Source organism: Gilliamella sp., from assembly GCF_024104075.1.
Lineage (GTDB): Bacteria > Pseudomonadota > Gammaproteobacteria > Enterobacterales > Orbaceae > Gilliamella > Gilliamella bombi.
In genome coordinates, this window is sequence record NZ_JAGGHR010000014.1 from 1 (window position 1) to 55,983 (window position 55,983).

51 protein-coding genes, 1 tRNA gene, 6 pseudogenes and 1 riboswitch are annotated in these 55,983 nt (G+C 35.0%); of the genes and pseudogenes, 38 read left to right on the forward strand and 20 right to left on the reverse strand.

Translation table 11 applies throughout. The annotated features are described in order from the left end of the window. Positions 1 to 1,900 (forward strand): bifunctional [glutamate--ammonia ligase]-adenylyl-L-tyrosine phosphorylase/[glutamate--ammonia-ligase] adenylyltransferase (gene glnE / locus J6569_RS05640; protein ID WP_296318001.1); only part of this gene is annotated, 1,900 nt, incomplete at its 5' end. Positions 1,901 to 2,028: 128 nt separating this feature from the next. On the opposite strand, the gene ttcA is transcribed toward glnE, so the two are convergent. Next, entirely contained in the window at positions 2,029 to 2,925 is an 897-nt protein-coding gene (ttcA, locus tag J6569_RS05645; protein ID WP_065611238.1) for a tRNA 2-thiocytidine(32) synthetase TtcA, read from the reverse strand. A gap of 14 nt (positions 2,926 to 2,939) precedes the next feature. Further along, positions 2,940 to 3,512 (reverse strand): elongation factor P-like protein YeiP, encoded by a 573-nt coding sequence (gene yeiP, locus J6569_RS05650; RefSeq protein WP_296318002.1) that lies wholly within the window; start codon positions 3,510 to 3,512, stop codon positions 2,940 to 2,942. A gap of 117 nt (positions 3,513 to 3,629) precedes the next feature. On the opposite strand from yeiP, the gene J6569_RS05655 reads away from it, so the two are divergent. Beyond that, entirely contained in the window at positions 3,630 to 3,896 is a 267-nt protein-coding gene (locus J6569_RS05655; RefSeq protein ID WP_296318003.1) for a hypothetical protein, read from the forward strand. 203 nt (positions 3,897 to 4,099) lie between these two features. Further along, the gene (locus tag J6569_RS05660; RefSeq protein WP_296318004.1) at positions 4,100 to 5,542 is read left to right on the forward strand and encodes an amino acid permease; all 1,443 of its coding nucleotides are present in this window, start codon (positions 4,100 to 4,102) and stop codon (positions 5,540 to 5,542) included. 117 nt (positions 5,543 to 5,659) lie between these two features. Here the strand turns inward: J6569_RS05660 and infA are convergent, their stop codons facing one another. From infA to bamD, 6 genes and pseudogenes are all read right to left on the reverse strand, one after another. After that, positions 5,660 to 5,878 carry a translation initiation factor IF-1 gene (gene infA / locus J6569_RS05665; protein WP_025315083.1) on the reverse strand — a complete coding sequence of 73 codons (219 nt, stop codon included), beginning with the start codon at positions 5,876 to 5,878 and terminating at the stop codon, positions 5,660 to 5,662. Between the two features lie 224 nt (positions 5,879 to 6,102). After that, positions 6,103 to 6,756, reverse strand: a complete 654-nt coding sequence (gene nadD / locus J6569_RS05670; RefSeq protein ID WP_296318005.1) for a nicotinate-nucleotide adenylyltransferase — start codon at positions 6,754 to 6,756, stop codon at positions 6,103 to 6,105. Further along, on the reverse strand, positions 6,750 to 7,754 hold the full coding sequence (gene holA, locus J6569_RS05675; RefSeq protein ID WP_296318006.1) for a DNA polymerase III subunit delta: 1,005 nt from the start codon (positions 7,752 to 7,754) through the stop codon (positions 6,750 to 6,752). Before holA ends, nadD begins: the two co-directional genes overlap by 7 nt. Before the next feature lie 7 nt (positions 7,755 to 7,761). Then, positions 7,762 to 8,256 (reverse strand): LPS assembly lipoprotein LptE, encoded by a 495-nt coding sequence (gene lptE, locus J6569_RS05680; RefSeq protein ID WP_065590996.1) that lies wholly within the window; start codon positions 8,254 to 8,256, stop codon positions 7,762 to 7,764. A gap of 35 nt (positions 8,257 to 8,291) precedes the next feature. Further along, positions 8,292 to 10,874, reverse strand: a complete 2,583-nt coding sequence (leuS, locus tag J6569_RS05685; protein ID WP_296318007.1) for a leucine--tRNA ligase — start codon at positions 10,872 to 10,874, stop codon at positions 8,292 to 8,294. Positions 10,875 to 11,213: 339 nt separating this feature from the next. After that, a pseudogene (gene bamD / locus J6569_RS05690) lies at positions 11,214 to 11,936 on the reverse strand (outer membrane protein assembly factor BamD); the annotation flags it as partial. A 92-nt stretch (positions 11,937 to 12,028) separates the two neighbouring features. On the opposite strand from bamD, the gene rluD reads away from it, so the two are divergent. Both rluD and pgeF read left to right on the forward strand, forming a co-directional pair. After that, positions 12,029 to 13,003: a 23S rRNA pseudouridine(1911/1915/1917) synthase RluD gene (rluD, locus tag J6569_RS05695; RefSeq protein WP_296300819.1), complete on the forward strand. Its 975-nt coding sequence runs from the start codon at positions 12,029 to 12,031 to the stop codon at positions 13,001 to 13,003. A gap of 5 nt (positions 13,004 to 13,008) precedes the next feature. Beyond that, positions 13,009 to 13,779: a peptidoglycan editing factor PgeF gene (gene pgeF / locus J6569_RS05700; protein ID WP_296318009.1), complete on the forward strand. Its 771-nt coding sequence runs from the start codon at positions 13,009 to 13,011 to the stop codon at positions 13,777 to 13,779. 143 nt (positions 13,780 to 13,922) lie between these two features. Here the strand turns inward: pgeF and J6569_RS05705 are convergent, their stop codons facing one another. The 3 genes from J6569_RS05705 to queD form a co-directional block, all read right to left on the reverse strand. Continuing rightward, a complete protein-coding gene (locus J6569_RS05705; RefSeq protein WP_296318010.1) occupies positions 13,923 to 14,975 on the reverse strand; it encodes a DUF1176 domain-containing protein in 1,053 nt (350 codons plus the stop codon). Positions 14,976 to 15,098: 123 nt separating this feature from the next. Continuing rightward, positions 15,099 to 15,713 carry a 7-carboxy-7-deazaguanine synthase QueE gene (locus J6569_RS05710; RefSeq protein ID WP_141672793.1) on the reverse strand — a complete coding sequence of 205 codons (615 nt, stop codon included), beginning with the start codon at positions 15,711 to 15,713 and terminating at the stop codon, positions 15,099 to 15,101. Beyond that, entirely contained in the window at positions 15,710 to 16,138 is a 429-nt protein-coding gene (gene queD / locus J6569_RS05715; RefSeq protein ID WP_296318011.1) for a 6-carboxytetrahydropterin synthase QueD, read from the reverse strand. The genes J6569_RS05710 and queD overlap by 4 nt, the downstream gene beginning before the upstream one ends. Positions 16,139 to 16,141: 3 nt before the next feature. Further along, positions 16,142 to 16,187: riboswitch (PreQ1 riboswitch) on the reverse strand. Positions 16,188 to 16,472: 285 nt separating this feature from the next. Between queD and clpB the strand changes: the two genes are divergently transcribed. The 4 genes from clpB to hisM all read left to right on the forward strand — a co-directional run bounded on the left by clpB (position 16,473) and on the right by hisM (position 21,697). Continuing rightward, entirely contained in the window at positions 16,473 to 19,043 is a 2,571-nt protein-coding gene (clpB, locus tag J6569_RS05720; protein ID WP_296302200.1) for an ATP-dependent chaperone ClpB, read from the forward strand. A 452-nt stretch (positions 19,044 to 19,495) separates the two neighbouring features. Beyond that, positions 19,496 to 20,284, forward strand: coding sequence for a lysine/arginine/ornithine ABC transporter substrate-binding protein (locus tag J6569_RS05725; RefSeq protein ID WP_085165485.1), 789 nt, complete (start codon positions 19,496 to 19,498; stop codon positions 20,282 to 20,284). Positions 20,285 to 20,287: 3 nt separating this feature from the next. Next, positions 20,288 to 20,971 carry an ABC transporter permease subunit gene (locus tag J6569_RS05730; RefSeq protein ID WP_065591006.1) on the forward strand — a complete coding sequence of 228 codons (684 nt, stop codon included), beginning with the start codon at positions 20,288 to 20,290 and terminating at the stop codon, positions 20,969 to 20,971. Between the two features lie 6 nt (positions 20,972 to 20,977). Continuing rightward, positions 20,978 to 21,697 carry a histidine ABC transporter permease HisM gene (gene hisM / locus J6569_RS05735; RefSeq protein ID WP_296318012.1) on the forward strand — a complete coding sequence of 240 codons (720 nt, stop codon included), beginning with the start codon at positions 20,978 to 20,980 and terminating at the stop codon, positions 21,695 to 21,697. 127 nt (positions 21,698 to 21,824) lie between these two features. Here hisM and J6569_RS05740 read toward each other — a convergent pair whose 3' ends face one another. Beyond that, on the reverse strand, positions 21,825 to 22,199 hold the full coding sequence (locus J6569_RS05740; protein ID WP_065591008.1) for a hypothetical protein: 375 nt from the start codon (positions 22,197 to 22,199) through the stop codon (positions 21,825 to 21,827). Between the two features lie 81 nt (positions 22,200 to 22,280). Continuing rightward, a complete protein-coding gene (lexA, locus tag J6569_RS05745) occupies positions 22,281 to 22,907 on the reverse strand; it encodes a transcriptional repressor LexA (protein ID WP_065591009.1) in 627 nt (208 codons plus the stop codon). Between the two features lie 256 nt (positions 22,908 to 23,163). On the opposite strand from lexA, the gene coaE reads away from it, so the two are divergent. From coaE to tsaD, 4 genes are read left to right on the forward strand one after another with little or no spacing between them, the layout of a single operon-like run. Next, on the forward strand, positions 23,164 to 23,769 hold the full coding sequence (gene coaE, locus J6569_RS05750; RefSeq protein WP_085165478.1) for a dephospho-CoA kinase: 606 nt from the start codon (positions 23,164 to 23,166) through the stop codon (positions 23,767 to 23,769). Between the two features lie 5 nt (positions 23,770 to 23,774). Continuing rightward, entirely contained in the window at positions 23,775 to 24,512 is a 738-nt protein-coding gene (zapD, locus tag J6569_RS05755; protein ID WP_034911364.1) for a cell division protein ZapD, read from the forward strand. Positions 24,513 to 24,541: 29 nt separating this feature from the next. Beyond that, positions 24,542 to 24,757, forward strand: coding sequence for a DNA gyrase inhibitor YacG (gene yacG, locus J6569_RS05760; protein WP_174798481.1), 216 nt, complete (start codon positions 24,542 to 24,544; stop codon positions 24,755 to 24,757). Continuing rightward, positions 24,757 to 25,782 (forward strand): tRNA (adenosine(37)-N6)-threonylcarbamoyltransferase complex transferase subunit TsaD, encoded by a 1,026-nt coding sequence (gene tsaD / locus J6569_RS05765; protein WP_065591012.1) that lies wholly within the window; start codon positions 24,757 to 24,759, stop codon positions 25,780 to 25,782. Before yacG ends, tsaD begins: the two co-directional genes overlap by 1 nt. 103 nt (positions 25,783 to 25,885) lie before the next feature. On the opposite strand, the gene J6569_RS05770 is transcribed toward tsaD, so the two are convergent. Continuing rightward, the gene (locus J6569_RS05770) at positions 25,886 to 26,242 is read right to left on the reverse strand and encodes a DUF4282 domain-containing protein (RefSeq protein ID WP_194240423.1); all 357 of its coding nucleotides are present in this window, start codon (positions 26,240 to 26,242) and stop codon (positions 25,886 to 25,888) included. 118 nt (positions 26,243 to 26,360) lie between these two features. Between J6569_RS05770 and ycaO the strand changes: the two genes are divergently transcribed. Continuing rightward, complete coding sequence (gene ycaO / locus J6569_RS05775; RefSeq protein WP_296318013.1) at positions 26,361 to 28,127, forward strand: 30S ribosomal protein S12 methylthiotransferase accessory factor YcaO; 1,767 nt, start codon at positions 26,361 to 26,363, stop codon at positions 28,125 to 28,127. Positions 28,128 to 28,188: 61 nt separating this feature from the next. On the opposite strand, the gene J6569_RS05780 is transcribed toward ycaO, so the two are convergent. Beyond that, positions 28,189 to 29,019 carry a shikimate 5-dehydrogenase gene (locus J6569_RS05780; RefSeq protein WP_065591014.1) on the reverse strand — a complete coding sequence of 277 codons (831 nt, stop codon included), beginning with the start codon at positions 29,017 to 29,019 and terminating at the stop codon, positions 28,189 to 28,191. A gap of 70 nt (positions 29,020 to 29,089) precedes the next feature. Between J6569_RS05780 and J6569_RS05785 the strand changes: the two genes are divergently transcribed. The 3 genes from J6569_RS05785 (at position 29,090) to mltG (ending at position 31,741) form a co-directional block, all read left to right on the forward strand. Next, the gene (locus J6569_RS05785; RefSeq protein WP_034911385.1) at positions 29,090 to 29,419 is read left to right on the forward strand and encodes a nitrous oxide-stimulated promoter family protein; all 330 of its coding nucleotides are present in this window, start codon (positions 29,090 to 29,092) and stop codon (positions 29,417 to 29,419) included. Positions 29,420 to 29,625: 206 nt separating this feature from the next. Beyond that, complete coding sequence (alr, locus tag J6569_RS05790; protein ID WP_065591015.1) at positions 29,626 to 30,726, forward strand: alanine racemase; 1,101 nt, start codon at positions 29,626 to 29,628, stop codon at positions 30,724 to 30,726. Continuing rightward, a complete protein-coding gene (mltG, locus tag J6569_RS05795; protein WP_085165467.1) occupies positions 30,719 to 31,741 on the forward strand; it encodes an endolytic transglycosylase MltG in 1,023 nt (340 codons plus the stop codon). Before alr ends, mltG begins: the two co-directional genes overlap by 8 nt. A gap of 73 nt (positions 31,742 to 31,814) precedes the next feature. On the opposite strand, the pseudogene J6569_RS11255 reads toward mltG, so the two are convergent. Together J6569_RS11255 and ampD are read right to left on the reverse strand one after the other, a co-directional pair. Next, a pseudogene (locus J6569_RS11255) lies at positions 31,815 to 32,123 on the reverse strand (YqcC family protein); the annotation flags it as partial. Positions 32,124 to 32,150: 27 nt separating this feature from the next. After that, positions 32,151 to 32,693, reverse strand: a pseudogene (gene ampD, locus J6569_RS11260) (1,6-anhydro-N-acetylmuramyl-L-alanine amidase AmpD); the annotation flags it as partial. 200 nt (positions 32,694 to 32,893) lie between these two features. Between ampD and ppdD the strand changes: the two are divergent. From ppdD to J6569_RS05825, 5 genes are all read left to right on the forward strand, one after another. Further along, positions 32,894 to 33,325 (forward strand): prepilin peptidase-dependent pilin, encoded by a 432-nt coding sequence (gene ppdD / locus J6569_RS05805; RefSeq protein ID WP_065591018.1) that lies wholly within the window; start codon positions 32,894 to 32,896, stop codon positions 33,323 to 33,325. A 39-nt stretch (positions 33,326 to 33,364) separates the two neighbouring features. Then, complete coding sequence (locus J6569_RS05810) at positions 33,365 to 34,474, forward strand: ATPase, T2SS/T4P/T4SS family (RefSeq protein WP_296318014.1); 1,110 nt, start codon at positions 33,365 to 33,367, stop codon at positions 34,472 to 34,474. Beyond that, positions 34,471 to 35,646: a type II secretion system F family protein gene (locus J6569_RS05815; RefSeq protein WP_174798473.1), complete on the forward strand. Its 1,176-nt coding sequence runs from the start codon at positions 34,471 to 34,473 to the stop codon at positions 35,644 to 35,646. Before J6569_RS05810 ends, J6569_RS05815 begins: the two co-directional genes overlap by 4 nt. Then, positions 35,646 to 36,395, forward strand: coding sequence for an A24 family peptidase (locus J6569_RS05820; RefSeq protein ID WP_296318015.1), 750 nt, complete (start codon positions 35,646 to 35,648; stop codon positions 36,393 to 36,395). Before J6569_RS05815 ends, J6569_RS05820 begins: the two co-directional genes overlap by 1 nt. Positions 36,396 to 36,606: 211 nt before the next feature. Next, a complete protein-coding gene (locus J6569_RS05825) occupies positions 36,607 to 37,764 on the forward strand; it encodes a M20 aminoacylase family protein (RefSeq protein WP_296318016.1) in 1,158 nt (385 codons plus the stop codon). A gap of 68 nt (positions 37,765 to 37,832) precedes the next feature. Here J6569_RS05825 and ygfZ read toward each other — a convergent pair whose 3' ends face one another. Then, a complete protein-coding gene (gene ygfZ / locus J6569_RS05830) occupies positions 37,833 to 38,708 on the reverse strand; it encodes a tRNA-modifying protein YgfZ (RefSeq protein WP_065611291.1) in 876 nt (291 codons plus the stop codon). Between the two features lie 283 nt (positions 38,709 to 38,991). Between ygfZ and ilvI the strand changes: the two genes are divergently transcribed. Together ilvI and ilvN are read left to right on the forward strand one after the other, a co-directional pair. Then, positions 38,992 to 40,710, forward strand: coding sequence for an acetolactate synthase 3 large subunit (ilvI, locus tag J6569_RS05835; RefSeq protein ID WP_085165460.1), 1,719 nt, complete (start codon positions 38,992 to 38,994; stop codon positions 40,708 to 40,710). Continuing rightward, positions 40,710 to 41,204: an acetolactate synthase small subunit gene (ilvN, locus tag J6569_RS05840; protein WP_065591025.1), complete on the forward strand. Its 495-nt coding sequence runs from the start codon at positions 40,710 to 40,712 to the stop codon at positions 41,202 to 41,204. Before ilvI ends, ilvN begins: the two co-directional genes overlap by 1 nt. A gap of 230 nt (positions 41,205 to 41,434) precedes the next feature. Here the strand turns inward: ilvN and J6569_RS05845 are convergent, their stop codons facing one another. Next, a complete protein-coding gene (locus J6569_RS05845) occupies positions 41,435 to 41,812 on the reverse strand; it encodes a DUF5362 family protein (RefSeq protein ID WP_296318017.1) in 378 nt (125 codons plus the stop codon). Between the two features lie 78 nt (positions 41,813 to 41,890). Between J6569_RS05845 and dusA the strand changes: the two genes are divergently transcribed. The 13 genes and pseudogenes from dusA (at position 41,891) to J6569_RS05910 (ending at position 55,071) form a co-directional block, all read left to right on the forward strand. Then, the gene (gene dusA / locus J6569_RS05850; RefSeq protein WP_296318018.1) at positions 41,891 to 42,859 is read left to right on the forward strand and encodes a tRNA dihydrouridine(20/20a) synthase DusA; all 969 of its coding nucleotides are present in this window, start codon (positions 41,891 to 41,893) and stop codon (positions 42,857 to 42,859) included. A gap of 104 nt (positions 42,860 to 42,963) precedes the next feature. After that, a complete protein-coding gene (gene rep / locus J6569_RS05855; protein ID WP_296318019.1) occupies positions 42,964 to 44,979 on the forward strand; it encodes a DNA helicase Rep in 2,016 nt (671 codons plus the stop codon). Between the two features lie 35 nt (positions 44,980 to 45,014). Next, positions 45,015 to 45,770, forward strand: a complete 756-nt coding sequence (locus J6569_RS05860) for a hypothetical protein (RefSeq protein ID WP_296318020.1) — start codon at positions 45,015 to 45,017, stop codon at positions 45,768 to 45,770. Positions 45,771 to 45,882: 112 nt separating this feature from the next. After that, positions 45,883 to 46,353 (forward strand): YhcH/YjgK/YiaL family protein, encoded by a 471-nt coding sequence (locus tag J6569_RS05865; protein WP_174798468.1) that lies wholly within the window; start codon positions 45,883 to 45,885, stop codon positions 46,351 to 46,353. Positions 46,354 to 46,378: 25 nt separating this feature from the next. Then, positions 46,379 to 47,314, forward strand: a pseudogene (locus J6569_RS05870) (sugar kinase). 234 nt (positions 47,315 to 47,548) lie between these two features. Beyond that, a complete protein-coding gene (gene uvrA, locus J6569_RS05875; protein ID WP_366941246.1) occupies positions 47,549 to 50,389 on the forward strand; it encodes an excinuclease ABC subunit UvrA in 2,841 nt (946 codons plus the stop codon). A 182-nt stretch (positions 50,390 to 50,571) separates the two neighbouring features. Further along, positions 50,572 to 51,174 carry a glycerol-3-phosphate 1-O-acyltransferase PlsY gene (plsY, locus tag J6569_RS05880; RefSeq protein ID WP_065590802.1) on the forward strand — a complete coding sequence of 201 codons (603 nt, stop codon included), beginning with the start codon at positions 50,572 to 50,574 and terminating at the stop codon, positions 51,172 to 51,174. 211 nt (positions 51,175 to 51,385) lie between these two features. Continuing rightward, positions 51,386 to 51,991: pseudogene (gene recR / locus J6569_RS05885) on the forward strand (recombination mediator RecR). A 66-nt stretch (positions 51,992 to 52,057) separates the two neighbouring features. After that, positions 52,058 to 52,876, forward strand: a complete 819-nt coding sequence (locus J6569_RS05890) for a pyridoxal phosphatase (protein WP_296318023.1) — start codon at positions 52,058 to 52,060, stop codon at positions 52,874 to 52,876. A gap of 22 nt (positions 52,877 to 52,898) precedes the next feature. Further along, complete coding sequence (truC, locus tag J6569_RS05895) at positions 52,899 to 53,606, forward strand: tRNA pseudouridine(65) synthase TruC (protein ID WP_296318024.1); 708 nt, start codon at positions 52,899 to 52,901, stop codon at positions 53,604 to 53,606. A 146-nt stretch (positions 53,607 to 53,752) separates the two neighbouring features. Then, positions 53,753 to 54,169 (forward strand): DUF4878 domain-containing protein, encoded by a 417-nt coding sequence (locus J6569_RS05900; RefSeq protein ID WP_296318025.1) that lies wholly within the window; start codon positions 53,753 to 53,755, stop codon positions 54,167 to 54,169. An 84-nt stretch (positions 54,170 to 54,253) separates the two neighbouring features. Next, a complete protein-coding gene (locus J6569_RS05905) occupies positions 54,254 to 54,865 on the forward strand; it encodes a YiiX/YebB-like N1pC/P60 family cysteine hydrolase (RefSeq protein ID WP_296318026.1) in 612 nt (203 codons plus the stop codon). 132 nt (positions 54,866 to 54,997) lie between these two features. After that, positions 54,998 to 55,071 (forward strand) — tRNA-Cys (locus J6569_RS05910). Between the two features lie 80 nt (positions 55,072 to 55,151). Here the strand turns inward: J6569_RS05910 and J6569_RS05915 are convergent. Next, positions 55,152 to 55,433 (reverse strand): annotated as a pseudogene (locus J6569_RS05915) (integrase); the annotation flags it as partial. A gap of 78 nt (positions 55,434 to 55,511) precedes the next feature. Here J6569_RS05915 and J6569_RS05920 point away from each other — a divergent pair. After that, a complete protein-coding gene (locus tag J6569_RS05920) occupies positions 55,512 to 55,814 on the forward strand; it encodes an IS3 family transposase (protein ID WP_034915944.1) in 303 nt (100 codons plus the stop codon). Positions 55,815 to 55,983: the final 169 nt, after the last annotated feature.

Here is a 55,983-nt window from a genome sequence, read left to right on the forward strand (position 1 = left end):
AAATAACATTAAGCTTGGTGCTGGTGGGATTCGTGAAATAGAGTTTATTGTACAAGTTTTTCAGCTTATTCGTGGTGGAAGAGTAGTGGGGTTGCAAACTCGTTCGCTATTAAATGCGCTTGATGTGATTGAACAAGAATCGCTACTTGCATCGAATGAAGTATCGTTATTACGAGAAAATTACTTATTTTTACGCCGTTGTGAAAATCTTCTACAAGCTATTGCTGACGAACAGACCCAAACCTTGCCAGATAATGCACTGGATCAAGCTCGTTTAGCGACAAGCATGGGCTTTAATCATTGGCATGATTTTGAACAAGCGTTATTAGTGCGGATGCAACATAACCGCCAAATTTTTAATGAACTTATTGGCGAAAACGAATCAGAATCTACCTCAACGACTAAGCCTTATAACGATCAATTTGACGATCTTTGGGTGCCTGATCTTCAAATAAGCGATGTTAGTGCAATATTACCTACCTATTCAGAAACAGAAGTTACGCAGATCTATCAAATGCTAGTGCAATTTCGTGATGATATAGGTAAACGTACCATTGGCGTACGGGGGCGTGAAATCCTCGATCAGTTAATGCCACGTTTGTTAGAAGCTGTCTGTAGCGAAAAGCAAGCAACAATGGTGCTATCAAGGATTTTGCCGTTACTTGTTAATATTGTTAGTCGTACCACTTATTTAGAACTGTTACTTGAATATCCAACTGCTTTGAAGCAATTGATTCGTTTATGTAGTGCTTCACCAATGATTAGCGATCAGCTGGCTCATTACCCTATATTATTAGATGAGCTTATTGATATCAATTCGCTTTATCAGACTGTTGCTCCAAATGAATATAAAAGCCAGCTTTATCAATATTTATTGCGTATTGAAGTTGATGACGAAGAACAACAACTTGAAGCTTTACGTCAATTTAAACAGATGCAATTGTTGCATATAGCTGCTTGCGATGTTGAGCATGTATTAACTACCATGAAGGTCAGTGATCACCTAACTTATGTGGCTGAATCATTATTAGATTTTGTCATACAAATGGCTTGGAATCAAATGGTTACTCGCTATGGCAAGCCTGAGCATTTGGCTGATAATCATAAAGGCTTGGTGGTAATTGGCTATGGTAAATTAGGCGGTTGGGAACTGGGTTATGGTTCGGATCTCGATTTGGTTTTTTTACATGATTGTCCAGTTAATAGTATAACTAACGGCAATAAGCAGATAGATAGTCGTCAATTCTATTTGCGTTTAGTTCAGCGAATTATTCATCTATTTAATGTTCGTACTAGTTTTGGGATTTTATATGAAGTTGATGTAAGGCTTCGCCCCCAGGGTGATGCAGGATTGCTTGCTTGTAGTTTAGATTCGTTCGAAGATTACCAAATGAATGAAGCTTGGACTTGGGAGCATCAAGCATTAGTCAGAGCAAGAGCTATATATGGAGAAGGTGAATTAATAAAACGTTTTAACCAAATTCGTCATAATGTACTTTGTAAAAAGCGTGATGAAGTTGTATTAAAAAAAGAAGTGCGTGAAATGCGTGAAAAAATGAGAGTACATCTAGGTAGCACTCAAAACAATTTATTTAACTTAAAAATTGATGAAGGAGGAATAGGAGATATTGAGTTTATATCGCAATATCTTGTGCTTAATTATGCTAATAAATATCCTAAAATGACAAAGTGGAGCGATAATGTTCGGATTTTAGAACTTGCGACAAATTATCAAATAATGGATAGCCAAGAAGCAGAGCAGCTAACACAAGCCTATATCGATATGCGCAACAAAATTCATAGATTAGCATTGCAATTACAATCTAGCACGGTTAATAGTTCGCAATTTGTGCAAGAAAAACAAATAGTCAACCAATGCTGGCTAAAATGGTTAACATAATAAATTGGCTTTTTATTTTAATGTTTGGTTTAACTTTATTGTTGATTTAAAATTTCTAGGAAATGTAAAAATCAATGCCACATTAATGGCATTGATGAAAAAAGTTAAAGTATATGTATATTAAGCCACTATTTTGCTTCCTTCCATAAAATCATATCTTGTTTTTCAAGTTCTGAAGCATCAAAGCCGATGGTTGTTGCCATATCTTCGCGGTCAAAAGCAATATCGCCACCATTAACAGCAAGATCACCTTTTTTAATCCCTTTAAAATCAAACAAATTGGTATCACACAGATGGGATAGGGTGATGTTTTGTGTTGCTCGGAACATGGTTTCAATGCGTCCGGGGAACTTTTTATCCCATTCATTGAGCATTTCTTTAATTACTTGCCTTTGTAAGTTGGGTTGTGAGCCACAAAGATTACAAGGAATAATCGGAAATTGTTTAATTTCAGCGTATTTGGCGATATCTTTTTCTTTGCAATAAGCTAGTGGTCGGATAATGATATGTTCACCTGAATCATTCATTAGCTTTGGCGGCATTGCTTTGAGTTTGCCACCATAAAACATATTTAAAAATAGCGTTTCTAAAATATCATCTCGATGATGGCCAAGGGCAATTTTTGTTGCACCAAGTTCGGTTGCTGTGCGATATAAAATGCCACGACGTAGCCGTGAACAAAGCGAGCAAGTTGTTTTACCTTCAGGGATTTTATCCTTGACAATACCGTAGGTGTTTTCTTGCACGATTTTATATTCAATGCCTAACGAATTTAAATATTCAGGCAATACATGTTCAGGAAATCCTGGTTGTTTTTGATCTAAGTTCACTGCTATTAGATCAAAATGTACTGGTGCACTGATTTTTAAGTTGATAAGAATATCAAGCAAAGTATAACTATCTTTACCGCCTGATAAGCAAACCATAATACGATCGCCTTCTTCGATCATATTAAAGTCAGCGATTGCTTCGCCAGTTAAGCGACGCAATCGTTTATGTAGTTTATTTTGATTATATATATTCATTACGATTTTATTGGTTATTCGGCACGGCTCATGTAACGGCGTTCAGCAATATGAATTTTAACTCTTTCATGGTTATCAATATATTCTGGAACCTGAATTACAAGCCCAGTCGATAAAGTAGCTGGTTTAGTTCGCGCACTAGCAGAAGCTCCTTTAATACTTGGCGAGGTTTCAACAATATCAAGTTCAACAGTCTGTGGCAATTCCAAGGCAAGAACTTCACCATCAGCCATTAGCACTTGAATACCATTCATACCGCCTTCAGGGATAAACAATAATTCTTCTTCAATTTGCTCTTTTTTGAAGATATAAGGGGTATAATCCTCATTATCCATAAATACATATTCATCACCATCAATATACGAAAAACTAACAGGTCGACGGGATAGTTCAATTGTTTCGAGGATATCATCACCTTTAAAACGTTCTTCAACTTTTCCACCATTTTTTACATCGGTAAAACGCATTTTATAAAGTGTACTGGCACCCCGTGCACTTGGACTTTGAACATCAATATCTTTAACAAGTAATAATTTACCATTATAGGTGACTGCATCACCACGTTTTATTTCATTTGCTTTAGCCATAATATTTATTCTTCACGATTAAAAAAAAGTTAAAAAATTAGCTCGCTATTTTACCGCTAACTTGCTATTGTCACCATCAAAATTTATTGAATAGGCGTGTAAAATAAAGAAAACACTATGACAGATTCATTCCAATGTCGAAAAAACTGTGATGCTTGTTGTATTGCTCCTTCAATTTCATCAGCCATCCCATGTATGCCTAAGGGTAAACCAGCTGGTATTGCTTGTATTCATTTAGATAACAATTATCAATGTAAATTGTTCTTGCACCCATCGAGACCGAAAGTTTGTGGTCGATTAAAACCTTGTATCGAAATGTGTGGTAATAGCCGTTCGCAAGCACTGAATTATTTAACTCAATTAGAACAGCTAACTAAAGGTTAAGTATTGTATATATTTAACAAAACAGTTCGATTATTAGAATTATTTATCTCGCCATCATTTTTTTTTGATACACTTTTACCTATTTTATTTATCAGTAATGATTAATATAAATTTTTAGCTGCCTATTTGGTTGTTAAATAATGTGGAATATAAAAATTTATGCTCCATAAGATGGGCTCTCCTTAACAAAGAAGAATATTGATATGAAAAACAAATTAAAACGAGATTTAAAGGCGCGTCACTTAGCTATGATCGCCATTGGTGGTTCAATTGGCACAGGGCTATTTGTTGCCTCAGGAGCAACTGTTGCTCAGGCAGGTCCCGGTGGTGCTTTGCTTTCGTATGCTATTATAGGTGTAATGGTGTACTTTTTAATGACTAGCTTAGGGGAACTTGCTGCATATTTACCTGTTTCAGGCACCTTTGCAACTTATGGTTCACGTTATGTAGATGAAGCGTTTGGTTTTGCCATTGGTTGGAACTATTGGTATAACTGGGCAATTACAGTTGCGGTTGACCTAGTTGCCGCTCAGCTAGTTATTTCTTATTGGTTTGATGCCGGTCCTTATAGCTGGTTATGGAGTTTATTGTTTTTAAGTATCATCTTTTGTTTAAACTATATTTCAGTTAAAGGTTTTGGTGAAGCTGAATTTTGGTTTTCATTAATTAAAGTTGTCACCGTTATTGTTTTTATTATTGTTGGTTTATTAATGATTATTGGTATTTTCCATGGTGCCGAAGGTGCAGGTTGGCAAAATTGGATCATCAAAGAAGCGCCTTTTGCGGGTGGATTTTCATCAATGATTGGTGTAGCAATGGTAGTTGGATTTTCATTTCAAGGTACAGAATTAATTGGTATTGCAGCTGGTGAATCAAAAGATCCAGAAAAAAATATTCCTAAAGCTATGCGGCAAGTCTTTTGGCGAATACTGTTATTTTATATCTTTGCGATTTTAGTCATCAGTTTAATTATTCCCTATACTGATCCTAATTTACTACGTAACGATGAGACCGATATAAGTGTTAGTCCATTTACCCTAGTATTTGAACATGCAGGATTATTATCAGCTGCAGCATTAATGAATGCTGTTATACTGACTTCAGTTTTATCTGCGGGTAACTCAGGACTTTATGCTTCAACTCGTATGCTTTATGCTCTTGCTAAAGAAGGTAAAGCACCTAAAATCTTTGCAAAATTATCATCATCAGGTGTACCCCGTGCAGCGTTATTAGCAACGACGTTTGTAGCCATGCTTTGCTTCTTAACGTCGATGTATAAAGATCAGGTTGTTTATTTGTGGTTGCTCAATATGTCAGGTATGACTGGTTTTATTGCTTGGTTAGGAATTGCAATTAGTCATTATCGTTTTAGAAAGGGTTACCTTATGCAAGGTCATGATGTTAATCAATTACCATATAAATCAAGCTGCTTCCCATTTGGCCCTGTTTTTGCTTTCGTATTATGTTTAATTATAACACTTGGTCAAAATTACGAAGCCTTCCTACAAGATTCTATTGATTGGAATAGTGTAATTGCAACCTATATCGGTTTACCATTATTTTTAATGATTTACTTTGGCTATAAAATAGTTAAAAAAACAAAATGGGTTAAATACGATCAAATGAACTTTTCTAAAGATGATTAACTCACTAGTTTAGTTTAAATATCTCACTTTTCCGTCGACTTTTGTCGACGGTTTTTTTATTAAAAAAGAGAGAAATAAACAGTTATATAGCGATAAAAGTTTATTCTGATAACGATATTAGCGACTTCGGAAGATGATGCGTGCTTTAGATAGATCGTAAGGTGTCATTTCAACAGTAACTTTATCACCAGTTAAAATACGAATATAGTTCTTACGCATCTTACCAGAAATATGTGCAGTAACGACATGACCATTTTCAAGTTCCACACGAAACATCGTATTTGGAAGAGTATCAAGTATGGTTCCTTGCATTTCAATGTTATCTTCTTTTGCCATTGGGGCCTCTTAATAATAAGTACAAATTAAATATACTCAACTAACTTTCCTCGTCTAATCACATATAGTGCAAAGGTATCGCGTTGCGCTTTTATGTCATCTATAAAGTATTTTATTCGATGACAAAGTAAAGTTAAGTATAAACACAAAAAGCTGAGTTTAAAATAAATAAACACAGCGGCGAAATAATGCCGAAAAAACTGTCAGATGTAAAGCCCTTTCTACTATTTCTTTGCAGTATAAAGGCCTTGCTGATGAATATAATGCCACACTTCGGGTGGTAACAAATTTTCACAACTGGCTTGGTTGTTAATATTTTGCCTGATCTCAGTAGCTGAAATATCTTCAAGTGGCGTATGTGCAAAAAAGATATAACCATGTGGTGAATTGTGTAGATCTTTAACGTTTGTGGTATTATGCACATCAATCCATTGTTGTAACTCAATGTTATCAGTTTTTTGGGCATAACCTGGTCTACGGCAAATTAGTAAATGGCAATAATCAAGCAGCGTTTTCCATTTACTCCAAGTCGGTAAACTCAATAATGAATCTTGTCCCATAATAAATGCCAATCCTTCACTATTCCCATTTTCTTGTCGCCAGGCTTGAAGCGTTTCGATAGTATAAGAAGGACGTGTTGAAGTTTCAGGTAAGATCTCTCTTACATTCAACGCAAATAATGGTAAACCTTTGATAGCCAATTTTAACATTGCCAAGCGTTGTTCAGTACTCGCTTCGGGTTGTGGTTTATGAGGAGGGATATGATTAGGCAATAAACCAATTTGCTTTAATCCGACTTCATTTGCTAACGAAATAGCAGGGCGAAGGTGTCCATAATGGATCGGATCAAAAGTTCCTCCTAATAATGCAGTTAACATTTATCTAATCCCATAAATTGCATCGATAAATTAAACATTGCGTCCCATATTCGTGCTTGGTTATCATGCTTTAAACTGATTTCGATCTCTGTCAATTTGGCTAATAAATTAAATAGGTCATTAATATCGCAACGGTTTAGATAACTGGTATATATCGTTCTTTTATTTTGCCAAACCTTATATTCATCGAAAACTTGTTTTAATGATTTTTGTTGCAATCCTTTTTTTAAATTGATCATCAATATCAATTCACGTTGAACAATCCGCAATAAAATTAACGGCTCAAATTCATTTATTTTTAGCTGTTGTAAAATATGAATGGCTCGTTTTGTTTTATTGGCAATCATCGCATCAGTCCAATGATATGGTGTAAATATTGCCGAATCATTTATATTATTTTCGACTTCATCATAAGAAATGCTCTGATTAGGATACAACAACTTAAGTTGTGCAATAATTTGTGTTAATGCCAGTAAATTGCCTTCATAATAATAGCAAAGCAGTTCAATTGCCTTTGGTTCAATGGTCATTTGTTGTTGTTGCAAATGATTTTTGATCCATTGTGGCAACTGTAAAGTATCGGGTGTAGTGCAATTGATAACCACCAATTTATCCGATAAAGCTTTATACCAAGTAGCGTTTTCTTGCGATTTCGTAATTTTGTTAAGTGTAATAACCAGCGCAATACCAGGGGTTAAAACCTCACTTAGTGTATTGAGTTTGGTAGTGATAGCTGCGTTTAATGAACCCTCACCAAAATCAAGAAAAATCAGAGTATTTGCAGAAAATAGATTCATAGCCTGACAGCTATCATAAATAGCTGTCCAATCGGTTTGATTATCAATTACAAAAGTAAGTTGCTCATCAAATCCTTTTTGTAAAAAGGATTTGCGTAACTCAGTTTGCACATAATGCTGTAAATAGGGATCACTACCTAAAATTAAATAATAGGGAGCCCCCACATTATTGTTAATTTGATCGGCACTAATTTTAATCATGTCAACGTTAATTTACTGCATGAATCGATTTTAATTTACGGATGACTTGTTTAGCCGCTTGTTTAAACATTTCGTTTTCAATTAAGTCTTGTTCAACCGTCTTAGCCAAAGCTTCAGCTGGATTATCAAAAAACGTTCTAAACACGCGTACGCTTATTGGATAAGTCTGTTGACCAGCAATAATAATTTGTGCTTCAATCGTTAACACTAATTGGTATTCGGCTGCCTTACCATCTTGATAAATCGAGATGGTATTGCGACTTAGATTTTCACTTACCATTTTTAACAATGGTACCTGACCTGAAGCATTATTATTCGTTATTATCACATCATTATCGTGTAATAACTCTTTAATATTGCGAGACAATCTGCCATAAGGGTCATAACTTATGTAAGACATCGTTTTAAAACTTTCTGGCACTTCTGTCTCATGTTGTAAGTGAAATCCACATCCTGTTAAGGATATTGTTAATAACATAATTAATGCTAAATATTTTTTCATATTAATAACCGCCTAAATTTAGTTATCAAACAATATTAACCAACAACAAGATTTAATAATTTACCTGGTACATAAATCACTTTACGGATAGCAACATCACTCAAATATTTTTGGATGTTAGGTTCTTGTTTTGCTTGTGACAAAACAAAATCTTGATCGGCATCGGCAGGTACAACAAATTTACCACGGACTTTGCCATTGATTTGTACAACAATGAGTTTTTCGTCCTCAACCATTGCCGATTGATCAGCAACAGGCCAAATTGTATTATCAATCGATTCGTTGTTACCTAAAGCTTGCCACATAACAAAACAAGCGTGAGGCATCATAGGGTAAAGTAGTCGAACAATCGCATTTAAAGCTTCATTCATTAGAGCGCGATCTTGCCCAGTTTCTTGCGGTGCTTTTTGTAAGCGATTCATAAATTCCATCACAGCGGCAATAGCAGTATTAAATGTTTGGCGGCGGCCAATATCATCACTCACTTTCGCTATGGTTTTATGTAATTCACGACGCAATGATTTTTGTTCATTATCTAGAGCTGTAACGTCTAGTTTTGCTGCTACACCTTTTTGGGTATGTTCATAAACTAAACGCCATACACGTTTAATAAATCGGTTTGCACCTTCAACGCCAGATTCTTGCCATTCTAGTGTCATATCAGCAGGTGATGCAAACATCATAAACAATCGAACGGTATCAGCACCATATTTTTCAACCATTTCTTGCGGATCGATACCATTATTTTTTGATTTTGACATTTTGGTCATACCGGCATGAACTAGCTCATTGCCATGACTATCGACAGCTTTAGCAATACGACCCTTATCATCACGTTCAATAGTGACTCCAGTTGGCGAAACCCAAATACGTTCATTTGTTGGGCTGGTATAATAAAATGCATCAGCTAATACCATACCTTGGCAAAGTAGACGTTTTGCTGGTTCATCTGACGATACTAAACCAAAATCACGCATTAATTTATGGAAAAATCTAAAATAAAGTAAATGCATAATGGCATGTTCAATACCACCAACATACTGGTCAACAGGTAACCAATAGTTTGCTGCCTTTTCGTCTAACATACCTTTGTCGTAGTTTGGACAAGTGTAACGAGCATAATACCAAGAAGATTCCATAAAGGTATCAAACGTATCGGTTTCACGTAGTGCAGGTTGACCGTTAACGGTTGTCTTAGCCCAGTTAGGATCTGCCTTAATTGGACTGGTAATACCATTCATTTCAACATTTTCAGGTAAAATAACTGGTAATTGGTCTTCTGGTGTTGGTATGGTTGTACCATCTTCCAGCGTCACCATTGGGATTGGTGCACCCCAATAACGTTGACGCGAAACACCCCAATCACGCAAACGGTAATTAACTTTACGTTTACCAATACCTAATGCAATTAACTTATCAGCAACAGCATTAAATGCTTGATCAAAATCAAGACCATCAAATTCGCCTGAATTAAATAACTTGCCATGCTCAGTATATGCTTTTTCAGAAAGATCTGGTGCGTTACCGTCTTGAGTTAAAATAACAGGATTAATTGGTAAGTTATATTTTGAAGCAAATTCATAATCACGTTCATCGTGCCCAGGCACAGCCATTACTGCACCTGTACCATATTCAATTAACACAAAATTAGCAATCCAAACAGGGACTTTTTTACCTGTTAAAGGATGAATAGCATAAAAGCCTGTGGCAATACCTTTCTTTTCCATGGTTGCCATATCAGCTTCGGCTGTTTTGGTATTTTTGCATTCAGCAATAAATTCAGCAATTTTAGGATCGTTTTGAGCTGCTAATTGTGCAAGAGGGTGCTCTGCGGCAACAGAGACAAAGCTAACGCCCATTAATGTATCAGGACGAGTTGTATAGACGCGTAACTTATCAGGATAATTTTCAACAGCAAAATCAAACTCAACACCTTCAGAACGACCAATCCAGTTACGTTGCATGGTTTTAACTTGTTCTGGCCAACTTTCAAGCGTATCCAAATCATTAAGTAATTCTTCGGCATATTCGGTAATTTTAATAAACCATTGTGGGATTTCTTTGCGCTCAACAGGGGTACTACAACGCCAACAACAACCTTCAACCACTTGCTCATTAGCAAGTACGGTCTGATCATTAGGGCACCAGTTAACTGCCGATGTTTTTTTATAAACTAAGCCTTTTTCGTATAACTTAGTAAAAAACCATTGTTCCCATTTATAATATTCAGGACGGCAAGTAGTAATTTCACGATCCCAATCATAACCAAATCCTAAAAGTTGTAATTGCTTTTTCATATAAGCAATATTTTCATAGGTCCATTTTGCAGGTGCAGTATTGTTTTTAACTGCAGCACCTTCAGCTGGCAAACCAAATGCATCCCAACCAATTGGCTGTAGTACATTTTTACCATTTAAACGTTGGTAACGAGAAATGGTATCACCAATGGTGTAGTTACGAACATGACCAAGATGCAAACGCCCAGAAGGGTAAGGTAGCATCGATAAGCAGTAATATTTTTCTTTTGATGAATCTTCAGTAACGTGAAAAGTTTTATTTTCTTGCCAATGTTTTTGTACAATGGCTTCTATTTCATCTGGGCGATATTGTTCTTGCATGACGAGTTAATGTCCTATCTATTATTACTAATAAAAATATGTTGCTAATTGTATTGGTTATTGATTCGTTTTACAAACGATATATGAAGTAAGACATTGATTTCTTGTTATGATAAATTCTAAGTTATTGAGCATATTTTATTACTGATATTTAATAAATAACAAACCTTTAATAGGTTAAGGTGAAAGGGATACAAAAAGTTAAATTAATTGCTATTTAAGTGTGATTAAATAGCAATTAAAGGTAGGTATCTTAATTAAAAAAGCCTAACCACCATTAAAGACGCTAGTTAAACGTGATAAGAATGATCGTTGTTCTTCTTTAGGCATGTTTTTAAGATTTGCTTGAATCAGTTGATCAAGTTTTGGGGTTTCATCAACTAAGCCTAATTCATTATAAGCATTACGCATTAAAAGCAATGCCTCTTTAGTTGAATCGGTATCTGGAAACATAATTAACATTTCAGTCACGCGATTAATCACAGCTACATAAGCACCGCGTTTTGTATAGAATTGTGCGACTTTTAACTGATAGCGAGCCAATCTATTTTTCAAAAATACAAGGCGTTTTTGCGCATCGGCTGCATATTGACTGTTTGGAAAACTAGACAGTAGATAAGAAAAGTCCTTAAATGCAGCTGAAGCATAATCGGGATCGCGATCTGAACGATCAACATTAAACCAACCTTGGATCATATTGTCGTCTTGTGCCATATTTGAAATGCCACGCATATAAATAACCCAATCAATATTTGGATGCGTTGGATTCAATTTCAAAAAACGGTCAATTGACGCAATTGCTAACGGTAAGTCAGCTGATTTATAGTAAGCGTAAATCAAATCAAGTTGAACTTGTTGAGAATAAGGACCAAAAGGATAATTTTTGTCCAAGGACTCTAATATAGTAATACTGGATTTAATATTACCATTTTCAAGCTCAGACTTCGCTTTGTTATGTAGTTCAATCTCGGGTACATTTTCAACATCGGGCTTGGAAGAAGTACAGCCAATTAGCATGCCACTTAAAGCGATAGCTAGCAAAGAGTGTAAACGCAATTTCATTCAGTTTTTGATCCAAATATAATTAAACATTAAAGGCGATGATTAGTATATAATACTCTAAAACATAACAGCTTAAAATAGATAAATTACACATGCATGAGTTAAAATTATCAACTAAAATCGAACAAAGTCAACTAGGAATGCGTTTAGATCAAGCATTATCCGAGCTTTTTCCTGATTATTCACGCTCAAGAATAAAAGATTGGATTATTAATAATAAAGTCACTGTCAACGATGTTATCGTTAATAAACCAAAAGAAAAAGTGCTCGGTGGCGAAATAATAACTATTAATGCTGAAATTGAACAAGAAACTTATCATCAACCGGAAGATATAAAGCTTGATATTGTTTACGAGGATGATGACATTTTGGTGATTAATAAACCTCGTGATTTAGTTGTGCATCCTGGAGCAGGTAATCCTGATGGTACGGTATTAAATGCCTTATTGCATTATTATCCTGAGATAGCACGCGTACCCCGCGCAGGTATTGTGCATCGTCTAGATAAAGATACAACAGGGCTAATGGTTGTAGCTAAAACTATTATGGCACAAACACATTTGGTCGAATCACTTCAACTACGCGAAATTACACGCGAATATGAAGCTGTGGTCATGGGGATTATTACCGCAGGAGGAACCGTTGATCAGCCTATCACCCGTCATCCAACCAAACGTACACATATGGCTGTATTCCCAACGGGTAAACCAGCGGTTACCCATTATAGAGTGATGGAAAAATATCGCCTACATACACGTTTGCGATTGCGCTTAGAAACAGGGCGAACTCACCAAATCCGCGTGCACATGGCACATATTGCTCACCCACTAATTGGTGACCCACTCTACGGTGGAAGACCAAGGCCGCCTAAGGGAGCTAGTGAATCTTTTATTCAAACTTTACGCGATTTTAATCGCCAAGCATTACACGCTACCATGTTGCGATTATATCATCCTATAACAGGTGAACAAATGGAATGGCATGCTCCTATTCCTGAAGATATGCAAAATTTAATACAAGCTTTACAAGAAGATACCGAACAGCATAAAGATGAACTAGATTGGTGATAAATATGATTAAATCGATTTACCCATATTGGACAGCCCCAAAAAAAATTCATGCCTTTACTTCAACACGGACTGGTGGCGTTAGTTTAGCGCCATTTGCAAGTTTAAATGTGGGAAATCGAACTGGTGATAATTCAGAACATATTGCTGAAAACCGCCGAAGAATTATTCAAGCCGAACAAATACCAAGCGAACCGTATTGGTTAACGCAAACTCACAGCACAACAGTGCTTGATATATCACAAATTGCTTTACAGCCTCCAACCGGTAACATCGATTCTTATCAAACTTTTGAAGCTGATGGCTCATATACAAATCAACCTAAGCAAGTTAGTGTGGTGTTAACCGCAGATTGCATGCCTGTACTTTTTTGTACAACAAAAGGTGACGAAGTTGCAGCTGCCCATGCTGGTTGGCGAGGATTATGTAATGGTATATTAGAAGAAACAATTAAAAAATTTTCAAGCTCGCCATCAAACATCATTGCTTGGATGGGACCAGCCATTAGTGTCAAAAAATTTGAGGTAGGTATTGAAGTTAAACAACAATTTGAAAAAGTCGATCCAAAAGCACAAGAAGCGTTTAAATTGATCAACCCAATTGAACAAAAATACCTAGCAAATCTATATCTAATTGCCAAACAACGTTTACAAGCAGTAGGAGTAACGCAAATTTTTGGTGGTGATTATTGTACTTATACTGAACAAGATGAATTCTTCTCTTATCGACGTGAAAATAGAACTGGTAGAATGGCATCAATGATCTGGTTTGAATAAAAGAGTTTTTTTAAGCTAAAAACCTTTAATTTTTAGCTGCTTTGTAAAATATTTATAGTATAAAGATCTGCGGTAAATGTTAATATATAAAATTATAATATTTAAACCGCCATAAGATCTGAAGGCTTTCTATTGTTCAATTGTTATTTTATTTCGCTAACAAAAGAAGGTAATTCCCAAGCCCCACCGTCAAAACCTAAGCATTCACCTGTACTTATATTAGAGGAAAGCATAAATTTATGTCCATTCCAAGTCCAGCTAGATTTTTCTAAACAATCTCCCTCACCTCTTAGCTTAGCTATACTGGATATTGTTCCATTTTTGTATGTATTGCCCTCATTATTTATAAATTTTATATTTTTATTACTTAGTTTAGCTGTGTTAGAAATTATCCAATAGGCGTTACCTGAGTTATATGCGCTAAACCAACACCTAGTTTCAAGTAAATCGTGGTTATTATCTAATTTAATTAACCGAAATCTTTTATTATATCCTTGTGTTTCATCATAATAAGGATCTTCTAAATCATAAGCATCACATTTAGCTTCATACATATAGCGTTTTTTGAATTGAGGGAATATTTTAATTACTTCATTGGTATTAAGTTCTTGACTTTGTTCTGGAGCAATTACTTTACCTTTTTTTATAGTTGGTACAGGTATTGGTGCATAAACGTTTGATTCATTTTTATTACCATGTGCTATAACTGCGCCAGTTGTACCAACCCGTCCTTGTTTTTTGTCCATTGTTAACATGACATCATAAAATCCGCCATTGGTATAAGATGATTGACTTCTATTGTTACGGAATATAACTTTTTCATTTTTTGTAAATGCTTGAATAATTTTTGTAGCTTGGAATTGTGACAACTGATAAATATTATTTTGTATTTCTTTTAATTCGCCTAAATACTCTTGATTAATGAATGCAGCCAATGAATTATCTAATTGTTGAGTGTTTTTAATTTCAATATCTTCTTCATCTTCTTCTTTGTTATTTTTTGTTCTAACATAAATTTCAACTGGCTGATTGGCCCCCGCTTTTCGCTGGAATAAAATTGACGATTTTATCACTCCTGTATCAGATATATCACTATATTCTATAACACGACAAGTTAAAGTATTATCACAAACTATATCCCAAGCTATAACTGGAGTTGTAAACAAAGTTAGCAATAAACAATAGCAAAAACGCATGACAGTTAATTCCATATAAATAATTTATATGAGGTTATTATAGATTAAACAATTATTCAATTAAAATTAATAAAACTTCTTGATTTTATGAATATTTAATTAGTTCTCTTTAGTACTAATTTATCATTCTATATTGGCAAACTTGTGGCTTTGCACACTCAAAAGCCATTTATTATTCAGTCGATTTTGGTTGATTTTTCCTAACAACTCTATCGTTTCAAACATATTAAATGCACCATCTTTTTCACAAGGAGATAGATAATAGCGTTTGGCTTGAATATGAGTTTCGATATATTGGCAAAAAGGAATAAAATCGCAGTGATTTTCGGCTACTATGCGTACTTCATTTGCTATTGGTTGTACTATTTTTTGATAGCGTGACTGATAACAAAATTTAGGGCTTAGCGCAATATAATCAATAAGCGGATCGACTTTACCAAGACCGTTGCTTTCAATGGCGATGAAATAACCCGCTTTTTTGAGTGGCAAAAGCAATTCAGGTAACGCTTTAACCATTGTCGGTTCGCCACCTGTAATAATAATATTTTTGCTTTTATATTCGCTCACTTTAGTCATTAAAGCATCTAACGTGAATCGAGTAAATTTTCGAAAATTAGTATCACACCAAGCACAATTTAAATTGCACCCAGCAAAACGGATAAAAACAGCAGGCATGCCTGTATTATAACCTTCGCCCTGTAAAGACTCGAAGATTTCAACGATGCGAAATTCGATCATATTGGGCTCCGATGATATTCACAATACGAAGTTGGCGTTTCCCATAGTTTGATCATCGAAACAGGCAAATATTGCGATAAGCAATCAAAAATAAATTTGCTCATTCCTTCTGCGGTGGTTCTACATGGAAAGGCAAAAATTTTACGATCCATTTCTTGTAGTAACGACGCGATACGGCACTCATTAGGGTTATGTTGATTGTAAAGATAGGCGTGATCTAACGGATCGACAATATGTTGTTTAACTATTAGCTTTAAATCGGCATAATCCATGACCATATCTTGGCTTGAGCCGTTATCAATAAGCTCTCCGCTAATTTCAACTAATAGGCGATAAGTGTGACCGTGCAGATTATGACACTTTTTATTGTGCCCATCTAACATGTGACAAGCATCAAATTGAAACTCTTTGGCTATTTTGAACATTTTATATTCCTAGTTTTTTTTCGTGGGATGGATTACGAACCACGGTTAGCGAACCTAACAAAATAAAGGTAACAATATAAGGGGTAAAAGTGAATTTGTCATCTTACCAGTATATCTTAAAACGAAATTTAGATGTAATTGCTTAAATTGCAAACAGCTTTATTTTTATGTCAATTAATTCTTACATACTTGATAATTTTGTTGTATAAATTTTGTAAAAAATATTTTAACTTTGCTCTTGAAATTTAGGTTGCAACACTCATTTAGATCACATGCAAATGGATTAAATGTGTTAAGCGTTTAATCCAAATTTATTGCTCAGGAGATAAACACTATGAGGTTAGATAAACTAACAAATAAGTTTCAACAAGCTTTAGCTGATGCGCAGTCAATGGCATTAGGTAAAGACAATCAATATATAGAGCCTGTGCATGTCCTATCAGCCATGCTTAATCAAGAAGGGAGTAGTGTAATGCCTTTATTGATTGCAGCAGGTGCAAATATTGTTAATTTACAACAAGAATTAGCTCAAGCTATTGACCGATTACCCCAAGTTCAAGGTGTGGGTGGAGATGTTATTCCATCGCAAGATTTTGTTCGAGTATTAAATCTTTGCGATAAATTATCCCAAAAGAACGGTGATAGCTATATCTCATCAGAACTCTTTATATTAGCCGCTTTAGAAGATAAGGGCAGTTTAGGCGATCTTCTTAAAAGATCAGGTGTTAATAAAGATAAATTTAGCCAAGCAGTTAATCAAGTAAGAGGTAGCGATAACGTGAACGATCCTAATGAAGAAGATCAACGCGGTGCACTTAAAAAATACACCATTGATTTAACTCAACGAGCAGAACAAGGTAAACTTGATCCTGTTATTGGTCGTGATGAAGAAATTCGTCGAACTATTCAGGTATTACAACGTCGTACTAAAAATAATCCAGTATTAATTGGGGAACCAGGTGTAGGAAAAACTGCTATTGTAGAAGGATTAGCACAACGCATTGTTAACCGTGAAGTCCCTGAAGGATTACGAAATAAACGCGTTTTATCATTAGACATGGGTGCATTAATTGCTGGTGCCAAATATCGAGGGGAATTTGAAGAACGCCTAAAAGCCGTGCTTAAAGACTTAGCAAAAGAAGAAGGTCGCATTATATTATTTATTGACGAAATCCATACCATGGTTGGCGCAGGAAAAAGCGATGGAGCAATGGATGCTGGTAATATGTTAAAACCCGCATTAGCTCGCGGTGAATTACACTGCGTGGGAGCAACAACGCTTGATGAATACCGTCAATATATTGAAAAAGATCCTGCGTTAGAGCGTCGTTTCCAAAAAGTCTATGTTGCCGAACCAACAGTTGAAGATACGATCGCTATTTTGCGTGGTTTAAAAGAACGTTATGAACTGCATCACCATGTGCAAATAACCGATCCTGCAATCGTAGCTGCGGCTACATTATCGCATCGTTATATTTCTGATCGCATGTTACCTGACAAAGCGATTGATTTAATTGACGAAGCCGCATCAAGTATTCGTATGCAAATGGATTCAAAACCAGAATCTTTAGATCGACTTGAAAGGCGCATAATTCAACTTAAACTTGAACAACAAGCGCTTAAAAAAGAATCTGATGATGCGAGTAAAAAGCGACTACAAATGTTAAATGATGAACTTTCTGAAAAAGAAAAGGAATATGCTTCACTTGAAGAAGAGTGGAAGTCAGAAAAGGCAGCTGTTTCGGGGACTCAAAACATCAAAGCAGAACTAGAAAAGGCACGTACTGAAATAGAGCAAGCTCGTCGAGCTGGCGACTTGAACAAAATGTCAGAATTACAATATGGCAAAATTCCAGAGCTCGAAAAGAAACTTGCTTCAGCAACACAGTTAGAAGGCAAAACCATGAAGTTATTGCGTAACAAAGTGACCGATAACGAAATTGCAGAAGTATTATCTAAAGCGACAGGTATTCCAGTTTCTAGAATGCTTGAGAGCGAAAAAGATAAACTATTGCACATGGAAGATGCTTTACATAAACGTGTAATAGGTCAAAATGAAGCAGTATTAGCGGTTGCAAATGCGATTCGACGTAGCCGAGCAGGGCTTTCAGATCCAAATAAACCGATTGGATCATTCCTATTCTTAGGACCAACTGGTGTCGGTAAAACCGAGCTTTGCAAATCATTGGCTAACTTTATGTTTGACAGCGAAGATGCTATGGTGCGTATAGATATGTCAGAGTTTATGGAAAAACACTCCGTTGCTCGCTTAATTGGTGCGCCTCCAGGTTATGTTGGATATGAAGAAGGGGGGTATTTAACCGAAGCAGTTAGACGACGACCATACTCAGTAATTTTACTTGATGAAGTCGAAAAAGCACACCCAGATGTCTTTAATATCTTACTGCAAGTATTGGATGATGGGCGCTTAACAGATGGTCAAGGTCGCACAGTTGATTTTCGTAACACTGTCATAATTATGACATCAAACTTAGGTTCTGACCTAATTCAAGGTCAAGTTGAACTAAGTTATGACGAAATGAAATCTCTAGTGATGACGGTTGTAACCAAACACTTTAGACCAGAATTTATCAATCGTATTGACGAAACAGTGGTATTCCACCCATTAGGTCAAGAAAACATTAAAGCGATTGCAAAAATTCAGTTAGCACACGTTGAAAAACGTTTAGAAGAACGTGGTTACCAATTGGATATTTCGGATGCGGCACTTGAACAGTTAGCTAAGGTTGGCTTTGACCCAATTTATGGCGCAAGACCGTTAAAACGATCGATCCAACAAGAGATCGAAAACCCATTGGCACAACAAATACTGTCAGGTAAATTAGTCCCAGGTAAAACTATTCATCTAGATTTAGTTGGCGGCAACATTGAAGCCCAACAGTAATAAAACTTCAAAAGACAAACCGACCTCTATGGTCGGTTTTTTTTATACTTGATACAATTTAGTTTACCTATAGTACTTATAGTACTTAGAATTTAATCAGACAAATATTATTTTCGCAAAATGGATGTCTGATGAATAAAATAACAACAACACAAACCTGAACCCAACAAAACTACTCATTTTATACTTTAACATTTTTATACTTTAACATATAGTTACCTGAAACTTTTTGACAAAATTTTTTTAAAACCGTTTTCAAGGTTTTGCAACCAAAGCTTAATCAAACTAGCTTTTTGTTAGTTGTTAAAAGTAACAACTTTAACTATTTTGTCTAGCGTTTTTGCCATTAAGTAATTCTAATTTTATACACCACAATAATAACTTTTTTTTATTATAAAATTACCTTAGAACACGTTATATTATTGCCTTAAATAAAAAAGGAAAGATTAAACATGAAGAATTTATTAAAAAAATTAGTTATTTTTGGTTGTTTAAGCTTGCCAATGGCAAGTTATGCTGCCTTACCTGAATCGATTAAAGTTGGTTCGGATACGTCCTATGCGCCTTTTGATTTTATTGATGCTAATGGTGAAGTTACTGGATTCAACATTGAACTCACGAAAGCATTGTGTGAAAAGATCAATATTAAATGTACTTTTCAATCGACCGACTTCGATGCTTTGATCCCGTCGTTATTATCAAGAAAGATTGATATTATCTCGTCTTCGCTAATGATGACCGAAAAACGTAAAAAACAGATTGCTTTTTCTGACGAAATCTTTATGACTTATTCACGTTTGATTGTTAAAGAGGGTACTAATTTAATGCCTAATGCTGAGTCATTGAAAGGTAAGCGTGTTGGTGTTGAGCAAGGTACATCGCAAGAACATTTTGCCAACGAAATGTGGCGTCCGAACGGTGTAGTTATAGTGCCTTATCAAAATCAGTTACAAGTATTTTCTGATCTAGTGGCAGGTCGTTTAGATGCGGCATTGCAAGATGAAGTCACTGGCAGTTATGCCTTTTTAAAACAGCCACAAGGTAAAGGTTTTATTTTTGCTGGGGATGCTCTAACCGATGCGAACTACTTTGATGTTGGAGTAGGAATTGGTTTTCGTAAAAATGATAATGAGTTGCGCGAAGCCTTTAACCTAGCTTTAAAAGACCTCTTAGCTGATGGCACCTACCAAAAAATCAACAATAAGTATTTTGATTTTAATGTGTACGGTAATAAAAAATAAACCATGCAGGGGTATATTTCTTTAATTTGTCAAGGTGCATGGTTGACTATTATTTTAGCATTGACATCGCTACTACTGGCCATGATACTTGGTATTGTTTGTGCATTAGGTAAACTGAGTCATTCAAAAGTATGTAATGTGCTTTGTCAGGCTTATACATCGTTAATTCGAGGTGTACCCGATTTAGTGTTGATGATGCTAATCTTTTTTGGCTTGCAGTTTTTGGTTAATAATATAACTGATTATTTTAACGCTCCTTTTATTGAAGTTGATCCTTTAATCGCTGGTATTATTACGTTAGGCTTTATTTATGGGGCATATTTTACCGAAACTTTTAGAGGAGCTTATCTTGCGGTTTCTAGAAACACCTTAGCGGCAGCAACAGCGCTTGGTTTAAGTAAAGTGCAAGTATTTGGGTATGTAATGTTTCCTTTAATGATGCGCTTTGCCCTACCAGGTATTGCTAATAATTGGTTAGTGGTGTTAAAAGCGACAGCATTAGTGTCGTTATTGGGGTTATCGGATTTAGTCAAAGCTACTAAAAATGCAGGTGAAGCTGTGTACCAACCTTTGTTATTTGCTTTGATTGCTGGGGCTTTTTATCTGTTTTTTACATCAATATCTAATATCATTTTATGGTGGCTTGAACGGCATTATTCTATTGGCATTACTAAAACTAAATTATAAGAACTCATGTTAGAAATTATTCAACAATATTGGCAATCACTATTATGGACCGATGGTTATAATATCACTGGTCTTGCGATGACGCTGTGGATTTTTATTTTATCGGTTTTAATGGGGGGAATTTTGTCGCTAGCGTTAGCGGTAGGGCGAAATGCACAAAATAAACTGATTAAACTACCTATTTGGCTATTTACTTATATTTTTCGAGGTACGCCTTTATATGTGCAGTTATTGATTATTTACACTGGTATATATACCTTAAGTGTGGTTAAAAATAATGCTTGGTTAGGCGATTTTTTTCAAAGTGGTTTAAATTGTACGGTGTTAGCTTTTACCCTAAATACCTGCGCCTATACTACTGAAGTTTTTGCTGGAGCTATGCGGAATGTGCCAAATGGCGAAATTCAAGCTGCAACAGCACTTGGTTTTAATCGTTTTCAAATTTATCGTTATATCATTTTTCCAAGAGCATTTCGTATTGCATTGCCAGCTTATAGTAACGAGGTTATTTTTATGTTGCATTCAACTGCACTGGCTTTTACTGTTACTGTGCCTGATGTGATGAAGATTGCGCGCGATATTTATGCCGAAACCTATCAACCTTTTCATGCTTTTGGTATTGCAGCAGTGATTTATCTTTGTGTGAGCTTTACATTGATTTTTAGTTTCAAAAAGTTAGAGCAACGTTATTTGGCTTTTCAGCAGGCTAATATACAAATCAGTTAATAAATTGATTTAGACTATCGGATAATTTTCTCAATTCGTTTATAAGTTTATTGATCTATCAAAATAAAAATCCGACAATTGTAATGACATTTGCCGGATTTTGGTTGTTTGTCGATTTGACAACATGTTAATTTATAGGATAAAAATCGTTTGTAGAGTCAGCATCATCATCATGGTGACTTGAACCAGGTAATGCTCTAGCTCGTTCAATAGGAACATAACTGCCGCTAGGAGTTTCTACTTGGCATTCGCCTAAAAAGATAGAATATTTTGTGTTAGCTCGCATGCTTTCGCCTCTAAAATAACAGTGAGTTGCATTATATAAATCAACGCGACAAAGTAATGCAATACCTAACCAAGTAATTAATACAGCTAAAGCAACCCATTTTAGATGTTTCCAAATAAAAAGCCAAAAACCGATCCCTCTAAAACGGCAGTACCCAAAAACGAGTAATAAAACTGCAATAAACCCTAAAAATTCGTATAACCAAAATAGCCACATAGTAATCTCCCACACGTTAGTTAAGTGCTATTTTATACTAACTTTGGCTATACTTCTATATACTTGCGTCTATGAGTTTGCTTACATCCAAGATCCGTTACGAATAATACCAACCGCTAATCCTTCAATAGCAAAATTTTGCTGTTCTAAATCAACTTTGATTGGCGAAAACTCGGCATTTTCGGCAAGAAGATGTACATGCTTGCCTTTACGCGACAAGCGTTTAACTGTAACTTCATCATCAATACGAGCTACAACAACTTGTCCATTTTTAACGTCTTGGGTTTTATGTACAGCCAACAAGTCACCGTCAAATATACCAATATCTTTCATTGACATACCTTGCACTCTTAATAAAAAGTCTGCGCGAGGTTTAAATAGTGAAGGATCAACTTGGTAATGGCTTTCAATATGCTCTTGCGCTAATATTGGCGAACCAGCCGCGACTTGTCCAATAAGGGGCAAACCATCCTGTTCGTTTGGCTCAATAGGTGTTTCAAGTAAAAGGCGAATTCCGCGTGATGAGCCGGCGATCATTTCAATTGCGCCTTTTTTAGCTAAGGCTTTCAGATGTTCTTCGGCGGCGTTGGCAGATCGAAACCCCAATTTCTGGGCAATTTCAGCACGTGTAGGTGGCATACCAGTATTTTGAATGTTATCTTTTATTAAATCATAAATCTGTTGTTGGCGCTCAGTTAATGGTCTCATTACATATTCCTGTTTTTATATACAGATACATGTGATTATATACAGCTAATAATATAAAACAACTGTTTTATTTAATTTATTTTTCAATTGGTGGTAAATTTTGGGGGGATTGTTGTTATTATGCGCTAATTTTGTGAATTATTCTGGAAATGCAATAGTTAATTAACAACTGAATCTTTCTCCTTATTAGTATTATTTAATCAACTTATATATATGTTATAATAAAGCAATTTTTTGTTGGATTGGAATTTGCTTTATGCCTTATGTTGTTGCGCTCAGTGGTGGTATTGCCAGCGGTAAAAGCACTATTGCTGATTTGTTTGCCAAATTAGGCGTGCCTATTATTGATGCAGATATTATTGCGAGGCAAGTTGTGCAACCTGGTAGTTATGCGTTTAACCAAATTGTTAAGCATTTCAGCCAAGAAATTTTACTCGCTAATGGAGAACTTGATCGTAGTCAACTCCGCGAAATTATTTTTAATAATGAGCATGAACGGCTCTGGCTTAATAATTTGTTGCACCCCATCATTCAACAAGAAACTCAAACACAAATTGCTATGCAAAGTAAAATCTATCTAATTTGGGTTGTGCCGTTATTGATTGAAAACAATTTGCATACTTGGGCTGATCGTGTGCTGATAATTGATACCTCATTTTCACTACAATTGGAACGATTAGTAAAAAGGGATAATATTAGTGAATCATTAGCTAAAAAGATGATACAGTCACAAGTATCTTTAAAGAAACGTTTATCTTATGCTGATGATATTATAGTTAATGACGGCAATTTGTTGTCGCTAACAACACAAGTTAATCTACTGCATCAACAATATTTAAATAGCTTTAAAAGTAAGATTTAGAATAGATGAATAATATTATTTTTGAACATCCATTAAATGAAAAAATGCGTACTTGGCTTAGAGTTGAATTTTTATTAAATCAATTAAATGTACATTGTCATTTTAATGACAATAGTGCGTTGATTTTTTTTCATGCATTGTCTGAGTTGTTAGAGATTATTGAGCGTAATGATATTAAAGGTGATTTGGTTAAAGAGCTTGAATCGCAAAAACAAAAGTTAATTTTGTGGTTAAATGTCGAAGGTGTGGATCATGATTTACTCAATGACCTGATTCAGCAATTTGATGATTTTATCGTCCAATTTAATACAATTGGACGTTTAGGACAACCATTAAAAGATGATCGATTTATTACAGCCATTCGTCAACGTTTAATGATTCCGGGGGGATGTTGTAGTTTTGACTTGCCTTCGTTTCATTTATGGCTCAGAATTTCACAAGAAAGGCGTTATAATCAAATAAAAAATTGGTTACAACACTTATCAATACTTGATAAATCTCTAACATGTTATATGCAATTAATTCGACGGTTAGGGGAATTTAGACCGTTTGTTTATACCAATAATTTTTTTCAAGAGACAAATGGTGATGTTAATTTGATTCGTATTCGAATTTCTTTAGATAAAAATGTATATCCTCAAGTATCTGGTCATTTGTCGCGTTATAGTATTCGCTTTTTAGCACTTGAGAATTACGATAACGTCAATACTGATGAAATTGAATTTGAATTAGCCTGTTGTTGATTGAATACTGTTATTAAAAAAGAGTTGAAATGAATAAAAATACTACATTTGTTAAGTGCCCAACTTGTCAAAAAGAAGTTGAATGGAGTCAAACTAGTCTTTATCGTCCATTTTGCAGTAAGCGTTGCCAGCTTATCGATTTAGGTGATTGGGCAACTGAAGAACATCGCATTGCTGATAAAGATATGACAGAACAAGATATCTGGAGTGAACAAGACCTTGCTGATTTTATAGGTAGACATTAATGAAGATCCTTGGTATTGAAACTTCATGTGATGAAACTGGTATAGCCATTTATGATGATGTTAATGGTTTAATTGCAAATCAGCTTTATTCTCAAATTAAATTACATGCTGATTATGGTGGTGTGGTGCCAGAACTGGCATCGCGCGATCATATTCGTAAAACCGTGCCATTAATTCAAGCAGCTTTAAAACAAGCTAATTTAACCGCACACGATATTGATGGGGTTGCCTATACTGCTGGTCCGGGATTGATTGGAGCGTTGATGGTAGGCGCATCGATTGGACGATCGCTTGCTTATGCTTGGAACGTACCAGCTGTTGCAGTTCATCACATGGAAGGCCATTTACTTGCGCCGATGCTTGAAGATAATCCACCTGAATTTCCCTTTGTTGCATTATTAGTTTCGGGGGGACATACACAGCTTATTAGTGTGACTGGTATTGGTAAATATGAACTTATTGGAGAGTCAATTGATGATGCTGCAGGAGAAGCTTTTGATAAAACAGCCAAATTGCTTGGTTTAGATTATCCCGGTGGCGCAAAATTATCAAAATTGGCTGAACAGAGTAGTGGAGCGCGATTCCATTTTCCTAGGCCAATGACTGATCGTCCTGGGCTTGATTTTAGTTTTTCAGGCCTTAAAACAGCCGCAGCTAATATGATTCATCAGCATAGTGATAATAATATTATTGATCCACAAACTAAAGCAGATATTGCTAGAGCATTTGAGGATGCTTTGGTTGATACATTGGTGATTAAAGTAAGACGAGCACTTGAACAAACTAGATTTAAAAATTTAGTAGTTGCTGGTGGGGTAAGTGCTAACAAAACACTGCGTACTAAATTGACTGAGTTGATGCATCAACGAAAAGGAAAAGTTTTTTATCCAAGGCTCGAATTTTGTACCGATAATGGTGCCATGATTGCTTATGCCGGTATGATTCATTTAAAAGAGAGGCAGTATTCAGATTTAGTTATTAGTGTTAAACCAAGATGGCCTCTTAGCGATCTTAATGTTGGTTAACTGATTATTTTGATTTGACAACATGTAAATTAAAATTACATGAAAAATAAAAATGCGGGAATTTGTTCCCGCATTTTTAAGCTATATAGTTAAATAAACGATATTAATTAATAGGATCTGTATCAGAACATTCTTCTTGTTTTTCTGAATTGGTCTTTTCATTAGCTAATTTTTGAATATTTTGATTAATATTAAATAGTACACAAATTAATTCAAAACCAATGCGAGTTGAAATAAAGCCCACAACTAAGGTAACAATGCCAGTGAAAAAAGCAACTAAACCCATAGTAAAGCTATAAGTAAATGCAGCAAAACTACCTAATATCATAGAGAACGCACTAATTCCAATAAGTAATAATGCGATCCAATACACGATTGTGATAAAAGAAGGTGTTAACATTTTATCAAAGAAGAATAAGTCTTTAATGGTAAAGCCTTTAAAGTCTATTTTTTTGTTCATTTTATTTCCTTTTTAGTTGGATTGATTTTATTACTTCTATTTTTTTATATTTGCGTATAAAGTGATAATTTTTGAAAAGCGCGACAATTATAACATAAAATTATTTTGAGATTAACTTATGAAAACTTATATCCCCGGTAAAGATGCTGCTCTTGAAGATTCGATCAACTATTTTCAGCAGCAATTAGCAAAATATGATTTAGAAGTAAAAGAAACTTCTTGGCTAAATCCGGTACCTAATGTGTGGTCAGTGCATATTCAAAATACTAAATGTCCACTGTGCTTTGCTAATGGTAAAGGCGCAAGCAAAAAGGCGGCATTAGCATCGGCTTTAGGAGAGTATTTTGAACGGTTATCAACCAATTACTTTTTTTCAGATTTTTACTTAGGAGAGCAAATAGCGAATGCCGATTTTGTGCATTATCCAAGTGAAAAATGGTTCATTATTCCTGAAGATAATTCCCTACCTAAAGGACTATTATCCAAAGAACTACTTAAGTTTTATGATCCTAATCAGGAATTGAGTGCAACAGATTTAATTGATTTACAATCAAGTAATGGTGATCGAGGTATCTGCGCTTTACCATTTGAACAGCAGTCTGACAAAAAAACTATTTATGTGCCAGTTAATTTAATTGCTAATTTATATGCCTCTAATGGAATGTCAGCCGGTAATACTCGTAATGAGGCTCGAGTACAAGGGTTATCTGAAATTTTTGAGCGTTATACTAAAAATAAGATTATAGCCGAAGGCATTAGCTTACCAATTATCCCAACTGAAGTGATTAACCGTTACCCCACCGTTTTAGCTGCAATTGATGCGCTTGAAAGCGAAGGCTTTCCGCTTTACTGTTTTGATGCCTCATTGGGTGGAGAGTTTCCGGTTATTTGTGTAGTGTTATTTAATCCACAAAATGGAACGTGTTACGCCTCATTTGGTGCGCATCCAAATTTTGGCGTTGCGCTTGAAAGAACAGTAACAGAATTACTACAAGGACGCAGTTTAAAAGATCTTGATGTGTTTTCACCTCCAAGTTTTGATAATGATGATATTGCCGACCTTAGCAATTTAGAAACGCATTTTATTGATTCGAGCGGTTTGATTTCATGGGATCTATTTAATGAGCAAGCAGATTACGAATTTGTCGATTGGGACTTTTCCGGTTCAACTGAGCAAGAATTTGCTAATTTGATGGATATTTTTACCCGCCATAATACTGAAGTGTTAATTATGGACTACGAACACCTTGGTGTATATGCTTGCCGAATTCTGGCCGTTGGTATGTCTGAAATTTATCCTCCTGAAGATCTTATAATTGCCAATAGCAATATGGCTATTGGATTACGAGAGCTTATTTTGTCATTACCTTCCCAAAAACGTACAGCTAAACAGTACCTAGCAATTATTGAACAGCTTGATGATGAAGGGCTTGATGATTATGCTCGAATTCGCGAACTGCTAGGCATAGCAACAGGTAACGATAATGCTTGGTTAACTCTTCGCGTTGGCGAGTTAAAAGCAATGCTGGCATTGGCAGGCAAAGACTTAATACAAGCACAACAGTGGATTGATTGGACGATTGAAATGAACGAGTCTATATTCACGCCATCGCGCAATCATGCTTATCGTTGTTTACAGACATTAGTTAATTTTATTTTAGAACGAGACAAAAAACAGTTTAATAACTATCAAGCCGCATTTAATAAAATGTATGGTAAAACCTGTGTTGATGATATGTGGCAATACGCTAATGGTGACAAAACATTTTTTGGTTTAGCTAATTATACGAAAATCGAGAAACAGACCAATAACAATCTAGAACAGTTTGATATGCACCAAAAATTATTAGCTGTATATAATAAATTGCATCAGACAATGTTATAAATTATTAACTTAAATTTTATTTAAATTCCACCGGTGAACACGGTGGAATGAATAACTTTATTTAACCTTGCCTTGCAAATTCTCCTGCTTGCCTTACTAACTCATCGCTCGGGGTTACACCGGTATATAACACAAACTGTTCAAGCGCTTGTAAAACAGCAACATCAGCACCTGAAATAATGATTTTATTTATCTTTTGGGCATATTTTATCATGGGAGTATCAACGGGAAGGGCAACTACATCAAACACAATATCGGCATTTTTTATCATAGTTGTGGGAAATGCAAGCGCCTCAGACTCAATAGCACCAAGCATACCAATTGGGGTAACATTGATAATCAATTTGGCTTGATGTGGCAATATTTCTTGCTCATCCTTTACCCATTTATAGCCATATCGTTTGGCTAATGCTTCGCCTTTTTGTTGGTTACGTGCGGCAATAATACCATTTTTAAATCCCGCATCATAAAAAGCTCCGATCACCGCATTAGCCATGCCTCCGCTGCCTTTTAATACAAATGGTGTTGTATTATCAATCTTATTTTCTACAATGAGTTTAGCAACGGCAATATAATCAGTGTTATAAGCTTTTAAATGATGGTTGGTGTTAACAATGGTATTTATCGATTGAATAGATTTTACCGAGTCATCTAATTCATCAATAAACTCAATGCAAGCTTCTTTATAAGGCATTGAAATGGCGCAACCTCTAATACCTAAGGCCTTAATGCCATAAATCGCATCTTTCAAATTATTGGTAGTAAAGGCTTTATATAAGTAATTAAGATGGAGTTTTTCGTACAAATAGTTATGAAAGCGAGTACCAAAATTGCTTGGTCTTGCTGAAAGGGACATGCAAACAGTTGTGTCTTTATTGATAATTCTTGCCATTACAACAAATCCTTGTGATCATATTAGATGATTTTATTTTACCACTTTCTTAATTAACGTGTATGTAATTATGGTTGCAAACAATAACGGTCCTAAAATACAGCAAGAAAAAGCAACAGTAAGAGCAATGATCTATTTATATTGCTTTAAACAACATCATAGCCAACATCATCAGTTATGTGAGGAATGCAACGACCTGTTGCAATATGCTATGCAACGCTTAACAATGTGTCGTTTTGGTGAAGAAAAAACGACATGTGAACGTTGCCCTAAACATTGTTATCGTAAAGATTATAAATTAAAAATTAAACAGGTAATGCGTTTTTCTGGTCCAAGAATGTTAATTTATTATCCTACAATGGCATTAAGGCATCTTTATAAAAACTTGGTGAGTAGGTAAGTTATTACCATTATTAACGTCTACTATGACAAAACAAATATTAACTCGTCATAAAGTTAAAATTATGGTTTAGTATATTCTATTGATTAAAAATACTAATTCCCAAAATAGCCCAAAACTTCCACCGATTTGTATACTGTGAAAAATTTGTTATTATTAGAAACAGAATTTAAAATAATGGCTCGATAAGAGTCTGGATCAAAGAAATGTCTATTGCAGTTGTTGAAGTTAATCGTCAAGCAGTTATTCATAATGTTGAGTATCTCAAAAAAATGGCTCCAAATAGTCAACTAGTTGCGATTATAAAAGCCAATGCTTATTCACATGGTAGTGAGGAGATTGCTCAATTATTACATGATAAAGTGAATTATTTTGGTGTATCGCGCCTTACCGAAGCTATGCAATTGCGAAACAATGGTATTAACACACCGATTCTGGCTTTGGAAGGTTTCTTCCCGCATGATGATTTGGATTATTTTATTGATTTTAACATTCAACCAGCTATTCATAGCAAATGGCAAATTGACATATTGCAAACATCCCTCCGTAAAGATCAAATTACCACATGGTTTAAGCTTGATACAGGAATGCATCGTTTAGGTTTTTGTCCTGATGAAGCAAAGGACGAATTTTATCGTTTGGCTAGTTGTTCAGTGGTTTGCAAACCAATTAATATTATGAGTCATTTTAGTTCGGCTGATGATCTCTCTTCAGAGAAAACGTTAAAGCAAATAGAACTATTTGATGAGTTTATTAATTCAATTGATGACAAATCACTTATTGGTAAACGCTCGATTGCTGCATCGGGCGGTATATTAGCCTGGCCAAAAGCTCAGCGAGATGTTGTGCGTCAAGGTATTGCTTTATATGGCGTTTCACCTTTTGATGAATCTATTGCTGAGCTACAACCTGCAATGACGTTTAAATCTGAATTAATTGCGGTACGAAAACACAAAAAAGGTGAATCAGTTGGTTATGGTCAAATTTGGTGTAGCCAGCAAGATACTAAACTAGGTGTGGTTGCAATGGGGTATGGTGATGGTTATCCACGAAATATTCCAGAAAATACTCCTGTTTTGATTAATGGTCGAAAAGTACCAATCGTTGGTCGAGTATCAATGGATATGATTGTAGTTGATTTAGGTATAAATTGTCTTGAAAAACCAGGTGATGAAGTCATATTTTGGGGAGCAGGACTTCCTGTTGAGGAAATCGCAAAGCATACTGGAATTAGTGCTTACGAATTGATAACGCGCTTAACTTCACGCGCAAAAATTCATTATATAGATAAATTAAATTATGATTAAAAAAATATTTTTATACACTTTACTTTCTTTTATATTAATTATTGGCGGCTCGATCAGTATTGGTTATTACTTTTTACAGCAGTTTTCTAAACAACAAATGCAAGTAACCAACGAAAACCAGATGTTTGTTTTGAAAAAAGGCACATCCATGCACCAATTGGTTGCACAAGTTAAAGAAAGTAAATTAATGCATAGTGCTTATTTATTGCCTTATTTGTGTAAATTGAATCCTTCATTGAGATCAATTAAAGCAGGAACTTATCAATTACACCCACATATGACCGTTGAAGAGTTTTTGCAATTATTAGTGTCGGGTAAAGAAAGCAATTTTTCAATTCAATTTGTGGAAGGTAAACGAGCTAAAGATTGGTTAAATATTATTCAAAGCACGCCATACATTGAACAAACATTAGTTGGAAAAACAGATGAAGAAATTGCTAAGTTATTAGGCATTGAAGGATCAATTGAAGGTTGGTTATCGCCTGATACTTACCTTTATACCGCAGACACTTTAGATATTAATATCCTAAAACGTGCGCATATGACGATGAAAAGTAATTTGCAAAAAATTTGGGATAATCGGGATAGTAATCTTCCTTATCAATCCCCTTATGAATTACTGATTATTGCATCAATTATTGAGAAGGAAACAGGTATTAGTTCAGAGCGTGCTAATGTGGCATCGGTATTTGTTAATCGTTTAAGAGCTAAAATGAAGTTACAAACAGATCCAACTATTATTTATGGTTTAGGCGATAACTATAAAGGTACTATTAGGCGCGTTGATTTGACCGATACTGAAAATCCTTATAATACTTATGTTATTGAAGGATTACCACCAACTCCAATTGCAATGCCAAGCATTGCCTCGCTCGAAGCTGCAGCACACCCAGCTAAAACCAATTATCTGTTTTTTGTGGCGAATGGAACAGGTGGACATACATTCTCAAGTACTTACAGTAACCATCAGCAAGCAGTTAATGAGTATCGTCGAATGAATAGTAGTGGGAATTAAATAAAAATTCAATAAAATCAATGCTCTGTCTGAGCATTTTTTCATGTTTGTTAACTTTAATTATTACCGCATATTAATGCGGTAATTTTTCATAATTAAGTTGCGACAAATCATCAAGTTGCTTAATTAGGTAAAGTAGATGATTAACATCTTGTTCTTGCTCTTTTAGTGCTTCTTCAAAATAAGGGTGTAAGGCAAATTTGGGCAAATTTGTTTTGGCGTCAATCATTGCTTGTATACGTGGAATAAAAATCCATTGTAACCATTCGTGTGCTTGCATGGTATCGATAGCAAAAGGTTCTTGGCTTAAAAATGCATTGGGATTTGGCGGTATAGTTTGCCATAAATCGATTTTTTGTAATTCCTCAATAATTTGGTCAAGTTGATTTAGTAGCTTTTGCCCTTGCGATTTTTGTGTTAATAAATTCTGATAATGTAGCCAATCAAAATAGGGGCCAGGATCTGTTTTTCGATTTGGAGCAATATCGCTATGCCCAGCAATATCTTTGATGGCATAAGTTTGTTGTAATAATAACGTAACGTTTACTAATTGCTGATATTGTTGTTCGGTAAAATTATCGCTATCACATCCTTCCATTTCGATGCCGATCGAAAAATCATTACAATTTTCTTGCCCTTCAAATGCTGATTTTCCTGCATGCCAGGCACGTTTATCAAATGGAACAAATTGAATAATTTCACCATCACGTCGAATAAATAGATGGCTTGATACTTCAAGTTGATGAATCGAAGCAAAGTACGGGTGCTGGTTGGGATCGAGCCGACCAGTAAATAATTGCTCAACATAAGGACCTCCATATTCATTGGGCGGTAAGCTTATATTATGAATAACAAGTAGTGATATCGGTTTATTAATAGGGCGTTCATTATAAAAAGGCGAAACAACTTGCTTTATACCTTGTAACCAGCCATTAACAATTTTTAGGGACATAGTGACTCCACTTATTTGATAAACCGATGTATGGATTTGTCTATTTTGCGATTTGCTTCGCAAAAATTGAACATACAACGTAATAATTAACTACATTAAGGATTTTACTTTCTAATCTTACTTTTTCATTATTATTCCATTTTTTTGTTTTGCTATAAAGGCTCTTAGATTAAATCATTGACTAAAAAATAGAGGTGTTTATGTCTAATCAATCGGGCTTTACGTTATTTGAACTTATGATTGCCATTATTGTTATCGCTATCTTAGCCGCTATCGGTGTTCCTGCTTATCAGGGATATGTAAAAAAAGCCGCAATGACTGATATGTTGCAAACAATGACATCGTATAAAACCGCTGTAGAAATTTGTGCTGTAGAGCAAGGTAGCTTAACCAATTGTAGTAATGGTAATAATGGCGTACCAGCTAGTCGGACATCAAATTATGTTACTTCTATTACGGTTAATAACGGAGTTATTACTTTGGTTGGAACTAGCGCCTTAACAGGGTTAACTACTACACTAACACCAACAATCAATGCTACAAATGGCAATTTAGATTGGAGCCGAGTTTGTACTACATCGCCAAGTGATACCAGTTTAACCAGTGCTTGTGAAGATATTTTTAAATTCTAATGTTTGTATTTAATAATTGACGAATAAGGAACCACCTTTATGCAAGAAGAACAGTTAATTGAAAGTATCGATAAATTGTTACTTGAAGCATTAGATAAGCGTGCTTCGGATATTCATTTTGAGCCTTACCAACATAGCTATCGTATTCGTATGCGCATTGATGGTGTTTTGCACGATATGTTATCACCCCCACTTGCATTAGCGAAACAGATAACAGCAAGATTAAAAATCATGTCTCAACTAAATATAGCTGAACATCGATTACCGCAAGATGGCCAACTCATTATTGATCGTTATACCATGCGTATTTCCACTTTGCCTGTAATGAATGGCGAAAAAATTGTTTTAAGAGTAATGGATAATCATGAATCTGAATTAACCATTAATGATTTAGGGTTAACGGATGCAGATCTGTTAACATTCAAACAAATTTTAGACTACCCACAAGGATTGATTTTAGTTACAGGTCCAACAGGAAGCGGTAAAACGGTGACGTTATATAGTGGATTAAAGCGGTTAAATAAAACCGAACGTAACATCTGTAGTGTCGAAGATCCCATTGAAATTCCTCTAGAGGGTATTAATCAAACTGCGATTAATCTCAAGGCTGGCTTAACATTTGCTATTGTATTGCGTGCTTTACTACGGCAAGATCCTGATGTAATGATGATTGGCGAAATTCGCGATCATGAAACCGCCGAAATTGCAATTCAAGCTGCGCAAACAGGGCATCTAGTATTATCTACATTGCACACTAATTCAAGTGTCGAGGCAATAACACGATTAAAGCAAATGGGTATAGAAAATTATCTATTATCATCAAGTTTAAAATTAATCATTGCTCAGCGGTTAGTTCGAAAATTGTGTCCACACTGTAAGGTAGTAGCGAATGATCTGGTTATGTTTGGTAATGAACATGTACCACATTATTTGTCTTCAGGATGCTCTAATTGTATTGGTGGCTATAAAGGAAGAATTGGACTATACGAGTTGTTAGTCATCACCCCCGAAATTCAACAACAAATCTTAGCAAATCAAGCTATTTTATCCTCAAATATGATTTCATTAAAAAAAGCTGGGCAAAAATTAGTGAAGCAGGGTATGACAACGTTAGCTGAATTAAATCGAGTCTTGGGTGATACAGTATGAAACGGCTCTATTATTGGTATGATGTCGATTTTAACCAACACAAAATTATTGCCGAATCATCACAGGCAGCTAAAAGACTGTTATTATTGCAAGGTAAAATTGCCATTAAGATTAAAGCTGGTAAAATTATTACTGCACATAGTTTTAATCGTACAGATCTACTGATGATTACCAAACAATTAGCGACTATGTTAAAAGCAGGTTTGTCTATTATTGATACATTACAATTGCTTGCTCAAGAACAAGCTAAACCGCATTGGCAATATTTGTTACTTGATATTAAACAACAAGTCGCTAAAGGCGAATTTTTATCTCAAGTATTGCAGCAACATCAATCGGTGTTTTCCTCTTTGTATTGTGAGATTATTGCAACAGGTGAACTAACTGGGCAGCTCGATGAAAGTTTTGAACAATTATCGTTATTGCTTGAAAAATCAATTAAACTGCAAAAAAGCCTAAAAAAGGCAATGCGTTATCCGTTATTTTTATTATTGATTGCAATGATGGCAAGTTTGGTAATGTTATTATTCGTTTTACCTAAATTTTCCGATATTTATCAAAATTTCGATGCTGAACTACCAGCTTTTACACAAGGAGTTATTGATTTTTCGAGTTATTTGCAACAAAGCTGGTTAATTTGGTGTATCGTCTTTTTTATTAGTTATTTTTGTTATCAACGCTATTTAAAAGTGCGTTATCGACGTAAAATCGAAATGATAGTAATAAAATTTCCCTTTATTGGAAAAATTATTCAAACCACTTGCTTAACTCAGATTTTTCAAACAATTGGAATCACTCAAAAAGCTGGCATACCATTATTAGCTGGTTTAACTGCGGCGGCTAATACTACTTGCTATTGTCTTTATCGTGATAGTATTTCGCAAATTATTGTAGGCATTGAGCAAGGGCTTCCATTTAGCCATGTATTGCATGGGCAACGATACTTTCCTAATTTATGTTCACAGTTAATTCATGTGGGGGAGGAATCAGGCACACTAGATTTAATGCTCGATAAATTAGCAATTTATTATCAAGAACAAAATCAAACCTTAACCGATAATTTATCGCAAGCATTCGAGCCATTATTAATGCTTGTTTTGTCTTTAATTATTGGCAGTTTAATTATGGCTATGTATTTACCGATATTCCAAATGGGCGATGTAATTCACTAATGTTAGTATTTATTATTATCTATTTAGGTCTTTGTATCGGTAGCTTTGTTTATGTTGCTTATTATCGTTATTTGCCAACACTGACACCATACCAATATTTATGTCGAATTAGTTTTCATCGATCTGCTTGCCCACATTGTCATAGTAAGCTGAAAGCTTGGCAATTGATACCGATTATTTCTTGGTTAATATTAAAACGACGTTGTTATTACTGCGATACCAATATTTCATGCCAATATCTTATTGTTGAATTATTTGTCGCTGTTTTATTTACTTTTATCTATATTGATAAAAGCATCAATTATCAAAGCGGTATTTTAATGATTCTTGGTTGTTATTTTTTACTTTTAGCTTTAATCGATTTTAGATACTATTTATTGCCAGATTTGTTTACCCAACCATTAATGTGGACAGGTGTAATGCTTGCCTATTTTGATTTGGCAAACATCGTTTTAACCGATGCTTTGCTAGGTATCTTTTGGGGATATCTATTATTAAAAATACCTGCTACTTTATTTTATTTGGTATTTAAAAAACAGGGATTAGGGGGAGGTGATATCAAATTGCTTGCCGCTCTTGGTGCTTGGTTGCCTTATACATCATTACCAATGTTATTATTTTTTGCTTCCCTATTGGGGATTATATATTCTCTTTTTTTGCGATATGTGATCAATGAACCAAAATCAAAAGTTATTCCATTTGGTCCTTTCTTATTAATTTCTGGTTATGTGATTTATTATTTCTGTTAAAAAGTTTCAGGAAAATAGGTGTTTTAATCAATTTATTGTTAATCAATAAGTGTTAAAAGTGCATAAATGTATTATTTTTTCATTAAATGCAATATATAACTAAAATTGATATCCATAGTAAAAATAGTTATTTTTATAAAAGTGAAAATCGCGTTATAGTGTTAGCTAGGTTTGTTGAACCGCAGGTTATTCACCTACTAAGGAATTACTTATGATATCTAATAGTATTAATCAATTAAAAACCGAAATGATAACATGGCGCCATCATATTCACGCCCATCCAGAAACAGCCTTTGAAGAGGTTAAAACCACGCAATTTATTATCGAAAAGTTACAATCCTTTGGTATTACCGAGTTATATACTGATTTTGCTCCAACAGGAGTTGTTGGTATTATTAAAGGTAATCGTGATGGACGATGGATTGCTCTGCGAGCTGATATAGATGCATTAGATATTATTGAAGAAAATAATATTAATTATTGCTCAACCATTTCTGGCAAAATGCATGGGTGTGGTCATGATGGGCATACTGCAATGTTACTAGGAACGGCTAAATATCTTAGTGAACACCGTGATTTTGCTGGTACTGTTGTTCTTATTTTTCAACCAGCTGAAGAAAACGAAGGCGGAGCCAGAGTAATGGTTGAAAATGGTTTATTTGAACAATTTCCGATTGAAGCAGTATATGGCATGCATAATCAACCTAATATGGAGTTAAATCACTTTTATATTAATCATGGCCCAATGATGGCATCGTATGATGTATTTGAGATCAAAATAACGGGTGTTGGTGCTCATGCCGCTGCGCCTCATCTAGGAAAAGATACAATTTTGACAGCTACGCAAATTGTAAATGGATTACAAAGTATTGTGAGCCGTAATGCTGATCCTTTAAGTTCATTGGTAGTTAGCGTAACGCAAATTCATAGTGGCGATACTTGGAATGTGTTACCACAGGAAGCGGTTATTCGCGGTACTGTTAGAACATTTAGTGCACAAGTACAAGATATGGCTGAAAATCGTATTAAACAAATAGCAACAGGTATTGCCACAACATTTGGAGCCAAGGCGGAAGTAGATTATCAACGCCGTTACCCAGCTACCATCAATTACGCTAAACAAGCTGATATTGCTATTGCAGCTGCTAAACAAGTTGTGGGACAAGATAACTTAATTATTGATCCTCTCCCTTCAATGGGTTCAGAAGATTTTGCTTTTATGCTACAAAAAATCCCTGGTGTTTATGTATGGTTGGGCGCTGGTAGAGGGGCTAATTTGCATAATCCAGCTTTTAACTTTAATGATGAAGTGTTAACAACTGGTGTAAGCTATTTTGTTGAAATAGTTAACCAAGAACTTGCTAACTAAGTTAAAACGAGATTTCAACGACAGCTGGAATAAACGTTGTGTTATCCCAGCTTATTAGTCGCAGACAATTAAAATGTCATTCGGCTATTGTCATTTCCATATACTCTAAATGGCGTATTTAAATCAATTCCATTATTAAGTACCACTTGGACGCAAACACCGTCTTTTTCGTCTAGTTTTGCCGCAGCTAACACAAGTCCCCCTTCTCGCCAACCACCGGCAAGTTTATATTCAAGTGTACTACCAATTTTAGGTAGAACATCACTCGTGCCCTTTATAACATACATACCACGAGTATTTGCTCCACGGAACTGCGCTCTAGCTACCATTTCCTGACCACAGTAACAACCTTTTTCAAAGCTGATTGCGTCATAAGATTGCAAATTACAGGCTTGTGGTAATAATATTGCCATATTGTCATTATCAATGATAGGGTAACCAGCTTGAAGATCAAGTTTTAGCCAGTCGCTACATGGATGTAAATCTTCAGAAATAGGCTCCGGCGTTACCATAATAACACGCATTTGCGGTAAAGGTAGTTTGATATAGGTGATATTATTTTCAGTAAAACAGTTTTTATCGCTTAATTTTTCTGTGATTCCAGGGGGGATCGCATCTCCAACCAAGCCGACCATATTTAGATCTTCGACTGGTTCGATAGTTACTTTAGAAAAAACAGCGTATTTTGTTAGTTCGGCAATCTGTTTTTTAACAACACTTTTACGCTCAATATAGTAAATATCATTACCTCGTTGAAATAACAATAAAGTACTCCACATTCTGCCTTTACTGTCGCAATGAGCAGCATAAAGCGTAGATTTTTCTGAAAGTCGGTTAATATCGTTAGTTATTTGACCTTGCAAGAAAGCTCGGTTATCCTCACCTGTAACTTTAACTAATTGCCAGTCAGCAAGAGAGGTTGGTTTAGAAGAAATATTGCTCATATTTGTACCTTTGGGTGAAGAAGAATCCTAGTACCGTTATGGCTAGAAATACTCATCTCCTGAGTTTATATAAAAAATAAAAAAATAACAATAAAATCAATTAGCAATATTTAAATAAAATAGATAGATTACGGATATTATTCATAATATTTTAAAAAATAATTTTATTTGTGGATAATTTTTCAGTAAAACACTTAGTTAATTGACTTTAATTGATTTTGTTTATAAGTTGATGCAAAATAAACCACTAAATGACTAATCAGTTACATTGGAGACAACAACCATGGCAAAACTGTCAGGCGCAGAGATGGTTATTCAATCTTTGATTGACCAAGGAGTAAAACAGATATTTGGCTATCCCGGTGGTAGTGTTCTTGATATTTATGATGCCATTCACACGTTAGGTGGTATTGAACATATATTAGTTCGCCATGAACAAGCTGCGGTACATATGGCCGATGGTTATGCTAGAGCAACAGGGAATGTTGGCGTTGTTTTAGTTACATCAGGCCCTGGGGCAACAAACACTATTACTGGTATTGCAACAGCTTACATGGATTCGGTTCCACTGGTTATATTGTCTGGACAAGTTGCCAGTAACCTAATTGGTAATGATGCATTTCAAGAATGTGACATGATCGGAATTTCGCGTCCGATTGTTAAACACAGTTTTTTAGTCAAAGATAGTAAAGATATTCCAGAAACCATCAAAAAAGCATTTTATATTGCTTCGACAGGTAGGCCTGGTCCAGTCGTTATCGATCTACCAAAAGATATTGTTAATCCAGCTAACAAATATAATTATCATTATCCAAAATCAGTTTTAATGCGATCTTACAATCCAACGATTCAAGGTCATAAAAAACAGATCAAAAAAGCATTAACCACGTTGTTATCGGCTAAAAAACCGGTGTTATTTATTGGTGGTGGGGTTATTGCCGCCGATGCTAGTGGCGAAATTAAAACACTTGCAGAAAAATTAAACTTACCTGTCGCTTCAACGTTAATGGGTATTAGTGCTTTTCCGGGAACCGATAAACATTATCTTGGTATGATAGGCATGCACGGTATTTATGAAGCTAATATGGCCATGCATAATGCCGATGTAATTTTTGCAATCGGTGCACGTTTTGATGATCGAACAACCAATAATGTTGAAAAATATTGTCCAAAAGCCAAAATTATTCATGTTGATATCGATCCGACTTCTATTTCAAAAACTATATCTGCTTCAATTCCTGTAGTTGGTGATGCAAAAGTTGTTCTTGAAACGTTGCTGTCTATGTTAGATGAGTTAAATACAGAACGTGATCTTGACGCATTAATTGATTGGTGGAAACAGATAGAACACTGGCGATCACGTCACTGCTTAGCTTATAACCATGAAGGGCAAAGCATTAAACCACAAGAAGCGATACAAGTGTTATATAAATTAACCAAAGGTGATGCATTTGTGACGACCGATGTCGGTCAACATCAAATGTTTACTGCGCTTTATTACCCATTTGATAAACCTCGTCACTTTATCACATCTGGTGGGCTAGGCACGATGGGATTTGGTTTGCCAGCAGCGCTGGGAGTCAAATTGGCATATCCTAAAAAAACCGTTGTATGTGTAACAGGCGATGGTAGTATCCAAATGAATATTCAAGAATTATCAACCGCATTGCAATATGGCTTACCAGTACTGGTTTTAAATTTGAACAACCGCTTCTTAGGCATGGTTAAACAGTGGCAAGATATGATTTATTCTGGACGCCATTCAAGTTCTTATATGGAATCTCTACCTGATTTTGCTAAAATTGCAGAAGCCTATGGTCATGTTGGTATGGTAATAACAAAGCGTGAGGAACTAGAATCTAAACTGAAACAAGCACTGGCGATCAAAAACCGTTTAGTTTTTGTTGATGTTATGACTGATGCGACTGAACATGTATATCCAATGCAAGTTCGAGGTGGTGCAATGAACGAAATGTGGCTTAGTAAAACGGAGAGAACCTAATGCGTTATATATTATCAATCTTAACCGAAAACGAACCTGGCGCATTATCACGAATTATCGGCTTGTTTTCGCAACGTGGTTTTAATATCGAAACTATCACCACTGCGCAAACCGAAGATCCAACCATGCACCGCATGACAATCCAGACCTCGGGCGATGAGCATGTGATTGAACAGATCCAAAAACAATTACATAAGCTTGTCAACGTCTACCGTGTGCATGATTTGACTGAAGGACCACATGTAGAGCGTGAAATAATGCTAGTAAAAGTGGAAGCAAAAGGCTCACAGGCGCGTGATGAGGTTAAACGTTGTGCTGATATTTTTAGAGGATCGATCGTAGATGTCACTGCAACACATTATATTGTACAACTATCGGGTACTAGTGAAAAACTAGATTCATTTTTATCCTCAATTCGTGAAACATGCAATATTATCGAAACCGTCCGTTCAGGAATTATTGGCTTATCACGTAGTGAAAAAACAGTTAAATAGCCATATTTATAGTTAACATATTTATTAAGGCACATTGTGCGCCTTAATTTTGTTAACAATACTAAGACTGTTGATTTCTCAATCAAAAGGCATAAAGATGTTGCCATATTTTAATCTTGCCAAAAATTAACAATAGCAACTCGTTATGCCTAGAACAATGCTACTAGATACTTACTTGAAAAAGTGCCAAAATTAGAAGATCAGTAGTCTTTAGATTAAAGTAATAATTGTTAGTAATAACCATTACTGTATGTAACAAGAATAGAAATAATAATTACAATGTATAAAACAATAAATACAATCGAAGCGATAAATGTAATTAGAAAATATTTCCAATAGCCATAAATATTTTCTATAGCATCAACGATATCGTCTCCTTTTCGAAGACTTGCAGCTAAGCTAAATGCACTTCCCGATTTGAAAAGTTTGGCTCCAGCAAAAATTTGTGGGATGCCAACAATAGCAGTAATTATTCCTAGACATGTAAAAGCGCCAGCTATTATAAAAATAACACCAAAAACTTGTTGCATAGTAGCGATAAAACGCATATGTTTTATTAATAATTCAGTTATTTGAAAAGAAATTATATTTGTTTGATTTGTATTCATTTTTATTCCTTATATTATTGCTCTATTTGAACGTGGCGAATAAAATAGCATTTTTTAAATTAATGTCGAGGTAATTTTTTGCATAATAGTTCAAGTTTAAATCGTTTTTCTATTGCCCCAATGTTAGATTGGACAGATAAACATTGCCGTTATTTTCATCGAATTTTAACAAAAAAAACATTGCTATATACCGAAATGGTGACTACAGGCGCAATTTTATTTGGGAAAGGTGATTATTTAGCTTTCAACAATGAAGAGCATCCACTTAGCTTGCAACTAGGCGGTAGCGATCCTAACGCATTAGCGCAATGTGCAAAATTAGCGCAAGAACGTGGTTATGACGAAATCAACTTAAATGTGGGATGTCCATCAGATCGCGTACAAAATGGTATGTTTGGTGCTTGTTTAATGGGAAATCCAAATTTGGTTGCCGATTGTATCGCTCAGATGCAAGATCAGGTTGATATTCCCGTCACGGTAAAAACAAGAATTGGTATTGATGATTGCGATAGCTATACTTTTTTGTGTCAATTTATTGAGAAGGTAATGCCTTACACCAAAACATTTATTGTACATGCGCGCAAAGCATGGTTATCAGGATTAAGCCCAAAGGAAAATCGTGAGGTTCCGCCACTTGACTATGAACGTGTTTATAAATTGAAACAAGATTATCCCAATTTAACTATAGCCATCAATGGTGGCATAAATACAATTGATGAAATAAAATGCCATTTACAGCATGTTGATGGTGTAATGGTTGGGCGAGAGGCATATCAAAATCCACTGTTACTTACTGAAATTGATACGCAAATTTTTGGCACAAATGCTCCAGTCATTGATCCTCTATCTGCTATTCAAGCACTTTACCCTTATATCGAACAACAGCTAATGCAAGGTGCGCAACTTAACCATATTATGCGGCATACTTTAGGTATATTTAATGGACGTAAAGGAGCAAGGCAATGGCGGCGCTATCTTAGCGAAAATGCGCATAAAAAAGGGGCAGGGGTCGAGGTTGTTGAACAGGCTTTAACATTCATCAAATAATATTTAACAAAATAGCAATTTTATTTGCTCAATAATGACGCTAATTGCGCGCTGCTAGTATATCGTTATATACTAGCTCACATTCTCCCTAATGGTTTTATTCTGTGCGTTTAAATTCAAGTCAACAAAAAGCCGTTGAATATGTTTCAGGACCGTGCCTTGTTTTAGCTGGGGCAGGTTCTGGCAAAACTCGGGTTATCATTAACAAAATTTCCTATTTAATTCGTGTTAAAGAATATTTACCACGCCATATTGTTGCAGTTACCTTTACGAATAAAGCCGCACGCGAAATGAAAGAACGTATAGCCCAAGCACTTAGTAAACAAGAAGCAAGAGGGCTTAAAATATCAACATTCCATACGCTAGGATTGGATATTATTCGCCGAGAGTATACTCATCTGGGAATTAAATCTAACTTCTCACTATTCGATGATCATGATCAAACAGCGCTACTTAAGGAACTAACTCATCAATGGTTAGAAGATGATAAGGATCTGATTAATCAATTACGCTCAACAATCTCAAATTGGAAAAATGATCTTGTTGATTCAACTATTGCGATGGCAAGAGCGCAGACGAATAAAGAGAAATTATTTGCTCACTGTTATCAATTGTATGAAAAACAATTAAAAGCTTGCAGTATATTAGATTTTGATGATCTTATATTATTGCCCACACTCTTATTAAAAACCAACGAAGAAGTTCGCGAAAAATGGCAGAACAAAGTTCGTTATTTGTTGGTTGATGAATATCAAGACACAAACACAAGTCAGTACGAATTTATCAAATTACTGGTTGGTAACCGAGCTAAATTTACTGTTGTTGGTGATGATGATCAGTCTATTTACTCTTGGCGTGGTGCACGACCACAAAATTTAGTATTACTTAAACAAGATTTTCCTAATTTAGAAGTGATCAAATTAGAACAAAATTACCGATCATCGGGTCGAATTTTAAAAGTGGCGAATATCTTAATCGAAAATAATCCACATATCTTTGAAAAAAAACTTTTCTCAGAACTGGGTTATGGTGAAACATTAAAAGTTATTTCAGCCGATAGCGAAGAGCATGAAGCCGAAAAAGTTATTAATCACCTTATTGGCCATCGCTTTGCGCATAACAGTCAATATGGTCAATATGCTATCTTATATCGTGGCAATCATCAGGCACGACTAATTGAAAAGATACTCATGCAATATCGGATACCGTATCGAATCTCTGGCGGTACATCATTTTTTGCTCGAATTGAAATTAAAGATCTAATAGCATATTTGCGATTATTAACTAATCCAGATGATGATAATGCGTTTATTCGTATTATCAACACACCAAAACGAGAAATTGGTCCTGCAACTATTCAAAAACTTGGCGAATGGGCTAATCATCGAGGTGTTAGTTTATATCAAGCAAGCCATGATATGGGGTTGACCCAATTGCTTTCAGGTAAACGTATGGAGTCATTACAAGAATTCATACATTGGTTTGATACCCTTATTCAAAAATCTCATACTGAACCCATGGAAGCAATTTATGAACTTCTACACGGGATTCATTATGAGAGCTGGATTTATGAAACCTCATCATCCCCAACATCTGGGCAAATGCGCATGCGCAATGTAGAACAATTGGTCAGTTGGTTAAATGATATGTTGCAAGGTGATGATATTGATGAAGCAATGACACTTGAACAAGCTGTCGCGAGATTTACTTTGCGTGATATGTTAGAACGTAACGAGTCCGAAGAAGAACTCGACCAAGTACAACTTATGACACTACATGCATCTAAAGGATTAGAATTTCCTTATGTCTACTTGATCGGCATGTCCGAAGGTCTATTACCTCATCAAACTAGCATTGATGAAGATAATATTGAAGAAGAGCGCCGTTTAGCTTATGTTGGTATTACTCGGGCGCAACGAGAACTGACTTTCTCTTTTAGCCGGCAACGTAAACAATTTGGCGAGACACTTCAAGTTGAACCGAGTCGATTTTTATTAGAACTGCCACAAGACGACTTAGAGTGGCAAGATCAGCGTAACGAATTATCACCTGAAAAAAAAATGCAACAAGGGCAAAGTAGGCTAGCCATGCTAAAAGCGCAAATTGCCAAGGCTAAGTAACCAAATTTTGACAATTATACAATAAGGAATAACAAATGATGAAGTTAATAATAAGTGTGATATTAATTTTAACTAGTTGCTTTGCGAATGCTACAGGTTTAAATTATCACTCAGAACGCACGAGGCTCTATCAATTAACCAAAAAATTTGAAGCGCAAAAAACATTACCTAGGTTATATACAAAAGAAGGTAAAGAAATTCTTAGCCAATTTACTGATCCCAAACTTCTTGAGAATTTTTCAAAAGATAAAATAGATGAGAAATTAGATATAACCAATTATATCAACCATATAGTTGAGACTTATTTAATCTTTTCATCAAATAAATCAAACGAAATAACCAGCCAAGATCTAACGAATAACCTAAAACGATTCCAACAAGAAATTATTTTATTAAGCACTTTTAATATAAAATATTTTGCGGCAATATCTCCCCATATTAATCAGTTTTATAAAGAACTTCCCGATAATGAAAGAGGTGGAGTTATACAGTATAGTGTGAAAATGATGCAATCAGAAATGTTAAAATATTACTACGGTGGATTCAAGTGGATTGCTTTACCAGACTGTTTAACTGAACAATCTAAATTGGATATTATCGCCACATTAGAACAATCAGCTGAAAATTACGCTAAATTTATCCCAGAATCGAAAAAGACCGCAATCATTGAAAAGGCCGAACAATTAATAACTCAACAGCCTATATTTAAATCACAGTTATCACATATTATCAACGTGATGAAAACAAACGAATGTGAAGAAATATGTCAAATAATCTACGAAAATAAGTGACTTATGTATATACTCTTTATCAATCTAATTAAATTTATCATAGTATAAGTTAGTTACAACTAATTTGGTTATTTGTATTAATTTTCATCAATATTTTTAAGGATAATTTGGTATGATTTTAGGTAATATTAATCATTTAGGGTTAGTTCCTTATTTACCCGAAAAAATTAAACAATCAATTGAATATATTAAAGATAATGTCAATAATAACACGCCTGTGGGGCGTTACGATATTGATGGTGATAATATGTTTTTTATGGTGTCAGATAGTGCATCGCGATATATCCACGATGCTGATCCAGAATATCATGAAAAATATATTGACGTTCAGATTGTTTTAGTTGGGCAAGAGGGTATGGCAGTAAGTACGTTACCTCCGTATACCAAAGTGTTAGATAATAAATTAGTAGAAAATGATATTGCCTTTATCGAAACACCAAAAGAAGAGACCTTGTTGATATTACACCCAAATGATTTTATCGTGTTTTTACCTAATGAAGTGCATAAACCGCTTTGTGCAATTGATAATAATATCGAAACAGTTCGCAAAGTTGTGGTAAAAATCGCGTTAGATTATTTATAAAAAGGTTAAAGATGATAAGTATAATATGGCTACAAAAATAGCTGTTATTGGCGAATGTATGATTGAATTGTCGATGAATCAGGATTCGACTACGCGTGGTTTTGGTGGTGATACGCTTAATACATCGATTTAATTGTCTCGTTTACTAAAAGATAATGATTTTTCAATACATTATGTAACCGGGCTTGGTATCGATCCCTTCAGTCAAGAAATGTTAGATTGTTGGCAAACAGAAAACATTCAAACAGATTTAGTACAAAGAATGTCTGATAAAATGCCGGGGCTTTATTCTATTGTTACTGATGAACATGGTGAACGGTCTTTTTATTATTGGCGTAATGATGCTGCTGCTAAATTTTGGTTGAAAACAACTGAAACAGATAGAATAATTCAGCAAATTGAACATTATGATTATGTATATTTGAGCGGTATTAGTATTGCTATTTTAGATGCTGAAAGTATCCTTAAATTATTAGATCTTTTAAAACGTGTTAAAGCTAATAGCGGTAAAGTTATTTTTGATAATAATTTTCGTCCATGTTTATGGAGTAGCCTTGATTTGGCTCGTAGTGTTTATGCTGATATTCTTAGCTTTACAGATATTGCATTTTTAACATTAGATGACGAAGATTTATTATGGGGTAAGCTACCTTATGAGCAAATTATTGAGCGTACAAAACAATTTGGTGTAACTGAAATTGTTATTAAACGTGGCAGTGATAGCTGTATTATTGATTCTGCTGATGGTCGTTTTGAAGTTCCTGCTAATAAAATCACTAAAGATAAAGTGATTGATACTACTGCCGCTGGCGATTCATTTAGTGCTGGTTATCTTGGGGCTCGTTTAAGTGGAAGGAACCCTTCTCAGTCAGCATTACAGGGGCATTTGGTGGCTGGCACGGTTATACAATATCGCGGCGCAATTATTCCTGTTGATGCGACTCCAAAATTGATATACTAAGTTAAATCAACAAATGACGGTTATTAATGACCGTTTTTCTCTGCGGTAGAAATAAAAATTTTAGTTTATTTTTTGTCAAAAAGTTTCAGGTAACACTGTGTTTTAGTATAAAATTAGCCAAGTAGTATATTCAGCTATATAGTTGTATATTTAATCAAATGTTACTGGTATAATATACAGTTAATTTTCTATCCATTTTGTTTAAAAAACGCAACAAAGAAGAGATCTATGTCAATCAAAGATATCGATATTCGTGGTGCGAGAACGCACAATCTAAAAAACATTAATGTAACCATTCCAAGAGATAAATTAGTTGTTATTACAGGTCTTTCTGGATCAGGTAAATCTTCGTTAGCATTTGATACTTTATATGCCGAAGGGCAACGACGCTATGTTGAATCGTTGTCGGCGTATGCTCGTCAGTTTTTATCTTTGATGGAAAAACCTGATGTAGATCATATTGAAGGATTATCACCTGCAATTTCGATCGAGCAAAAATCAACTTCGCATAACCCTCGTTCGACAGTAGGGACTATCACTGAAATTTATGATTACTTACGTTTGCTTTTTGCTCGAATTGGAGAACCTCGTTGTCCAAATCATCATTTACCGTTAGCTGCACAAACGATATCACAGATGGTCGATAGCATCATGGCGTTACCGACTGATAATCGTTATATGCTACTTGCCCCTGTGGTTACTGAGCGTAAAGGGGAGTTTGTTAAACTGTTCGAGCAACTTGCTGCTAGTGGTTATATTCGGGTACGAGTGGATGGTGATGTATATGATCTTTCTGATCCGCCAATTCTTGAATTGCAAAAAAAACATACCATTGAAGTTGTTGTTGATCGTTTTCGTATTCGTGACGACTTAAAACTTCGTTTAGCAGAGTCGATTGAAACGGTTCTTTCGATCACTAATGGTATTGTTAAAGTGGCCAATTTGGATGATCCACAAGCTGAAGAATATTTGTTTTCGGCTAATTTTGCTTGTCCTATTTGTGGTTACAGTATTTCTGAATTAGAACCGAGATTATTCTCGTTCAATAATCCTGCTGGTGCGTGCCCTGAGTGTGATGGTTTGGGTGTGCAACAATATTTTGATCAAAAACGTATTGTTCAGATGCCAGAAGTTTCATTAGCTGCGGGTGCGATTAAAGGTTGGGATCGTCGCAATTTTTACTATTTCCAGATGCTAAAATCATTAGCGGATCATTATAAGTTTGACATTGATAAACCGTATGAGAAATTACCTGAAAAGATAAAAAATATTTTATTAAATGGTTCAGGTAATACCGAAATTCAGTTTGTTTATTCAAACGATCGTGGTGATGTGGTTAAGCGTAAACATCCATTTGAAGGGATTATTAATAATTTAGCTCGTCGGTATAAAGAAACTGAATCACAAACTATCCGTGAAGAGCTAGCAAAATATATTAGTCATCGACCTTGTCCTTGTTGTAATGGTTCGAGGTTATGTACGGCAGCAAGAAATGTGTTTATTAATGATACAAATTTACCAACAATTAGTGATTTAAGTACGCAACAAGCCAAGGATTTTTTTGATAAATTGACATTGACAGGGCAACGAGCTCAAATTGCAGAAAAAATCTTGAAAGAGATAAACGATCGTTTACAATTTTTGATTAACGTTGGACTTAACTATTTAACGCTTTCAAGATCCGCTGAAACATTATCAGGTGGTGAAGCACAACGTATTCGATTAGCAAGCCAAATTGGTGCAGGTCTTGTTGGCGTGATGTATGTGTTAGATGAACCTTCTATTGGATTGCATCAGCGAGATAATACTCGTCTGATTGACACTTTAACGCATTTACGTGACTTAGGTAATACTGTTATAGTCGTTGAACATGATGAAGAAGCTATTATGGCTGCTGATTATGTGATTGATATTGGTCCTGGGGCAGGGGTTCATGGTGGTGAAGTTGTTGCTCAGGGAACACCCAAACAAATAATGGCATGTAAAACATCTTTAACAGGAAAATATTTATCCGGTAAAGAAAAAATTGAAATACCAACTATTCGCACCAAAGTCGATAAGAAAAAAATGTTATCACTTATTGGTGCAACCGGTAATAATCTTAAAGATGTGACATTAAATATTCCAGTTGGCTTATTTACATGTATCACTGGTGTATCAGGCTCGGGAAAATCAACCTTAATTAATGATACCTTATATCCCCTTGCCCAAAACCAACTCAATGGTGCAGAAAAAACTGAAATAGCACCCTATAAATCAATCAAAGGACTTAACCATTTTGATAAAGTAATTGCGATTGACCAAAGCCCAATTGGACGTACGCCACGTTCTAATCCAGCAACTTATACTGGATTTTTTACTTCTATCCGTGAACTTTATGCTGGTGTACCAGAATCTCGAGCTCGAGGCTATAATCCAGGTCGCTTTAGTTTTAATGTTAAGGGTGGACGCTGTGAAGCTTGTCAAGGTGATGGTTTAATCAAAGTTGAAATGCACTTTTTGCCTGATATTTATGTTCCTTGTGATCAGTGTCATGGTGCTCGCTATAACCGTGAGACCCTAGAGATCAAATATAAAGGAAAGTCTATTAACGAAATTTTAAATATGACAGTTGAAGAAGGTCGCGAGTTTTTCGATGCCGTGCCAATGATAGCACGCAAACTGCAAACATTGATTGATGTTGGGCTTTCTTATATTACCATTGGACAGTCAGCAACAACATTATCGGGTGGTGAAGCGCAACGAGTAAAACTTGCAAAAGAATTATCTAAGCGAGATACTGGTCGTACTTTGTATATCTTAGATGAACCAACAACTGGGCTACATTTTGCTGATGTGAAACAATTATTAACGCAATTACATTCTTTGCGAGATAAAGGCAATACTATCGTTGTTATCGAGCATAATTTGGATGTAGTTAAAACAGCAGACTGGATTGTGGACTTAGGACCAGAAGGTGGTAATGGTGGCGGAGAAATTATTGCCGAAGGGACGCCAGAAGAGGTTGCGAAATCTAAACATTCCTTCACTGGAAAATATTTAAAACCGTTGTTGGAAAAACAAAAAGTAGTCTAGGATTATTATTAATATAGCATATAAAGAACGGGCTAGGAGCAACGCCCAGTCTTTTTATATACTTTAATTAATATTATAGTTAAATAAGTACTGAAAATAGACAGAAACTGGATTTACGACGAGTTTGGTAAGATTCTTAAGTGCAATTATCAGCATGGGTGGTTGATGAAAGGGGTTGTATTTTGACATTGCTAATTGTATTGATGATCATAGTCGCCTATATTTTGGGCTCGCTTTCTGGTGCAATGATTATTAGTCGCATCATGCATTTACCTAATCCTTCAGAACATGGATCTCACAATCCTGGAGCAACCAATATTTTACGACTCAATGGCAAATTACCAGCCATTTTTGTTTTAATCTTTGATATGTTAAAAGGTACAATTCCTGTTTATATTTCATATCGGATTGGTATTACACCTTTCTTTTTAGGTATTATTGGTATTTTTGCTTGTTTAGGACATATTTTCCCCTGTTTTTTTCATTTTCGTGGAGGAAAAGGAGTTGCAACTGCGTTAGGTATGATGGCTCCAATTGGGTTTGATTTTACAGGTTGCTTTATTTTAACTTGGTTACTTACTTTACTAATTACAGGATATTCTTCGGTAGCTGCAGTTGTTGGTTTTCTTATGGCACCATTTTATGTTTGGTTATTCAAACCTGAGCTTACTTTACCAGTTGCAATGCTTTCGTGTTTGATTATTGTTCGCCATAATAATAACATTATGCGCCTTTTTAAAGGTGAAGAACCAAAAAGTTATCATCGTAGCAAGAACAAAAGATAGCCTAAAAATTTATACATAATAATGTTATATATTTGAATATGTGCTTTTATAACATAGATTGTCCGTTATGTAACATCCTACCTACTTATTTTCTGCAATCTTTTTGATTTTATCGTTAGTTAATTAAACAATAGAATAATTCTTGTTTGATAGATTTTTTAAAAAAGGTATTATTATCTTAAAACTCAAATATGTGGGAACCAAATAATTCATGCAAATAAGCCCATTATTAGAATCACTTATGGAAGCATTGCGTTGTTTACCTGGCGTTGGTCCAAAATCGGCGCAACGAATGGCCTTTCATTTATTACAACGAAATCGACAAGGTGGCATTAAATTAGCTCATGAGCTACATGAAGCAATGATAAATATCGGCCATTGCAAGGACTGCCGAACTTTTACCGAACAAGAAACCTGTACTATTTGTGCAAATGCTCGTCGTCAAAGTAGTGAACAGCTTTGTGTGGTTGAAACTCCAGCAGATATAGTAGCCATTGAACAAACTGGGCAGTATAGTGGTCGCTATTTTGTATTATTAGGGCATTTATCACCTTTAGATGGTATTGGACCTAGTGATATAGGTCTTGATTTATTGAAAAAAAAGCTATCTTCAGAGTCGATTAGCGAAGTTATTTTAGCCACAAATCACAACGTCGAAGGTGATTCAAAACCTAATTAAATTTCGCAAATTTGTTCAGAGTTTAATGTAACAACAACAAGAATAGCTCATGGTGTTCCAGTTGGTGGTGAACTCGAAATGGTAGATGGTACCACCTTATCGCATTCGTTTGTTGGTCGTCAAAAAATAGAATTATAATTTTATTTAACTTTTAGTACTTAGCCAGCCTTTATAGCTAAGATCAGAAATGAAAAGAGGTATTATATGAAGTATAAAGCCGTAGCCTTTGATATGGATGGTACGTTGTTAGACAGCAATCGTTTAATTTTACCAGAAACAATAACGGCCATTGAAAAAATTAGTTCTAAAGGTGTGAAAGTTATTTTAGTTTCAGGACGGCATCATTCTGTAATTTATCCTTATTACTATCAGCTCAAATTATCAACCCCGGCAATTTGTTGTAATGGATCTTATATCTATGATTTTGATAAACAAAACGCTTTTGCCGCTAAACCAATGACGAAAGATCAGGCTCGAATGCTACTAAATCTTGTCAATCAATATGGTATTCATACATTAATTTATACTGATAAAATGATGACTTATGAATTGTTAGATGATCATTTAGAAAGCTTTTTTAAGTGGGTTAAATCATTGCCTGAGTTTTTACAACCTGAAATTAAAAAAGTAGATAATTTTGAAAATGTTATTGAGCAATCTGACGCTATTTTTAAATTTGCAACAAGTAGTCATAATATACCTACTTTACAACAATTTTCAAATGCAGTTGATTCCTTAGGTGTGTTTTCGTGTGAATGGTCTTGGTCAAATCGAGCAGATGTAGCAGTTAAAGGAAATACCAAAGGAAATGGGTTAATTCACTGGGCAGAGCACGAAAATATTGATTTAAGCGAAGTTGTCGCTTTTGGTGACAGTTATAATGACATAAGTATGTTATCTATTGCTGGATTAGGAATTGCGATGGGTAATGCTGATGATGAAGTTAAAGCCAAAGCAAATTATGCCATTGGCGATAATAATGGCCCTAGTATAGCTAAGGAGCTTGAAGAGCTCTTTTTATAATTGATATTTTAATAAATATTTTATGTTTGAAATTCTTTATCAAGATGATGACTTAATTGCCATTAACAAACCATCTGGTTGGCTTGTGCATCGCAGTTGGTTAGATAAAACTGAAACAGTTGTTGTGATGCAAACATTGCGTGATCAAATCGGTCAACATGTTTTCCCTATACATAGGCTAGATAGACCAACCTCTGGTGTTTTGTTGTTTGCTCTTTCTAGTGATGTAGCAAGAATTATGTCAGAAGAATTTGCAAAAAAACAAATTGAAAAAACGTATCATGCGATTGTGCGCGGTTATGTTGAGGGGGAAGCGGTGATTGATTACCCTTTAGTTGAAGAATTAGATAAAATTGCAGATAAATTTACTAATAAGAATAAACCAGCACAAAATGCCGTCACATTTTACAAATCTATCAGCAAAATTGAAGTTCCGATTAAGGTTAGCAAATTTGAAACAGCAAGGTATAGTTTTGTTGAATTAAAACCACAAACCGGTCGTAAACATCAACTACGTCGCCATATGAAACATATTTTCCATCCGATATTGGGGGATAGCAAACATGGTGATTTACATCAGAATCGTGCATTTGCAACTTATTTTAATATCAAACGATTGATGTTACACGCAAGCAAACTTCAAATCAAACATCCAACCCAACATAAACCAATGATTATTGAAGCTAAATTAGATCAAAGTTGGCAAGATATCCTTTTAAATTTTAAATAGTAGTTATTATTCCATATTACTTTGCAATTATTTGATTATATAGTATTATTTTGTCGCTTTCTGTGATTCTTTCTGTGGATTCAATTTAGGAGCATAATTCTAACATTTTAATATTAAACATAAATAATACTAGGAACGGAAATAAAATGAAATTAGTAATAAAGTTTTTAAGCATTTTCTTATTAGCACTTATGGTAACAGCATGCTCGAATGATGATTCTCCTGAAAAAGTATCAGAAAAATTTATCACAGCAATCTATAAAGGTGATACAGATACAGTTATGAGTCTAATTAATTTTCCTAAAGATAGTGATAACACAGATATGGATATGAGAATGTTTGTTAAGAGTAAAATGCAAGAAGCATTAGTGCGTGGGAAAAAATTCACTGATGATCATGGCGGACTTGATAAAGTTGAATCTGCACCAGCAGAATATACCAATGATGAAAAAACTATGGCTAAAGTGAAAACTACCGTATTTTTTAAAGATAATACTAAAAAAGAGGAAAGAAATATATCAGTAATCAAAGCTGATGGTAAATGGTTAATTAACCTTAAATAAAATAGTTATATTATAACTATTTTGTTCTCAAAAATTATAAAAGGGTAAATATTATTTGCCCTTTTTAATTAAGAATGAATTTTGATGAAGTATTGCAGATTTTTTCTTATTATTTTTATTATGCTAGTAAATTTAGTTTTTGCTAGCGAGCCTGTTTATTTTTCAAATTCAACAGCTAAATTGCCTTATTTAATTAAAGTAGGAGATTGGATCTTTAGAAAAGGCGTTCAAACCGATAGCCTTATTGTCAATCAATTAGGTGGTGGAGATTTTTCACATATTGGTATGATTATATCAATCAATCCAGAAATTAGAATTATTCATGCTACGACTAGCGATGATGAGGACCATCCTAACCAAGTTATTGTATCAACTTTAGCAGAGTTTATAACGCCTGAAATAGCCGAAACATATGCTATAGCAAGACCTAATTTTTTATCTGAAATGCAAAAGCAAAATATAATCGATGATCTTTTAACAAAGAAAGGACAAGCTTTTGTATTAGCACCCCGTGAAGAGACACATCTTTATTGTACAACGTTACTTTTTGATTCGATTATTAAATTCCAACCTGATTTTAATATTGAATGGAAACACACTCATTTTCCTTCATTAAGTGGTTATTATTTATTTCCAAGTGCATTTGCTAATTATTCTGATATTACTTGGCTATATCATTATCCAGAAAAACAATAATTGTTTGTAAAAATGAATAGATTTTAGAAATTCAAATAAAAATAAAGTGACTGCTGTAATTATAATCTATTTAATCTTGACGATTAGTCAAGCCAGTGATAATATTTGTAGCCTATTCAGATAGACCACCAAGGCGCGTTGGCAGAGTGGCCATGCTGCGGATTGCAAATCCGTCTACCTCGGTTCGACTCCGGGACGCGCCTCCATTTTTAATCAATAAAATCAATAAGATAAAATATTATTATTTTAAAATCATCAATACTTGGAATTAACTTAGAATATACAGTTAGAATAAATCTTCTTTTTTAGGTGGGTTTAACGTCGGTGTTATTTTCACTTTTCGGTCGTATGTATTAACCTGAGCCTCGGTCTTATGACCACTAAATAGCTGTTTATCTTTAGTTGCTCCGTCGTAGTCGGAAATAGCTTTAGCTTTGATATCGTGAAATGTGCAATTGATTTTTCTGCCCAGCTTTTCTTCTGCTTTTCGTTTTGCATCCAACTTAATTGCGTCTGCTAGTCGCTCTGTTCATTGTTTGATTTACCTTTTCCCTGTTTTACCTTGTTTTGGATCGGCTACACTAATTAGTACCAGTTTTATAAGGTCATTGTTATGATAAACTAAAAATAAGAGAAGGTAACAACAATGGCAATCGATTCATCACGAAGAGCAAAACGTAGCTTTACTAACGAGTTCAAAAAACAAATGGTCATGCTATATCAAAATGGTAAAAAACGTGCGGATATCGTCGCAGAGTATGACCTCACCAAATCAGCATTAGATAATTGGATAATGCAGTACCAAACTACCGGCTCATTCATCGCAAAAGATAATCGTCGAACTGAAGAGAACGAACTTATTGCGCTACGCAAAGAGAATAAACGCTTGTTAATGGAGAATGATATCCTAAAGCAAGCGGCGTTGATAATGGGAAGAAAATCGAGTTAATTTTACATAATAAGCATCGATACAGCTTACGTGCATTATGTCGATGTTTAAATGTAACCCGAAATCGTTTCTATTATCAACGGCAATTAACGCAGCAATCACAAGATATATCACTGAGTGAAATAGTGGGTAAAATTTTTAATACTAATTATCGTGCTTATGGTACAAG

Excerpts from the sequence above, each read along its gene's own strand:
- J6569_RS05660 (WP_296318004.1), top strand. The coding sequence starts at position 4,100 with ATGAAAAACAAATTAAAACGAGATTTAAAGGCGCGTCACTTAGCTATG.
- J6569_RS05845 (WP_296318017.1), bottom strand. The coding sequence starts at position 41,812 with ATGAATACAAATCAAACAAATATAATTTCTTTTCAAATAACTGAATTA.
- queD (WP_296318011.1), bottom strand. The coding sequence starts at position 16,138 with ATGTTCAAAATAGCCAAAGAGTTTCAATTTGATGCTTGTCACATGTTA.
- J6569_RS05820 (WP_296318015.1), top strand. The coding sequence starts at position 35,646 with ATGTTAGTATTTATTATTATCTATTTAGGTCTTTGTATCGGTAGCTTT.
- mltG (WP_085165467.1), top strand. The coding sequence starts at position 30,719 with ATGATTAAAAAAATATTTTTATACACTTTACTTTCTTTTATATTAATT.
- holA (WP_296318006.1), bottom strand. The coding sequence starts at position 7,754 with ATGATTAAAATTAGTGCCGATCAAATTAACAATAATGTGGGGGCTCCC.
- truC (WP_296318024.1), top strand. The coding sequence starts at position 52,899 with ATGTTTGAAATTCTTTATCAAGATGATGACTTAATTGCCATTAACAAA.
- J6569_RS05780 (WP_065591014.1), bottom strand. The coding sequence starts at position 29,019 with ATGGCAAGAATTATCAATAAAGACACAACTGTTTGCATGTCCCTTTCA.
- J6569_RS05825 (WP_296318016.1), top strand. The coding sequence starts at position 36,607 with ATGATATCTAATAGTATTAATCAATTAAAAACCGAAATGATAACATGG.
- ppdD (WP_065591018.1), top strand. The coding sequence starts at position 32,894 with ATGTCTAATCAATCGGGCTTTACGTTATTTGAACTTATGATTGCCATT.
- J6569_RS05785 (WP_034911385.1), top strand. The coding sequence starts at position 29,090 with ATGGTTGCAAACAATAACGGTCCTAAAATACAGCAAGAAAAAGCAACA.
- pgeF (WP_296318009.1), top strand. The coding sequence starts at position 13,009 with ATGATTAAATCGATTTACCCATATTGGACAGCCCCAAAAAAAATTCAT.
- ygfZ (WP_065611291.1), bottom strand. The coding sequence starts at position 38,708 with ATGAGCAATATTTCTTCTAAACCAACCTCTCTTGCTGACTGGCAATTA.
- J6569_RS05710 (WP_141672793.1), bottom strand. The coding sequence starts at position 15,713 with ATGATCGAATTTCGCATCGTTGAAATCTTCGAGTCTTTACAGGGCGAA.
- alr (WP_065591015.1), top strand. The coding sequence starts at position 29,626 with ATGTCTATTGCAGTTGTTGAAGTTAATCGTCAAGCAGTTATTCATAAT.
- J6569_RS05865 (WP_174798468.1), top strand. The coding sequence starts at position 45,883 with ATGATTTTAGGTAATATTAATCATTTAGGGTTAGTTCCTTATTTACCC.
- J6569_RS05730 (WP_065591006.1), top strand. The coding sequence starts at position 20,288 with ATGCAGGGGTATATTTCTTTAATTTGTCAAGGTGCATGGTTGACTATT.
- J6569_RS05770 (WP_194240423.1), bottom strand. The coding sequence starts at position 26,242 with ATGAACAAAAAAATAGACTTTAAAGGCTTTACCATTAAAGACTTATTC.
- J6569_RS05810 (WP_296318014.1), top strand. The coding sequence starts at position 33,365 with ATGCAAGAAGAACAGTTAATTGAAAGTATCGATAAATTGTTACTTGAA.
- J6569_RS05740 (WP_065591008.1), bottom strand. The coding sequence starts at position 22,199 with ATGTGGCTATTTTGGTTATACGAATTTTTAGGGTTTATTGCAGTTTTA.
- J6569_RS05900 (WP_296318025.1), top strand. The coding sequence starts at position 53,753 with ATGAAATTAGTAATAAAGTTTTTAAGCATTTTCTTATTAGCACTTATG.
- J6569_RS05655 (WP_296318003.1), top strand. The coding sequence starts at position 3,630 with ATGACAGATTCATTCCAATGTCGAAAAAACTGTGATGCTTGTTGTATT.
- J6569_RS05815 (WP_174798473.1), top strand. The coding sequence starts at position 34,471 with ATGAAACGGCTCTATTATTGGTATGATGTCGATTTTAACCAACACAAA.
- leuS (WP_296318007.1), bottom strand. The coding sequence starts at position 10,874 with ATGCAAGAACAATATCGCCCAGATGAAATAGAAGCCATTGTACAAAAA.
- J6569_RS05890 (WP_296318023.1), top strand. The coding sequence starts at position 52,058 with ATGAAGTATAAAGCCGTAGCCTTTGATATGGATGGTACGTTGTTAGAC.
- hisM (WP_296318012.1), top strand. The coding sequence starts at position 20,978 with ATGTTAGAAATTATTCAACAATATTGGCAATCACTATTATGGACCGAT.
- lptE (WP_065590996.1), bottom strand. The coding sequence starts at position 8,256 with ATGAAAAAATATTTAGCATTAATTATGTTATTAACAATATCCTTAACA.
- J6569_RS05920 (WP_034915944.1), top strand. The coding sequence starts at position 55,512 with ATGGCAATCGATTCATCACGAAGAGCAAAACGTAGCTTTACTAACGAG.
- rluD (WP_296300819.1), top strand. The coding sequence starts at position 12,029 with ATGCATGAGTTAAAATTATCAACTAAAATCGAACAAAGTCAACTAGGA.
- J6569_RS05705 (WP_296318010.1), bottom strand. The coding sequence starts at position 14,975 with ATGCGTTTTTGCTATTGTTTATTGCTAACTTTGTTTACAACTCCAGTT.
- ilvN (WP_065591025.1), top strand. The coding sequence starts at position 40,710 with ATGCGTTATATATTATCAATCTTAACCGAAAACGAACCTGGCGCATTA.
- J6569_RS05860 (WP_296318020.1), top strand. The coding sequence starts at position 45,015 with ATGATGAAGTTAATAATAAGTGTGATATTAATTTTAACTAGTTGCTTT.
- clpB (WP_296302200.1), top strand. The coding sequence starts at position 16,473 with ATGAGGTTAGATAAACTAACAAATAAGTTTCAACAAGCTTTAGCTGAT.
- infA (WP_025315083.1), bottom strand. The coding sequence starts at position 5,878 with ATGGCAAAAGAAGATAACATTGAAATGCAAGGAACCATACTTGATACT.
- J6569_RS05725 (WP_085165485.1), top strand. The coding sequence starts at position 19,496 with ATGAAGAATTTATTAAAAAAATTAGTTATTTTTGGTTGTTTAAGCTTG.
- ycaO (WP_296318013.1), top strand. The coding sequence starts at position 26,361 with ATGAAAACTTATATCCCCGGTAAAGATGCTGCTCTTGAAGATTCGATC.
- lexA (WP_065591009.1), bottom strand. The coding sequence starts at position 22,907 with ATGAGACCATTAACTGAGCGCCAACAACAGATTTATGATTTAATAAAA.
- yacG (WP_174798481.1), top strand. The coding sequence starts at position 24,542 with ATGAATAAAAATACTACATTTGTTAAGTGCCCAACTTGTCAAAAAGAA.
- yeiP (WP_296318002.1), bottom strand. The coding sequence starts at position 3,512 with ATGGCTAAAGCAAATGAAATAAAACGTGGTGATGCAGTCACCTATAAT.
- J6569_RS05905 (WP_296318026.1), top strand. The coding sequence starts at position 54,254 with ATGAAGTATTGCAGATTTTTTCTTATTATTTTTATTATGCTAGTAAAT.
- ttcA (WP_065611238.1), bottom strand. The coding sequence starts at position 2,925 with ATGAATATATATAATCAAAATAAACTACATAAACGATTGCGTCGCTTA.
- zapD (WP_034911364.1), top strand. The coding sequence starts at position 23,775 with ATGAATAATATTATTTTTGAACATCCATTAAATGAAAAAATGCGTACT.
- nadD (WP_296318005.1), bottom strand. The coding sequence starts at position 6,756 with ATGTTAACTGCATTATTAGGAGGAACTTTTGATCCGATCCATTATGGA.
- tsaD (WP_065591012.1), top strand. The coding sequence starts at position 24,757 with ATGAAGATCCTTGGTATTGAAACTTCATGTGATGAAACTGGTATAGCC.
- coaE (WP_085165478.1), top strand. The coding sequence starts at position 23,164 with ATGCCTTATGTTGTTGCGCTCAGTGGTGGTATTGCCAGCGGTAAAAGC.
- ilvI (WP_085165460.1), top strand. The coding sequence starts at position 38,992 with ATGGCAAAACTGTCAGGCGCAGAGATGGTTATTCAATCTTTGATTGAC.